This is a genomic window from Xenorhabdus yunnanensis (assembly GCF_028598805.1).
Taxonomy (GTDB): Bacteria; Pseudomonadota; Gammaproteobacteria; order Enterobacterales; family Enterobacteriaceae; genus Xenorhabdus; species Xenorhabdus yunnanensis.
Window position 1 is genome coordinate 115343 of record NZ_JAQRFI010000003.1, and the last position, 57671, is coordinate 173013.

A 57671-nucleotide genomic window follows, 5' to 3' on the forward strand; every position below is an offset into this window, starting at 1 on the left:
CTGGTTGATGGTGTCAGGCATTGGAGTGAAGGTTAAATGAAGCTGAATATTTTTTGGGCAATGCTACAGTTTATGACACGGCTTCCGATTCCCGAAAAATGGGCGGAAGGTGTCGATTTTCGCCAATATTGGCGTGGTGTTCCCTATTTCCCTGTGATCGGGTTGATTCTTGGTGGTTTGGCTGGTCTGGTATCACTTTCTATCAGTCAGTCGGGTGGAGGAATGTATATCGGCGCGATTGGTTATGTGTTGGCTTTGGCTTTTTTGACGGGAGGATTACATTTAGATGGGCTGGCTGACACTTGTGATGGGCTTTTTTCTGCCCGCCAGCGCGAAAAAATGCTGGAGATCATGTGTGATAGCCGACTCGGGACTTACGGCGGTGTCGGGTTAATTTTCTGTATTGTTCTCAAAATATTAGCTGTCGTTGAATTATCTTATCATCCCCCTTTTTACTTGCTTGCTTTGCTGACGTGTGCCCCGATTGTTGGACGTACAGCCGTGGTGCTTTTAATGTATGCGCAACCTTATGCCCGTGAAAGCGAGGGCATGGGAAGCAGTTATATTGGCCGAATTACTCCCTCTGCAACTGCGCTGACTTTATTGGGTGGGGCTGTATTGGTGATGATATTAGGAAACTGGAAAGCCTTATTGGCAATGATGGTGTCATTGCTTGTGGTTTATGGGCTTGCACTCTATTTCAATTATCGTCTCGGTGGACAAACGGGCGATACACTGGGGGCTTCTATTGAAGTGGGAGAAGTTATTTTTTTATTGGCAATGATTTGGCAATAAACAAAATCAATCTGGAGAGAATAATCAGATGCGATTGTTTCTCGTTCGACATGGACAGACACAAGCCAATATTGATGGTGTCTTTTGTGGCAAAACCGATTTGCCTTTAACTGAAATTGGGATGCAGCAGGGGCAGCAGGTCGCTGTGGCGCTGAAAAATATAACCTTCCAATCTATCCACTGTAGTGAAATGCAGCGAGCGCAACAAACAGCACAAATCATTTCTCAATCAGGCATATCCGGTAAATCAAACATAAAAAGCGATCACCGTCTCAATGAGTTGGATTTTGGGGACTGGGAACTGCGTCATCACGAAAACATTGCGAACGAGGAACCACAGGCTTGGTCACGTTGGTTGTCAGATTGGCAAAATGGTTGCCCAACCGGAGGAGAGCCATTCCGACATTTTTCAACGCGGGTGGGGGAATACACCGAAGAGTTACGTTCTGCTACTGCTTTGGCTAATCGGTTAATAGTTGCTCATCAGGGAGTTTTAGGTGTGATGATTGCCAAATTACTTAAGCTACCGATAACTGCCATGTGGTCTTTTCCCTTCCAGCAGGGGGCTTACAGTATCGTCGATAATCATGCGGAATTTATCACTTTGCGGGTATTCAATGCTCGGACAGAATGCTGGCTGGATGAATAAACATGACATTACAATCGTTGATTGATGCTATTCGGCCCTTGAATCAGGAAAATATGGAAAAAGCGTCACGACACATTGACAACTTGCTCAAGCCATTGGGGAGCTTGGGCCGTCTTGAAGAATTGGCAATACATTTGTCTGGCATGCCAGGTATTTCAAGTCTGCAAAACCTGCAAAAAGAGATCATTGTCATGTGTGCTGATCATGGTGTGTATGACGAAGGCGTGGCTATTTCACCTAAAAATGCTACGGCCATACAGGCACGTAATATGTTGAAAGGGCTAACAGGTGTTTGTGTGCTGGCGAAAAACAGTGGTACGTATGTTTTACCTGTGGATATTGGCATTGATTGTGAGCCTATTGAACAAATGTTGTCCCTTAAACTTGCACGAGGTAGCGGCAATATTGTCCAAGGTGCCGCAATGGATTATGAACAAGCGGAAATGTTGTTGCTGGCAAGCGCACAGTTGGTAAAACAGCGTATTGCGGCAGGAATAACTATATTTGGTATTGGGGAGATGGGGATTGCCAATACAACTTCGGCTGCTGCGGTTATCAGTGTCCTGACCGGAAGCGATCCCTGTGATGTAGTTGGATTAGGCGCTAATTTCCCCATTGAGCGGCTGACGCATAAACAATCCATTGTACGACAGGCTATTGCCATCAATCAGCCGGATAACAAAAATGCGATTGATGTGTTGGCAAAAGTGGGCGGGTTTGAGCTTGTAGGCATGACTGGCGTGATTCTGGGGGCTGCTGCTTCTGGAATGCCTGTTGTGCTTGACGGTTTCTTGTCTTATGCGTCAGCATTGGCAGCGAGTCAGATATCCCCCGTTGCGCGGGATTATTGCATTCCGTCCCATATGTCGGCTGAAAAAGGTGCGAAGCTGGCGTTACGACATTTGAATTTGCACCCATACTTGAATTTAGGTTTACGTCTTGGGGAAGGTAGCGGGGCGGCGATTGCAATGTCTCTGATTGATGCAGCCTGTACGATGTATTGTCATATGGGAACATTAGTAAATAGCGGGATTTGTTTTCCTGCGTCAAAAAGGCCGTATATAGAACGGCCTTTAAGAATATAAATTAAGCTAAGGGTATAAGCTAAAGATATATTATTAAGACATTATCATTTTCTGATCCAGAATAATTCCTGGCTCCAGAGCAATATAGCCCATCAGAGTCATTTCTCTATAAATTGCGATAACACACTCATAGTACATAATGCGTGCTGTACCAGGATGAGGCAGGTCAGTGATTGTAGACATCCAGCAACAGTCTTTCATTTGCTGCATCTCTATGTTTAATGGATTTACCATATTAACGACAGGCATGAATGTCATAAAGTTTTTCATGACATGCTTACCCATCATATGAGTGGTGTCATTATTCATTAAACTCATATCCATTGGCATCGCTTTTACTAAAGCACAAGAATATAAGGTATTAATATTTAATGTTGTTATATTCCAACGAACAGTATCACCGATATCAGCCTTAATCATCATGTTCAGTTCATTATCTACTGAAACAAGCATGTCATCTTCAGGCAATATGCGAATATATTTATGATATATAGATGAAGGATGAAGTGCGGAAGGCTTATTTATATCCTTGCTAAGTTTACCATAATCATTCATAATTTCTTCAGCTTTTACTGCCACTAACATATCAATAGTTCTCATTGTAGTACCCTCATTAGTTAACGTTATTAGCATATTTTTATACGCGACCAACATAACACTGGGCCCAACACTTCATCTTATAAGCTGCTTACGGACTATATAATAACAAAGAAATATAAAAGCCAAACCATAAAAAGAATCCAATAAAAAAATAAATTTATCATGATAAAGGTTTTTTAAATTGTATTTAAAATGTATTGCTTGTCAATCATATTTATTAAAATTATTTCAAGGTATTTTTTTAATTTTATTATAGTTAATATGATACGCATAAGTTGTATAAGTTAAATTTACTTTGTAAGTATTTTTGTTTTTATCATTGATTTATTTTCTATTTTTATCTTTGGTGTCTGTGGATTATTATGAATTCAAAAGGATTTTTATGAATAAATAAAATGTGATTACGTTATTTTTAATGTATTAAATGGTGTTGTTTTACGACTGATTGCAATGGTTTTGTTATTCAATATGAATTTGTTTTTTATCTAATGCGTAAATAACATAATGATATTATTTAACTGAAAACATAATTTTTTATTATAATTAAATCCAATGGATTCATAGTCGCAATGCAACCAACAATGCAGCAACTTGAAAAAATTGAGAGATCAGGAAGATTACAGTGAGGGGTAGATAAGTTAATTTTTATTTTATGTGCGAAATTAAATCCTCATAAAGTAAATTGTTTTTGTCTGTTTTTAAATAGAGTTGAGGTGTTACAAAATGATGTGTTTTACGTAAGTAATTCAGTGGTATTTTTGGTATTTCAATGGGGTTGCCATCAAAAGGAACTTTTTGTCGGCTATTTTTATCAATAACGCTAATGTTCCAACGAATAATATCATCGATATTTATTCAGAATTCAGGTTGAATAATGTTTATCTGACACTAAAAAATATCCTTTACAAAAATAGCAATCATAGTGATATTTCAATGAAAATAACTGTGTGTTTTTTTGTAAATATAATTTTATTGAAAATAATTGCAAAAAATATGATAGTTCCAAACGATACCAAATTTGCAATCATTACTTTGGTTTAGTCTGATTATTAATATTGGAGCACTTGTAATTTTCATTACTCCTTACCTTATATACAAGGAACAAACGCCATGAGTAAACCGAGTTTTACTGTCCCAAAAATAGATAATTATCACCGTAACATTGCGCGATCTAATGATTACTTACAGGGTATAGTTGCACGATACGATCATTTTATCTCCGATGGTAAGATGGATATGGTTGGCAGAGTATTTCATAGCATTCCTAGCAAGAATGTTTCAGTCAGCTACAGTCCTACCAGCTCCGATAGCAAGTATACACGTGAAGTTTTGCATTTGGGTTCCTACAATTATTCTGGGCTCAATGGTCATCAACAGATCATCGAATCCAGCATCGATGCAATTCATCGCTATGGAACCACATCCAGCGGAGTGCGCCTTCTCAATGGTACTAGTGATCTACATCTTGAAATGGAGCAACGGCTGGCTAAGTTCCTTGGCGTGGAAGAAGTCATTACTTTCAGTTCTGGATTTTGCGCTAATCTCGCCGCCCTCTCCACTCTATGCCGTGAAGGTGACATCGTTTTCAGTGACACTCTCAACCATCAATCTATCGTTGATGGTCTGAAACTGAGCGACGCAAAGGTTCAAGTTTACAGGCATGTTTCTCTGAAAAGCCTCGAAAATAAGCTTCGCCAAACTTCATTTCAAGCACGCAAATTTATTATCACCGATGGCGTTTTCAGTATGGATGGCGATCTGGCACCATTGCCCGGTATTGTCGAGCTAGCACAAAGATACAATGCTTTCGTAATTGTTGATGATGCCCATGGAACTGGACATGTTGGCCCTAACGGTCGGGGAAGCTGTGCGTACTTCGGCGTGACTGATCAGGTTGATGTTATCACTGGTAGCTTGAGCAAGGGCTTGCCGGGCATTGGCGGGTTCATTGGCACAAACAGAGAAACAGGAAAAATCATCCGCATAGCCGCAAATCCTTACATTTATTCCGCTTCACTGCCTCCGGCTGTACTGGCTTCGATCATCAGTGCCATCGACATCCTCGATGTTTCACCTCAGTTGACACTAGAATTACAAAGCAAGGCCAAGTACTTCCGGCAAAAATTACATGATGCGGGATTCGACTTGCTCAATAGCGAAACTGCCATTGTGCCATTGCTTACAGGTGATGAGCATCGTTGTTACGCCATGGCTCGAATGCTTCATGAGAAAGGTATATACGTTAATCCTGTGGCATATCCTGCTGTAAGCAAAACACGTTCACGAATACGGATGAACCTGAGTGCCAACCTAAGCGACGAGGAGTTGGACTATAGCATTCGCACTTTAATCCAAATTGGTCAGCAACTAGCTTTGATATAGCCTTACAAGGGATGTGTAGTCATGAAAATAATCTATAAGTGGACAGAGTGCACCACCTGAATCTTGAATAAAAAATTGAACTCAGTGCCTGTTCGAAGATCAGAACTTTCAACCAAGAAAAAACGATCTCAATAAGGAGCAGGCATGGACAAATTAGTTGAACTTTTCTGTGATATCGACGATTTTTGTCATATTTTTATTCCACAATGAAAATAAATCTGCCTAGAAAATGGATAACACCAGCTTTGCCGCTTCTGTAGAAAAACTCACGGGTTCATTCTTTGACACGTTTTCTCAATTGATCTTTTATAACTTTGCCATTGACATTCCGGGGTATAGTTAAAAAAGTATATCCTTTGGGGCGTTTATACCGCGCTACTACCGTACAAATGTAATTATTTAACTCTTGCTCAGTGATTGATATATTTTCATCGAGTTCAATAAAGGCATGAGGAACTTCTCCCCAATAGGGATCGGGTTTCGCCACGATAGCAGCAGCTAAAACACCAGGATAACTGGATAGGGCATTCTCAAGCTCAAGACTGGAAATATTTTCACCACCGGAAATAATGATATCTTTTTTTCGATCGATGATTTTCATATAGCCATCAGGATCGACAACTGCCAGATCCCCGGTATAAAACCATTGATCGGTGATCTCCGGTGTGACGTGACGTACAGGATCATAAGCTGCCACAATATTACCGCGAATAGCGACCTCACCAATGGTTTTGCCATCAAAAGGAACTTCCTGTTGGTTCTTTCCATCAATAACGCTAACTTGCCCTTGCAAATTGGAGACAATGCCCTGACGCATTCTCCGTAAGGTTTTTTCTGATTTTGGCAGTTCGTTCCATTCGTGCTTGTTTTCACAAACAACTACAGGCCCATAAGTTTCGGTTAAACCATAGACATGTGTCGCATTGATACCAACCTCATCCATCAGTGAAAATTCCATTTCTGTTGGTGGCGCACCAGCAATAAGGCCATAAACGCGGCCACCAAAATGCTTTCCATATTTTTGCGCTATCTTGCCTAAAGAGTAATGAACAATCGGAGCACCACAATAGTGTGTTACGTTATGTTTCTGTATAAGTTGCATTGCTTCCTCTGCATCAAATTTCCTCATACAGATGTGTGTACCCGCCCGTGCCGCAATTGCCCATGGGAAACACCAGCCATTGCAATGAAACATGGGCAGCGTCCATAAAAAGGTGGGATTCTTGGGCATATCCCAATCCAGAATATTGGAAATGGCATTTAAAAATGCACCACGATGGGAATAAACAACCAATTTAGGTTGTCCACTGGTGCCTGAAGTGGAATTGATACTAATAGCTTCTTGTTCGTCAAACTGGATAAAAGATAGTGCTTTTGATGAATATTCGGTTACCAATGATTCATAAGGGATAATTTCATATTCAGTAGGGAGTACAGGAATAGTTAACCTATTGTCATCAATAATAATTATCTTAACTGGATTATTGAAAGAGACATGATTTAATAATGGAAGATGACTTTTATCAATAAATAATATTTTGGGATTTAGTTTCTCAAAGACAAAATTTAATGTAGCTGCATCTGTTCGGGTACTTAAAGCATTAAGGATGCCACCAGACAAAGGAACTGCAAAATGTAACTCCAGTAATTCGTGGGTATTTGGTAGAAGGGTTGAGACGACGCTTCCCTTATCCACCCCCATTTGTTGAAGAGAGATAGCGATCCTTTCACAGCGATTGGCATATTGGTGCCAAGTCCAACGGTGCTTTCCATCAATGACAGCGATATCCTTGCCATTGCTTAATATGGCTCTTTTGAGAAATAAAATTGGTGATAATGCTGTGCCAGTATATTCACTTAAGAATGGATTATCGAGAATCATACTTTCCACCTCATATTATTTTTTGAGAAGTACCATTACTTTCTTGGAAAAATAGTGTGTTATTTAAAAGTAATTTCTGGTAGACGAATAAGCAATTTCAGTTTTATTCAAAATGGATGTTTTTATACTGATGCCAATAATGGTTTTATAACGTTGCTTTATTTTATTTTTTTAATACACTGATTCCATTTATTATGATTGCTGATGTAACAGTTTGAAAATATATTAAAAAATTATAATTAAGATAAAAAACTCTATCCACTAATACTAAAGGAGATGCTATGTTTAATTTAGCGGGAAAAATTGCTTTTATTTCAGGTGGAACCAAAGGCATCGGCAAAGGAATTGCTAAGGTATTGAAGCAAGCTGGCGCTATTACCATTATTGCAGGCACTGATGTAGTAAGGGGCGAAGCAATTGCCAAAGAACTGGTAGTCGATTTTATTCCTCTTGATGTTACTGATCAGACAGCATGTAAAAACGCGATAGATAAGATTGTTGAAAAGTATGGCAGGCTCGATATTCTTTGTTCCAATGCAGGTATTTTTCCACAGCATTATCTGAAAGATATGACTGCGGAAGATTGGGATTCAGTGCATACCGTCAATCTTAAAGGGACATTTTTCTTAGTGCAGGCTGCGTTGAATGTTATGGAAAAACAGCGTTACGGGCGTGTTGTTATCACTTCATCAATAACAGGCGAGATAACGGGTATTTCAGGCTATAGTCACTACGGTGCCAGTAAGGCAGGGCAACTGGGATTCATGCGCAGTGCTGCATTGGAATATGCGGGGCAAGGCATCACCATTAATGCGATTATGCCAGGCTTGATCATGACTGAAGGCTTAATGGAATTTGGTGATGAATTCCTCAATCATGTGAAAGATACCACCCCAATGCGGACTTTGGGTATGCCTGAAGATATTGGTTATGCTGCCTGTTTTTTGGCTTCTGATGAAGCGAAATATATTACAGGACAAACGATTGTCGTCGATGGTGGGCAGATTTTGCCAGAAATGCAGGGAGCTTGATTATTTTACAAAGATTGCCGTAAGACAGTAGAAACAGGTAATATGCCTATCCAATAAACACAGGGAGGGGAGTTTGTCCTCTTCCTGATTTTTTATTGTCTGAATCAGGTAAGAAATATTATGTCACTGAACTATGAGCGTAACCCGCTTCCTCTGCCAAACGGGCACCAAAAAGTGCTATTGCACTCATGTTGTGCACCATGTTCTGGGGAAGTAATGGAAGCAATGTTGGTTTCAGGAATTGATTTTACGATATTTTTCTATAATCCGAATATTCATCCTTTGAAAGAATATGAACTGCGCAAAAATGAAAATATCCGTTTTGCGGAGCAGATGGGCATTCCTTTTGTCGATGCAGATTACGACCGTGATAATTGGTTTGAGCGCGCAAAAGGAATGGAAAATGAGCCTGAACGTGGTATTCGTTGCACAATGTGTTTTGATATGCGTTTTGAACGAACAGCGTTGTATGCCCATGAACATGGTTTCCCTGTGATTACCAGCTCACTTGGTATTTCACGTTGGAAAAATATGCAGCAGATCAATGAATGTGGTGTCCGCGCAGCTTCTCGTTATCCTGATTTAATGTATTGGGAATATAACTGGCGTAAGGGAGGCGGATCTTCCCGCATGATAGAAATCAGCAAACGTGAAGAGTTCTATCAGCAGGAATATTGTGGTTGTGTTTATTCTCTTCGGGATACTAATCGCCATCGTCTGACCACTGGTCGTGAAAGAATTAAATTGGGTACGATCTTTTATACCGTAAATTAAAATCAAGTTGCTTTATATTTTTCTTTATATTCTTAAGTTAAATTTTCAAAAAAAAGCCTGCACGGGGGCAGGCCATAAGATACGGCAAATATAAAATCCCTGGTGGTGACTTAGAGCTTAGTCGGATTAGCTCCAAATAGTGACGAGTCCCCCTGACTATATGTGAGATGAGATACTGCCGTCCAATGGATTGCACAGATCAATCAGAGGAGATTGATCGATAAAAACGATCATTCATGATCCATCAGGCACGGAAAGTGTGAAGTAATCCAAAGGATAATCGTGATTGCGGCTTTTCAGTTTGATCTAAAACAGGTTTACATAAAACTGGAAAGCCTTGGTTTATGGGATATAGCACTAAGTTTTATTTGTTGAATATCAATTATTGAGTATCAGTTGATAAACATTAGGTTAGTTGTTAGATAAATCGTTAATCTTTTCCATATCTGGCGCGGTTAGGCGTACAACCAAAACGTCGGCGATAGCTTTGAGTAAAATAAGACTGGCTGGAAAAACCCGATTCCAATGAAATATCGGCGATACTCATTTCGCTATTCAATAATAATTGATGTGCGTAAAGAATACGTTGCTCACTGATCCAAGCCTTGGGTGAAGTGCCATAGACACTGTTAAAAAGCTCCTTAAAGGAAGTCAGCCCCATACCGAATTCACGCGCGAAGTCATTCAATCTCCATTCTTTGAGATAATGAGCTTCCATAAACGTTTGCAGTCGTTCTACCTGACGGTTGCTTAATTTCCGCAGAATAGACATTAACAACGCCCCTTGATTACCTAAGGAAAGCAGCAATAATAACTCTTCAACTCTTAATTGAATCAACGCTGGCGGAGAATCATGAGCTAGTAAGTTGGCTAGCCCGCGAATGCTTTCTGTCAGCAAGGGAAATTGATTAAAAGGAATCAGCCTATGAGCAGGAAACTCCTGCCTCTCTATCTGACTTAATAATGGCCCAAAACGCTTTAAAAAATTGCGTAAAAACTCCATGTGTAAGGGCAACCACAATACCTGACAACTTTCTGTATTGGTTTTGGCTGCATAGCTCCCAGGATGGGTAAAAAGGATCTCATTCGATGTGATGTGATAAGTGTTTATGCAATCTTTCCACACCATTTCACCATTGAGTAAAATATACAACCCTCTTTGTTTATGCTCCAGGATATTGAAATCCGGCATGGTTAATTGGACCGTGCAAATATTATTTTGATTTAAGCCCGTCGTCCTTTTCATTTAATACTCCTAATTTTCCGTATCATGAGTAATCATTTTTTTTGATGAGTGCATGGTGTGTTTATTTTATTAATTAATGAATTAATAAAAAACTTCCTTATGGCACTTGTATTATCTTGATAAAACTGAGTGCCGATTGAAACAGTATTGAAAGTTCTCGAAAGTTCATGCGTAACATCAATTAAATCACTTTTTGTATTATATAGATAAATAGATATTTGTGTTAGGTTTAAGTGAAAATTTTTGTGATTGAAAATAGTTTGTTTTTTTTCACCTTGTTGCTGATTGATCTTTATGTAATTGTCTTCAACTGTCTGTTTTTAAGGGGTTGTTTTCAATTAATCATTATTGTTGAAATAATTTACAGATATTGATGCATTCTGTTTATTGATTCGCTTATCCTAAAATTTTTCATCCGTAATAAATATCAATGATAATTTTGGTTTTTTATTTATTTGATTTATAAGTATTTTTATTCATTTTTGCATTGTAAGTAATTTTTTATAGCGATATTTAATGAATGAACATAGATATCTGATGATTGATAGATAATTTTAAAACGTAGAATGATTTATTTTTTAAATGAATTAAAATGTTGAAATAAAAAGTTAACAAAATGGAGAGATTGTTAATTAATTCACCAAGTGATTTTTAACTGGAGGTTATCTATGTGCATTCAGAATAGTTAACATTAAAACACTATTTGGCTGATTTAAAAATCCAACTCTTGTTTAGTTGTTTTATAAAGAAAATAATTATAAGTCAGATGGCTATTTGGTAGGACGATTTAACCTTCTAAGTAATGTGTTTCTTTGCCATCATGTTACAGCCAGAAACCGAATGGCAATAAAATGTTTATAGATAATTATAAGACAATAGATATACAGTATTTTCTGGAGTTCCAATATGATACAGAGTTATTAACTTTTTGTTTTTATTGTTATTAAATTATGAATTTATATGGTTTTTACATCTGAAAATAGAAAATTAAATTTATCTTTATGGATTTTCTTATTTAATAAATGTGAGATAATTCAATAAAAAATCAGATGATTAAACTCAAATGAAATCTTTATCCGTGTAATAACGCTATAAATGCCTCTGTTATAGCTTGGTAGATTGTTTTTTATACTTGTACAATGATAAGATGTGTTTTCACGGCCTGTTTTCTATTACCTGCTAAGGCATATGCATAGATATATTTGCTGATGAAATATAAGAAAAAACTACAAAAACGAGAAAAATATGGAAAAGTATCGTTTTTCAGATAATGCTTTTTTATACAGTATATGGCTCCTTTGGGGAATTGCATTGGGGCTATATCTGTATGGTGCTCATTTTAGTTGTGCCATAACAGCAATTTTATCTTTTTTAGCCTTAGTGTTTTACTTTACGAATATGAGATTGAGAATAAACGCTATGTTTGGAAAAAAAACAACAGAAGCACCAGTTATCAGTTCTACGACACCAGTTATGGGCATAAAGCCTGAAGAGAAAAAACTACCTGAAGCTGAGACTCGCCCAAATACCATTATTGCTAAAAACTCTGTGTTCAAGGGTGATATAGAAATGGAAGGGGATATTCAGGTCTGGGGTAAAGTCATTGGCAATATTCGCGTCAAAGGTGGTGCCATTCGTATTATGCATGCCGGCAAAGTGGAAGGTGAGCTGAATGCACCTGAAATTATCATTGATGGCCATGTTGAAGGTACATGCTGTGCGGAAACATTGGATATTCTAGAACATGGCGAGTTACGGGGCATTAGCCGTTGCGGTAGTATGTCAATTCGACGTGGCGGGCTATTTGTTGGTCAGTCTGAACAGGTTGAGAATAAGAAAAAATCAGAAATGGAACAACGGGTTGTTCCTATTAGAGACAATCAAGGCGATAAATCAAAAATGAAAAATAGCGCCTGATAATCGTCTATAAAATAAAAATCTAAGTTTTACTGCCGGAAAATGGGTATGATTTTCCGGCAGTTTTATTTTTATATCCTTCATCCACTTGTGAGATATTGTCGACTAACTTTTCCCTGAATATTAAGGAGGCAGTATGATTGTTGAATTGGAAACAGAAAGGTTGTTTCTGCGAGCTTGGAAGACAGAGGATAGAGAACCTTTCTTTCACCTGAATAGTAATCCTGAAGTCATGGAGTTTTTCCCTAACATACTGACTGAAGAGCAAAGCAATACTTTAATTGATAACTGTATTCGTAAGTTTGAAACGCAGGAAGGTTGGGGATTATGGGCGGTTGAACTAAAACAAAGTGGTCAATTTATTGGTTTTGTGGGGCTGAATATCCCTAATATCGAATTTCCATTCTCTCCTTTTGTTGAAATAGGTTGGCGGCTGGATAAACCATTTTGGGGTCAAGGTTATGCCTGTGAAGCTGCACGCAGAGTTTTTGATTTCGCATTTACAGAAATCGGACTGGAAGAAGTCATCGCTTTCACCACAGTTTCGAATTACCGCTCGGAGAGTGTTATGAAAAAATTGGGCATGATCAGAGATGAAAAAACATTTCTGCATCCCGGTTTGGAAGAAAACCATCCATTGAGGGAACATGTTCTGTATCGGCTTCGGCGTTCAGATTCTGCATGAAAATGATTGAATGCCATCAAGGTTATCCTAATGGATAGAATAACCTTGATGGAAACCGTTTATGCCGGATTGCTATTGTCTGGATATGACCAGAGTAACGCGACCGATGAATTTTATGTCACTGATTGCACAATCAAAAGTGACGTCATTATCGCTGACCCGAATCTTACTGATTGGGATTTTGGCAATCTTTTTGATGCTATGCATACCCTCAATATCCACCAGCCATAAGCCATCTTGAATATTGTCTTCCTGAGTATCCAGCAGATACCATGAGGCACTATCATCAATAATCAGAGGATTTGTGAGTTCCTTAGGAATCAATTCGCTATCCAAAATTACAGGGCCAGCTTCATTGAGCTTACCGCCCGATAATCTTACGCGAGAGATGGATGGAGCAATGATATCTTCCAATCGCTCCGTTTTTTTGCTGTCTTCCCCATCTGGAAATATTTCTCCCTGACCCGTGCTCAACCACAGTAGTGAAGCGCCAGTTTCGAGATTACACTGGATGATCCAATCCGCTGGAAAGCTATCACGAAGGTAGCGGTTTGCCATTGTGCTTTTGGAAACGCCCAAATGGTCACTTAGGGCCTGGCGTGATTTAAACCCATATGCGCGGACAAGGCGTTCAATAGCAGGTCTTCCCCCACTATCAGCCCCCATTTTGATCTCAATATTGGTATTTTTCATTGACAGTACAGATAAGAGCTATTAGTATCTCATCAATGTTCTCGATATGAGATCTTTGATGAGCCCAGATTGGTTAAGCTAAAAACCATTGAGAGATATTGCATCATGAACGCCCAGATTTCAATCTTTATCCAGATATCGAAATATTTCGAAAATGATTGAGGATTGTTTCGTAGGAAAATGTTGAGGGAAAATATGGCGAATACTGAAAAAGAAAAATTTGCCCAGATTAACCTCGGTCAGCGGCTGGAAGGATTAAATCATCTGTCGAGGATCAGGGCGACATACTGGGGTGACGATGAAAAGGAGTTAAATCGATTTTTTGCTGATATGCGTGATAAAAGAGACAGCCACTATGAAGAGAATAAGCGGGCGCTATCTGCCATTTTCTATTTGGCAAATATCCCGCGTTTCCGCCACGATAATGAATTCAACCATTTCACCCAAGAGGAAAAACAGGCTCTGATCAAGGCGATGAATCATATAAAGGTCGTTGTCAGCCAGTTTCCGAAGTACCTGACGCTGTCTAAGTAATTACAGCTTTCTAAACACGTTATCGATTTGAACAAATGGCATGAGTACGCCAGGCTCTTGCATGTCCTTAATATGGTGAACTTGATGAATAGTAACGTAATTACTCATGAACAGAACAGTGATTATCTGGTAGCCAAGAGTAAACAAGCCGCGATGTTCCAGTCTAATATACCGCAAGGTGTTTCAATGGCAGAACGTTTGCTATGGGAAATTAACGCGGAAGATCATCAATGACGCCACCAATATATAGGACAAATGCCGGATTTTCTGGCGAAATACTTCAGTCGTCGTTATGTCGATATCTTTAATCGCTCAGGCCGCCGTGATGCAAATTCTTTCCTGAGAAAAACGGTCGGGCAGAATGTGTTGCCGCGATTGCAGTTAGTAAAAGAACGGTATCAATTTCACCATTGTGTTTCTGGTATGGCACCTTTTCCTTTTATTGAACAATTGGGAAATATGGCGACCTATGATCGCAAACAACTCTTGAAACTTGCTCACGATATTTCCGTTTTTATTTCTGGTAATTATGAGCATTACTCTTCGGCTTTTTCCCAAAAGCACACATCAATCTCCGTTGACTGTAAAGACGAGTCATTTTCCCGTGTCGCTAGGTTGTACCGGTTGCTGGCAAAGCTGACTTTGCAATGTGGCACTCATCCCCCTTATTGGCAGCGTTTCAATTGTGGGCGAAAAATGCCGTCTGTCGATCAACTCTGTTCTGGCATGTTGCGCATGATGTCTGCTCGCTGGTGGTATTTTCGTTTAAAGCGTCTGCGTGATATTCAATCTGAACATATGGCAATTGCTGTTGGACAGGTACAGAAAGCCGCTTCTCCTTATGTTTCACGCCAGGCATTGCAGGAATGGTTGGAACAAAAACGGCGTAATCGTGAGTTTTTCAAACGCTTTGATTTAGAAAATGAAAAAGGGGAACGAATTTCACTGGCGGATACGGTTGTTCATAGCAACGCGAATCCTGCGATCAGACGTTGTGAATTAATGACCAGAATGCGCGGTTTTGAAGATGTTGCCAATAAAATGAACTGTGTTGGTGAGTTTTATACCATCACAGCCCCTGCAAAATATCATGCAGCCCAGTACAAGGGAGGATTTGTTAAATCTTGGAATGGCGCAACTCCACGTGATACTCAACGTTATTTATGCAGTGTCTGGGCAAAAGCGCGTGCTGCGTTCGCTCGGGCAGGAATCAATCTATTTGGTTTCCGTGTAGTAGAACCGCATCATGATGGTACTCCTCATTGGCATATGGTGTTATTCATGTTGCCGGAGTATTTGCAGCAAGTCAGAGAAATTCTTGAGCATTACGCTTGTCAGGAAGAACAAGGGGAGTTACAGAGCAATGAAACTAAAAAAGCACGTTTTGATTACAGGACGATCGATCCGAGCAAAGGTAGTGCAACTGGTTACATTGCAAAGTACATTTCCAAAAATATCGACGGTTATGCGCTGGAAGAACAAAAAGATCATGAAACCGGTGAATCCCTACGCGATATGGCAAAATCAGTGACTGCTTGGGCGAGCCGTTGGCGTATTCGTCAATTCCAACAAATTGGTGGTGCTCCGGTTTCGGTTTGGCGCGAATTACGTCGTCTCAGGAAAGTACGTTTATCTGACAATAAGGTAAATGCCGTTTTGCAGGCGGCAGATGAGGGAAATTGGGCCGCTTATACTCAAGCACAGGGTGGGCCGTGGGTTGCTCGTTGTGATTTGGTTATTCGCTTATTTTACCAGCATATCCCTTTTGGCAGTCCTTACGGTGAAGATGTTCAATCTATACAAGGCGTGACTTCACCATACTTGCCTCATGCAGAATTTATCTGCACACGCATTCATCAATGGACCATCGTGCCTAAATCAGAATCTACGACTATATCAGGATCTACTGCCATATCAGGAGCAGAACGGATTGTTTATAAAAGGAGCAAAAAATTTCCATCTTGGAGTTCTGTCAATAACTGTACGGATGAACAGGCTAATAGAAAGATAAAGTATTTTACAGATCGCAAAGTTGTCACAGTGGAAAAATCAATCAAACTGGAAAATAATTCTACGAAAACAAAAGATAATAGTTATTAACTATCAAATTTAATCATCAGAAAAGGTAAAAACTACTTTAAATTTTGTCTTATTGCGTGTACTGTATATACATACAGCCTATTATATGGAGACGGATAAATCAGTGGAATCTCTTATGGAATCATTGGTAGCGCAACGTATCAATTTCATTGCCAGAATGGCAACAAGTTGCGAATGTAATCATGCGGAAGACAAAGAGCTGGCACTGGTTTGGATAGCGGAGCTATCTGCACCTTATGAAAAAAGATTTAACAGTTACCAGAGTAAACTGGATAGCAATCTGTTAGGTAATGAGGTGACCGGTAACAACATGTTAAGGAATTCGGGTTCAATAGAAGAATAGATTTGGCGGGGGGAAAAGGATGCGAGTAGAAATACTTTTCGATAAACGAGCTAATGTTTCTGAATCAGTCATGTCGTCACTAGAAAGTGAATTAAAAAAAAGAATATTACCACATTATCCTGATACAAATTTTAGAATTGCAGCCAGTAGCAGTACCTCCGTAAGAGTGACAGGGACTAAAAAAAGCAGTGAATACGATCACATAATGGAACTCATTCAAGAGGTTTGGGAAGATGATAGTTGGTTATCTGATTAGCGCTGACAAAGGGTCAGTATCCCCCAACGGATGGGATAGCACGTAATTATAATTAAGATAAAACAGCACAAAGGCAGGGAATCATTTCCTGCCTTTGTGCTTACTGAAACAAATTTATATACAGACTCAAAATTGTTCTTCATTTGTACTACTTACCTAACAATCTCACCTCGTTGAGGTATTTTCCTGATTATTTGATCATAACTCTCCGATTTACTGACTATTTTCTGCAAAGGAAAGGAGAGTGTATGCAAATTATCGCACAACAAAATGAAACGGTTGATGCCATTTGTTGGCGTCATTACGGCCGCACGTTAGGAATGACTGAGCGTGTGTTGCAGGCAAACCCCGGTTTGGCTGATTTTGGCGCGGTATTGCCTCATGGAACGAAAGTTGAAATGCCTGAATTTATGCCTACTGCCAGTAAACCCATTATCCAGCTTTGGGATTAAGGGAGGGGCTGAACTGGTTTGTTAGGGATTAGAACGATGAAGAAAATGCCTTTAATTGTGAGCTTGGTCATTGGCGGAGGCCTTGGCTGGTGGGGGCATTGTTCCCTGTCTCTCAATGAAGTGGCGAATTTGAAACAGCAACACGCTGCACAGCTTATTGCCATCAATCAAAAAGCACGTTCAGAAATGTTGGCTGTTATTCAGCAAATGAAAGATGCACAAAACCGGGCTGCGCAATTGGATGAATATTATTCAGGAAAGTTAGCTTATGCTACCGAAGAAAATGCGGCTTTGCGTGCCGACATTACTGCTGGTCATCGGCGGGTGCAAATCGCCGTCGCCAATCTTGCTACCTGTCAGCTCACCCAAAACCGAGATACCAGCGCCCGCAGCGTGGGCAATGGAACCCAAGTCGAACTCACTGCAAAAGCTGGACGCGCTATTTACGATATCCGAGCCGGAATTATCAGTGACCAAACCAAATTAGACTATTTGCAACAGTATGTACGTGATGTTGTCCGGCAGTGTAAACCAGAATAATCGCATCTCATTGCAATGCTGTTCAGTATCATTCAACAAATCGTAAAAAGCCTTCTTTCACTCCGGAGAAGGCTTTTTGTTTTATTTTAATACTATTGATTTAAAAGGATTTTATTTCTGTATTTGTATGCTGTTTCCTACAAACCCAGTTTAATGTCCCACCTGCTTTTTCATGGCATTCTTACGTCATGAATACACAACTCACTGAACTGCTGCGCTTAATGCGCAACCTGATTCGAACAGGCGTCATTACCCAAGTGGATACCACAAAGGGAATGTGCCGGGTCGCGACAGGCAATCTTGAAACCAACTGGCTGAACTGGTTGACATCCAGAGCGGGAAACGCCCGCACATGGTGGGCGCCCAGTGTCGGTGAGCAGGTTTTATTACTGTCCATAGGCGGAGAACTGACCACCGCTTTTGTATTGCCAGCGATTTTTTCAGATGAGTTTCCGGCTCCATCGATATCACCAGAAGCGACATATATCAAGTTTCCCGATGGTGCCGTGATGGAATATGAACCGCAATCCGGCGCATTAACTGTGACTGGCATAAAAACTGCGACAGTAACCGCATCGGATTCAGTCCATATTACCGCGCCGGAAATCACCTGTGTCGCCAGTACCCGAATTACGCTGGATACACCGGAAGTCATCTGTACACAGCTGATGAGCACAGGCAACTTGATTGTGCGCAATGGCGGCAAAATGACGGGCAATATTGAACACACCGGAGGGACATTCAGTTCCAACGGCGTGGTCGTGGATTCCCATAAACACACCGGCATCAGGTCAGGCGGTGACACATCAGGAGGCCCCGTATGATGTATCTGGGAATGAATCGGCAAACGGGCCGGGAATTGACAGATTTAGCACACGTCCGGCAATCCGTCAGCGATATTTTATTAACCCCCGTAGGCAGCCGTATCGCGCGTCGTACTTATGGTTCTTTGTTGCCTGAGCTGATCGACTGGCCACAGAACCCGGCACTCCGGCTTCAGGTCATGGCGGCCAGTTTTACCGCAATCAGCCGTTGGGAGCCACGCATAACGCTGACATCCATCACGATGGAAACCCTACAGGACGGCAAAATGGTGGTGGATATTACCGGTACTTATCATCAATCCGCCAAGGAATTTTCACTTTCTATTCCGGTGAGCCATTCCCGGTGAGGCTATTCCTGAGAGGTAAAGCATGCCAACAATCGATTTAAGCCAGTTGCCACCACCGGATGTGGTTGAGCCACTGGATTATGAACAACTGCTGGAAGAGCGTAAAAAAGGGTTGATATCGCTCTATCCAGAAGATCAGCAAGATGCCATTGCCCGAACTTTGCAACTGGAATCCGAACCTTTGGTTAAGTTGCTGGAAGAAAACGTTTATCGCGAGTTGCTCTTGCGTCAGCGGGTTAACGAAGCTGCGCGGGCGGTGATGGTGGCCTATTCAACAGGCAGCGATCTGGATCAATTGGGTGCGAACAACAATGTATCCCGCATGGTTCTGAGTCCTGCGGATAACTCCACCGTACCCCCGATGCCAGCGGTAATGGAATCTGACAAAGACTATCGTGTTCGTATTCCACAGGCCTTTGAAGGCTTGAGCGTTGCCGGTCCGGTTGGTTCGTATGAATATCATGCCCGCAGTGCGGATGGCCGTGTCGCTGATGCTTCGGCAATCAGCCCGTCGCCGGCTAACGTTACCGTGACCATTATGTCGCGAGAAGACAAAGGCGTTGCTTCCAAAGAGTTGCTGGAAATAGTCGAAAAAGCGCTGAACGACGAAAACGTGCGTCCGGTGGCGGATCGTCTGAAAGTCCAGTCGGCCAACATTGTGGAATATGAAATTAATGCCGTGTTGTACATCTTCCCGACACCAGAGTCAGAGCCTATCCGCAAGGCGGCAGAGCAGAAGCTGAAACACTATGTCGAGGCACAGCATCGTCTGGGACGTGATATTCGCTTGTCGGCGATTTATGCCGCTTTGCATGTGGAAGGTGTCCAGCGCGTGGAACTGAAAGCGCCCTTGAAAGACGTGGTTCTGGATAAAACCCAGGCATCTTATTGCACCAAAACCACCCTGACGATGGGAGGCTCGGATGAGTGATCGCCTTCTGCCAATGGGCTCGACTCAGCTGGAAATTGCAGCGGCCAAAGCCTGCGCGGAATTGCAGAAAGTCAAAGTGCCGCTACGTGAACTGTGGAACCCTGACACCTGCCCGGCATCACTGCTGCCTTATCTGGCATGGGCATGGTCAGTTGATCGTTGGGACGAGAACTGGCCTGAGAGTACCAAGAGGGAGGTAATTAAAAGTTCTCTGTTCCTGCACAAACACAAAGGAACAATCGGAGCAATTCGGCGGGTTGTCGAACCTCTGGGTTATCTCATCCGCGTAAAAGAGTGGTGGCAGACCAATGATGAGCCGGGCACCTTCCGATTGGATATCGGTGTGCTGGATAGCGGTATCACCCATGAAATGTTCGAAGAACTGGAAAACCTGATTTTTGATGCCAAACCAGTGAGCCGGCATCTGATTGGCTTGGACATCAATCTGGATACACGCGGTGAATATCACTATTCGGCGGCGACTTACAGCGGTGACGAACTGACTGTTTACCCTTATTTCCCGGAACAAGTAACCGTATCCGGCTCAGAAATTGTGGGTGCGGGCATACATATTATTGATGACATGAGGATTAGACCATGAGTACCAAATATTTTGCGTTACTGACACAGTTAGGCGCAGATAAGTTGGCAAATGCTGCGGCATTGGGGACTAAAATCGAAATTACCCATATGGCCGTCGGTGATGGTGGTGGCAAGTTGCCGACCCCGGACACCAAACAAACCAAACTGATTAATGAAAAACGTCGTGCGGCGATTAACACGCTGAGTATTGATCCTAAAAATACCAACCAGATCATTGCAGAGCAGGTTATCCCTGAAAGCGAAGGCGGCTGGTGGATCCGTGAAATCGGCCTGTTTGATAAAGACGGTATTCTGATTGCAGTAGGTAACTGCGCAGAAACTTACAAACCTCAATTGCAGGAAGGTTCCGGCCGTACCCAGACTATTCGCATGATTCTGATTGTCAGCAGCGCTAACGCGGTGACATTGAAAGTTGATCCGTCAGTGGTTCTGGCGACTCGTGAATATGTGGATGGTTCTATCCAGAAACATGCGAACAGCCGTAACCACCCTGATGCAACGCTGAAAGAGAAGGGATTTGTCATCCTGAGCAGCGCAGTGGACAGCAATAGCGAAACTCATGCAGCAACACCGAAAGCGGTGAAAGCGGCTTATGACTTTGCGAATGCGGCGAATAATAATGCTAATGGCCGAGTTCCGGCTGGGCGTAAGGTGAATGGCAAGGCGTTGTCGGCGGATATTTCGCTGAACGCGGCAGATGTTGGTGCATATAACAAGCAAGAAACCGACACTCGTGTTAAAGAAGCTAAGGATGCAGCCAAGGCAGCGAATGATAATGCCAATACTCGTGTACCTTCTACTCGTAAGGTAAATGGAAAAGTTCTGTCGGCGGATATTTCGCTGAATTCGGGTGATGTTGGCGCATATGCTAAGGGTGAGACAGATGCCAAGGTAAATGAAGCTATAAAACGGGCAGATGCGGCGAATAATAATGCCAATGGACGAGTGCCGTCAGGACGTAAAGTGAATGGCAAGGCGCTGTCGGCGGATATTTCACTGAACGCGGCAGATGTTGGTGCATATAGCAAGCAAGAAACCGATACTCGTGTTAAAGAAGCTAAAGATGCAGCCAAGGCAGCGAATGATAATGCCAATACCCGTTTAGAAAAAAACAAAAATGGTGCGGATATTCCAAATAAAAGCGAGTTTGTGAAAAACCTCGGTTTAGCGGAAACCCGAAACCAAGCCCAGAATGCGTTGCCACGCAGTGGGGGCGAAGTCACCGGTGATATCACGATTTCTACTGACAGTGAGATATCTTGGCGCAGAAATACAGATATGGCCGCAATTGGTTTTAAAAACACCGGAGATGGTGATACTGACTCCTACATGTGGTTTAAAACAGCAGATAATGGTAACGAGTATTTCAAATGGCAGCATAGCCTCTCTGGGGGAGGAACCAATGAGTGGATGAGCCTGAAATCGGATAACCTCCGGGTTAGAGGGCATCAGGTTTATCATGAAGGGTATAAACCAACGGCTGCGATTATTGGTGCTTATACTAAATCAGAAGCTGATAACAAGTATCATCCAAAAGGAAATTATGCCAGTGCTGCTTCTCAAACTTTCACAGGTGAAGTGAGAGCACCAAGTATCATCACTGGAGCAGGAAATAACCTGAGTTACTTTTTTCAAAGAAATGGTGTTTGGATATGGACAGTTCAACAAAATGGCGCATGGAGAGGTGAAATTGAACACCCTGGTAGAGGTGGTGTATTTGCCCTGCAAGGAGACAGTTATACAAAATCTGAATCTGATAATCGTTTTATTCGCTTAAACACGGGCACTAAAACATCAGGATATATTTTATCCAAAGCAGCTAATCTTTATGACGATCCTAGTTCACGCAATCTAGGTCGATCAGGTTTTTTAAGGCCAAATGGTATAGATAACCTTGGTGGGTTAGCCATTCATGTTGCTCATCCTTCTGTAGAGGGACCACAGCATGCCAGAGGCATTTCATTTAGCTATGGAAGTAATTCGGATAGTTTTGGTATATCTACATATGCTTTTGATAAGGATGGAAAATTCCGAGGGCAAAAGAAAATATTAACAGAAGATGATCTTACATCCATCAGAAGCACCGCTAAAAAAGAACCTAATGGTTGGTGGAAGTGTGGCGATACAGGAATAATTCATCAATGGGGATATATTCCAGAAAATACACCAAATGGAGTAGTAACTGTAACATTTCCAATCGCTTTTCCTAACTCTTGTACTTCTTTTTCTGCAACCTCTATTAGTAACAGAACGGGAGATTGGGGTATGACACCTCGTATTAGGAAAAAATTAACTAATACTCATGTTGAAATTTATAGAGGAAATCAGGAAAAAGTATTTGTTTGGTTTTCAGTAGGATATTAATTATGTATTTATACAGTGCTAAAAAAAATTCTTTTTACCCTATTATATTAAAACAGAATTATATCGATTCGGGTACATGGCCAGATGATGGTATTAATGTTAGTAATGATGTTTATTCAGAATTTGTAGGCAATATACCTCCTGAAGGTAAAGTACGTATTGCTGGCGATGATGGCTTACCAGTATGGGAAGATATCCCTCCTCCAACTCAAGAGGAACTGTGTCGGCATGCAGAAGTAAAAAAAAGAAAATTAATGGAATATGCCAAAGATATTATTTCACCTCTTCAGGACGCTGTTGATCTAGGTATTAATACAAATGTGGAAAAATTTGCGTTAATTGAATGGAGAAAATATAGGGTAATACTTAATCGAATTGATTGTAATGTTGCACCAGATATAGAATGGCCTGTACAGCCAGAATAATGACAGGGGCATAGTGCCCCTGTTTTTTATTCTGGTTTTTGGGGCCAGTCAATTTTTTTAATTTCTGAAACATCCATATCAATCAATTTAACACTATAGATTTCCCAATTGTTTAATAAAATAATTTCGTCCTCAGATATCATATTTAACCGTTTTTTTCTTCCTAACTGAATAATTATTTGTTCAGCTTCATGTAATAATGACTGCTTTTGACTTTCCAATTTTTGTAAGTCATATTTTTTCTGTGCAATAACATCTGTTACCCATTGTTCACCGTTCCATTTATCGAATGATGTTTTAGGCTCTAGCAAGGTTAATTCAGAAGGTAATTCTCCCATTGATTGTATTTTCTGAGATTGCTGAGTTTTAATGTGATAGGCAACTTTTCCACGAAAATCAGGTACATTAACCCATGATTTTTCATCAATACTGCGACAAACAGCTATATCAGACGCATCAGGTAATTCAGGAGCATCTAAATAAGCTCCTGCAGATAAACCAACACCAATAACAGTGCGTTCCATATCTGCACAAATATATTCACTGGTTTCGGTATTAGCTCGATAAACCATAATCCAGCCATTAGACGTTGCAAAACCATTTTCATCAAATTTTGGTATTTTAATATCTGTTGTATATTTCATTATGCTGCTCTCACTATATATAAAAATGCAATGTTACGGGGACGAGCTGATACATAAGCCCACCAGTCATAGCGGTTTTCTATACCATCTCGGTTCCAAGATATCCATTTCTTTCCTTTAATACTTGCCCATTGTGCATCAGTCATAGGATCACCAAATACAACAGCAGGAGAGCCAACAGAGCTAATATCCCCTGTATTGTTATCATCTAAGCCTGAAATTATGGTTCCTTCTTGGTGTGTTAATATTTTCCTGCTTGGATCTGCTCCCCGCCCATCGTCCAGCCCACGAATAAATTCCCCGCGCAAGTCTGGTAATTTTCCTGATGGATAGGCTAAACTTAATTTAGGATAAGTTGATTTATTAAAAGATTGCCCATTACAAACCAAATAACCAGAAGGTGGATTAGCCTGTGACCATGGCAAAGGAGTACCAACAGGAATACTTGTCAATGAGCTGATATCATCTTCTGTTAAGATTCTTCTATGTCCTTTAAAATTACCTTTTTCATCAAAAGCATATGTTGATATCCCAAATTTATCCCAATCACTTCCATAATTAAAAGAAATCCCTCTAGCATGTTGAGCACCCTGTGCCTGAGGATGAGCTACATGAATGGCTAATGCGCCAAGTTTCTCTAATCCTTCATTAGGCCTTAAAAAACCTGATAGTCCTAAATTACGTGAGCCAGCATCATCAAAGTAATTAACAGTCTTAGATAAAATATATCCTGATGTTTTAGTATTCGTATTTAAACGAATAAAACGATTATCTGACTCAGTTTTAGAATAAGCACCAACATCCGTTGCAGAAGGTTTATTTTTAGTGGTATAAAACTCTGTCCACGGCTCTTCAAATCCATATCTATCTCTAGCTGAACGATAAGCAATGCCATTGTTCCGATACATAGTCTTTAATTGTAAAGCTGGGGTACTACCAGCATCCACATTAAAATGTATGACAAGTTGGGAGTCTCCATTTCTTTGGGCAATATAAGAACCTGATGCTGCATCCCACGGTACGCCGTTTTCTCCTTGAACAATAGCTGTAGCCCCCCTAGAGAATGCCCCAACATCCCCTGAACTCAATGTGACATCATTCGCCAGCGATTTCCCATTCACCTTCCTACTATTTGGCACCGCATTCTGGGCTTGGTTTCGGGTTTCCGCTAAACCGAGGTTTTATAGAACACTATGTGAATACATGATAAGACTGATAACAGTAGATGAAAAGCAATAACCAAAAAAGTAATAAGCAAAAACATCCACATTTTATAGTTCAATTAATACCCAACATCCCAATTTATAGAAACACTATACAAAAAGAACAAAATACAAACAAAAATCGCCTGTTTTTAGTACATTTATTTCACCTTACATAATGCATGAGTGAAAAACCTTCATATGTACTAAATCCAGAAATAGCACGTTTTTTAGTCTTGTTATGTGACTACAGTAGGACTACAATCAATAGCTGTTATGTAAAGAAAGAGGGGATTTTTATGGCTAATGAAACTTATGTCAGGGCGAAAATTGACCCTAAAACTAAAGAACTTGCAACCATTGCACTCCAATCTATGGGGTTGACAGTAAGCGATGCTATTCGCATGTTGATGGTACAGGTAGCGGAAAAAAATACACTACCCTTTAAAGTGAAAGGTACTCATTACCGGAATGCTTCTCGCACAAAAGCTGCTATTAAACAGCTTGAAAGCGGGAAGGGTAAAACGTTTGATAGTGTTTCTGCTTTCATGGATGATCTGAACAATGATGAGGAAGATTAGTCGTTCTTCTGAGTTCAAGAAGGACTATAAGCGCGTGAAGAAAGGTAAATATCGCGCAACTATCGATGAAAGTTTAGTTGAAATACTGGATATACTGGTAAACGATAAACCAATCCCGCCAAGATACGTCGATCATCCACTAAAAGGGAACTGGCGGGGTTTCCGGGATTGTCATCTTCACCCAGATTTACTGCTGATTTACAAAAAAGTTGGTAATGCCATTTTGGAGCTTGCCCGATTAGGCTCCCACAGCGAGTTATTCTGATAACTCCTGAGTAAACCGTCCGTTGGGGCGGATTTTTTTATCTGCTGGACACCTAAAAACTCAACCAACTGATTTAAAACAAAAATATCTCAACCAATTTGTACCTCCCACCACACACCCCTAACCGCATGATTTAAAAGTCTTAATCTGCCAATATATGCCCACACCTTAACAGGAGAACCGCTAATTATGGCACAAGACTATCATCACGGCGTCCGTGTACAGGAAATCAATGAAGGTACTCGTACCATCACTACCGTTAGCACCGCTATCGTGGGTATGGTTTGTACTGCACCTGACGCAGACGAAAAAACATTTCCATTAAACACCCCAGTTCTGCTTACTGACGTTATGAGCGCCAGTGGCAAGGCAGGGAATAAAGGGACTTTGTCCGCATCACTGAAAGCAATCGCTGCTCAGGCTCAGCCTGTCACTGTGGTTGTACGTGTTGCCGAGGGCGAGTCTGAAGAAGCAACCATTTCTAACATCATCGGTGGTGTCACTGATGCAGGTAAGAAAACCGGTATGCAGGCACTGTTGGCGGCGCAAAGCCAGCTCGGTGTTAAGCCTCGTATTTTGGGTGTTCCGGGTCTGGATTCAAAAGCTGTTGCTGTTGAGCTGGCCAGCGTTGCCCAGAAACTGAAAGCAATTGCTTATATCAGCGCTTATGGTTGCAAAAATATCTCTGAAGTGATCAAGTATCGCGACAACTTCAATCAGCGTGAGCTGATGCTGATTTGGCCAGATTTCTTGAGTTGGGATACTGTTACCAATAGCGAAGCTATCGCTTATGCGACTGCTCGTGCTCTGGGCTTGCGCGCCAAGATCGACCAGGAAACTGGCTGGCACAAAACGCTGTCCAACGTTGGTGTCAACGGTGTGACTGGTCTGTCCGCTGATGTTTTCTGGGATCTGCAAGATACCGCAACTGACGCTGATCTGCTGAACAAAAGCGGCATTACCACGTTGATTCGCAAAAACGGCTTCCGTTTCTGGGGTTCTCGCACTTGTGCTGATGATCCACTGTTCCAGTTTGAAAGCTACACGCGTACCGCTCAGGTTCTGGCTGACACCATGGCTGAATCACACATGTGGGCTATTGATAAACCGCTGACTCCATCACTGGTGCGCGACATTATCGAAGGTATCAATGCCAAGTTCCGCGAATTGAAAGCTGGTGGCTACATCATTGATGGCCGCTGCTGGTATGACGACAAGGCTAATGACAAGGACACCCTGAAAGCCGGCAAACTGACCATCGATTACGACTATACACCTGTACCGCCACTGGAAAACATGATGTTGCGCCAGCGCATTACAGATAGTTACCTGATGGATTTCGCGAAAAGTATCAATAAATAAGGGGCTAACTGATGGCATTACCTCGCAAACTGAAATACCTGAACTTGTTCAATGATGGCAACAACTATCAGGGGATCGTGGAAGAACTGACTCTTCCTAAATTAAGCCGCAAGCTGGAAGCCTATCGTGGTGCTGGCATGAATGGCAGCGCAATGGTGGATCTGGGTCTGGATGAAGGTGCACTGGATGCTGAATTCACTCTGGGCGGCGTTGAAGCTCAACTGTACAAACAGTGGGGCATCGCGAAAGCTGATGGCGTCATGCTGCGCTTTGCTGGCTCTTTTGAGCGTGAAGATACCGGTGACGTAGTTGCGGTTGAAGTCGTGATGCGTGGTCGCTTTCAAGAGTTCGATCACGGCACTTATAAACAAGGCGATAACACCCAGACCAAAATCACCGCCAAAAACACTTACTTCAAATTGACATGGGATGGCGAAGAACTGATTGAAATCGACACCATCAACATGGTTGAGAAAGTGGGCGGAGAAGATCGTCTGGAGCAGCATCGCCGCGCTATCGGTCTTTTTTAATCGCTCTTTTTAGCAATTAATATTTTTAAAACTTATTTCCTGTCTCATCAGAGTGTAAAGCCTACCTGCTGGGACAGGTTTCTAATCGGATAAACAAGGTTGAACCATGACAGAAACACTGAATACTCAAAATGACGATCTGCGCACCATCGAACTGGAAGCACCATTGGCACGAGGCAACGGCGAAATCACGGAAGTGATGGTACGCAAACCTAACAGTGGCGCGCTGCGCGGTGCACGTTTACAGGCACTGCTGGAAATGGATGTGGATTCTATGCTGCTTGTCCTGCCGCGTGTTACCACCCCTGCATTGACCAAAAATGACCTGATAATGATGTCACCTGGTGATCTGATTAATCTCAGTGTGGAGGTGGTCAATTTTTTGTTGCCGAAGTCGGTCAAGTCCGATTCCCAGAACGATTAACTGTTGATGAATTGGTGGCAGATATCGCCACCGTTTTTCACTGGTCACCGACAGTGACAGATGAAATGTCACTGCCGGAATTATTGGACTGGCGACATCGGGCCATTTTAAGAAGTGGTGCAGAAAATGAGTAATATACAGTCGCAGCTAGATAAGGTACTGAGTACCGTTGGCAAACTGACCAGTTCCTTTAAATCTTTTCAACGGCATCAGAAAAAGCTGGCAGATACAGTAGATAAAATACATAACCAGTTTAAAAAGCTTAATAAGACCATTGAGAGCTTAAAACCTATAGTCAGATATGCGCAGGAAACTGCGCGTATACGCGCTGATCTTAAAGCCTATAATCAAACAATTAAACAATCTTTATCTACGCGGCAGAATTCTACAAGAGTTATGCAGGTTAGTGCCGCCAGTCAATCAGCCAATATTGTTCAAACTACCCAGATTATTAAACAAGAAAATTCATCCAGTAAAAAAAACGAATTTAATCTTGGTGTCACTGGGAATATGACTAACAATTTTAAATTGTTAGATAAGTTGGTCATTAATATTAATCCTAAAATAACAATTTTATTTGGCATACTGAATAAAATTAATGGGGTTTTAAATTTAACTACTGGCTTTGTAAAGGTAACGTTTCAAGCACTAATTAACCATATACAAATTTTCGGCAATATTGGCATAAAAGTATTTGACTCTTTAAGAGTCAGTTTGAATATATTTGCACTGTTGGGAATTCAAGCTTTTGTAGAGCTAAGAGCCGGCCTGAACTTTTTTGCACAGTTGGGGCTTCGGGCTTTTGTAGAGTTAAGAGCCGGCCTGAACTTTTTTGCACAGCTGGGGCTTCGGGTGTTTGTAGAATTAAGAGCCGGCCTGAACTTTTTTGCGCAGCTGGGCGTTCGGGCGTTTGTAGAGTTAAGAGCCGGCCTGAACTTTTTTGCACAGCTGGGGCTTCGGGCGTTTGTAGAGCTAAGAGCCAGCCTGAACTTTTTTGTGCAGTTGGGGCTTCGGGCGTTTGTAGAGTTAAGAGCCGGCCTGAACTTTTTCATGCAGTTGGGGCTTCGGGTTTTCGTAGAGTTAAAAGCCAGTCTTAATATTTTTGCACAGTTTGGAATTCAGATTTTTGTTAATCTAAGAGTTAGCCTAGATAAATTTGCGGAACTGGGGCGTAAGGCTCTGGAAATGCTAAAGTCCAGCCTGGATGTGTTTGCACAATTAGGAATTAAAGCTTTTGAAGCGTTAAAAACCAGTCTGAGTTTCTTTGCACAGCTTGGGATTCAGGCACTGGATAAATTAAAGTCCAGTCTGGATACATTTTTACAGTTAGGACTTAAAGCTTTTGAAGAATTAAAATCTACTTTGAATTTCTTTGCACAATTAGGCGTTCAGGCACTGGATAAATTAAAGTCCAGTCTGGATGTATTTATACAGTTAGGACTTAAAGCTTTTGAAGAATTAAAAGCCAGTCTGAATTTCTTTGCACAATTAGGCGTTCAGGCGCTGGATAAATTAAAATCCACTTTGGATGCATTTGTGCAGTTGGGTATTCAAGCTCTAAACAAATTAACATCACCTTTAGAGGTGTTTGCACAGTTGGGTCTTAAAGCTTTTGAGGAATTAAAAGCCAGTCTCAATTTTTTTGCGCAATTGGGAATTCAGGCACTGGATAAATTAAAGTCCAGTCTGGATACATTTTTACAGTTAGGACTTAAAGCTTTTGAAGAATTAAAATCTACTTTGAATTTCTTTGCACAATTAGGCGTTCAGGCACTGGATAAATTAAAGTCCAGTCTGGATGTATTTATACAATTAGGACTTAAAGCTTTTGAAGAATTAAAAGCCAGTCTGAATTTCTTTGCACAATTAGGCGTTCAGGCGCTGGATAAATTAAAATCCACTTTGGATGCATTTGTGCAGTTGGGTATTCAAGCTCTAAACAAATTAACATCACCTTTAGAGGTGTTTGCACAGTTGGGTCTTAAAGCTTTTGAGGAATTAAAAGCCAGTCTCAATTTTTTTGCGCAATTGGGAATTCAGGCGCTGGATAAATTAAAGTCCAGTCTGGATGTATTTGTGCAGTTAGGACTTAAAGCTTTTGAAGAGTTAAAAGCCAGTCTCAATTTCTTTGCACAATTAGGCGTTCAGGCGCTGGATAAATTAAAATCCACATTAGATGCATTTGTGCAATTGGGTGTTCAGGCACTGAATAAATTAACAGCGCCACTGGATATATTTGCGCAACTGGGAACGCAGACGCTGGATAAATTAAAATCCACATTGGATGCATTTGTCCAGTTGGGTGTTCAGGCGCTGAATAAATTAACAGCTCCACTGGATATATTTACTCAGATTGGAGTTCAGGCTCTGGAAGAATTAATAGCTAATATAAATAAATTTTCCCAAGTAGGTATTCAGGCTCTGGAGAATTTAAGAGATGGCTTAAAGGCATTCGCACAATTTGGAACCGAGGCTTTGGAAGCACTAAGAGCTGCCATGGATTTTTTTGGTAAAACCGGAAACAAGGTTTTTGGCTCACTTAATGATGGTGCTGATTTGCTATCTAACAAAGGAGGTAAAGATACTTTTGGAAAACAAAGAACAGGCTTGGGAGCATTAGGGAATATTGGTCAAAAAGTTTTTGGTGTTTTGGGTAATGGCATAAATATTCTGGCAAGTGTTGGTGTAAAAGGTCTGTCTTTCTTAAGTAATGCTTTCAGTACCTTAGGTAAGGTAATGATGTTTCTTGGTCGGGCTATGATGGCAAACCCAATTCTTGCCATTATTGGTGTTATCGCAATGGCTGCTATTTATATTTGGCAGAATTGGGAATCATTGGGGCCAAAATTCACAGCTTTATGGGAAAGCGTTAAAAATATCTTTAGCAGTGCTTGGGAAGGAATTAAAAACCTTGTTAATACTGCATGGGAAGGTATTAAGAGTTATTTCATGAATGGTGGGTTAATCGGCATTATCTACCAAAACTGGGATACCATTAAACAAAGTGCTTCAGAAGCTTGGGAATTCGTTAAAGCGACAATTAGTGGAGCTTGGGAATCCGTTAAACAGAATACATCTGAAATCTGGGAAAGCATTAAAAAATCAATTTCAGACAGATGGAATGAAATTGTTGCTGATGTTCAGGCTATTCCTGAAAAGTTAAAGAAGGCTGGATCAGAAATGATTGACAGCTTGTTGGTTGGTATTCAGGAAAAATGGGAAAACCTGAAAGGTAAATTTGCCTCAATTACGGACTGGTTTAAATCGTGGTGGTCTGACGATGATAAAAAGGAAGTTACGTTAAAAAAATCGGAGGAAATTACTAAGAGCGAAACATCTCAACAAGCGGCACAACTTACTAAACATGATACAGGAGGATTTATTCCTGCTGGGAAACAAGGCATTGTGGGTGAATATGGCCCTGAAATTATTAATGGCCCAGCCAATGTTACCAGCCGGAAAAATACCGCGAAACTCGCTGCTCTGGGGTTTGCTGTCAGCTCAATGTCACTGCCTGTTGCGGCGCAGGATGCACCTTTACATGCACAAAGTTTGCCTGCTCACACTTATGAGGAAGTTCAGGCGAAGAGGGAGCGGAGTCAGCCACAGCAATATAGTGGCGCAGCACTGCAATATAACATCTATGTCTATGGCTCTCAGGGACAGTCCGCGCAGGATATCGCCCGTATGGTCAGACAGGAACTGGAACAACGAGAACGTATGCAGCAAGCCCGTATGCGTAGCTCACTTTCTGACAGAGGAGAAGATTTCTCATGATGGCTGCACTTGGTTTGTTTGTATTTATGCTGAAAACAACGCCATATCAGACTTTTCAATATAAACAGAGTTGGCGACATGCCTTTAATAGCCGCGTGGGAGCGCGGCCTGCATGGCAGTTTGTCGGTTCAGATAACGATACGATCACGCTATCAGGAGAGCTTTATCCTGAGTTGACAGGTGGTTCTCTTTCACTGACTGCATTGAAATTAATGGCAGATAGTGGCAAGGCGTGGTCTTTCATTGATGGAAGTGGTGCGATTTACGGCATGTTCGTTATCGAAAGCATTGATGAGACAAAAACGGAATTTATGTCAGGTGGTGCTGCCAGAAAAATCAGTTTTACGCTGACTTTGCGGCGGGTTGATAACAATCTGTTTGAAATGTTGGGTGATTTGCAGGATCAGCTTTCTGATTTCAAAAATGAGGTTGTTGATAAAGCTAATGGAGTATTCTCATGATCGATCCTGAAAAGTGGATACCTAGCACGGATTGGGTTCCCCAATTTGATTTGGTTACCGGAAAAACCAGTAAGCCCGCTTTTCGTCTGGAAATCAATAACAAGGACATCAGCGGGAAGATTCAATCACGTTTGATATCGTTAACGCTGACGGATAATCGTGGCTTGGAATCAGACCAGCTCGATATTGAGTTGGATGATGCTGATGGCATGCTGAGTTTGCCTCGTCGGGGCGATGTTCTCACACTGGAACTGGGGTGGCATGGCCACTCCTTAACTCCGAAGGGAAAATTTGTTGTTGATGAAATCGAACATGTCGGTGCGCCTGATCGACTAACCATTCGTGCCCGAAGTGCAGATTTTCGTGGTGATCTGAATGTGAAACGCGAAAATTCTTATCATAAACAGACGTTAGAAAACATTGTGAGTACGATTGCTGCGAGAAACCAACTGAAATTTCAAATCAGTAAGGAATTACAAGGGATCTCCATGCACATCGATCAGACTAACGAATCTGACGTGAGCTTCTTGACTCGTATAGCAAAACAAGAAGGGGCAATTGCTTCTGTCAAAAATGGTGAGTTGTTGTTTGTTCTACAAGGACAAAATAAGACTGCGAGTGGTCAGGCTATTCTGCCTGTGCTGATTACTCGTGAATCAGGGGACAGCCATCGGTTTTCTTTGTCTGATCGTGAAGCCTATACCAGTGTTGTTGCCCAATGGCAGGATACACGCATAGCGACTAAGCAGACAGTTAAATTGAGGAGGGTAGAATCAAAGAGTAGGGAAGCCGAAATTATCATTGAATATGGAAGCAGCGAGAAAAAATCGTCAGGCAAGGATGCTCCTCAAAAAGAAAAAAATTCTTCCCCAAAAGAGAAAGACTCTTCTAAGAAAAAAGAATTTCGAGTCATTAAAAAGGAAAAAGATCGCAAAAGTGAGTCTCCTCAAGGAGTGAGTTCTGCCAAGTTTGCTAAGACTAGTGAAGTGAGTCTGGAAAAGAAAAATGGTGTCGATTTAACGAAGAAGAATCACAAAACAAAAGGAAGGGAGAAACCCGCTTATATTGAAAAAGCGCAAAAGGAGCGTAAAAGAAAAAACAGAAATAACGGAACAATTGACAGAGAAAGGAATATCGATACCAAGGTAAGTCTATCTTCTAAAGAACAAAATGAATCAACGACCGAGTATCATAAAACAACAACGGTACAGCAAGAATCTGCAAGTTACTTAGTAGGAACTCAGGAGAATGTTCTGACTCTTTCCCGCGTTTATTCTAATAAGGAAAATGCAGAGCGTGCCGCCAAAGCTGCTTGGGAAAAAATGCAGAGAGGCGCGGCGCAGTTCTCTATCACATTGGCGAAAGGGCGTGCAGATGTCTACCCTGAAACACCCATCCAGCTAAAGGATTTTAAGCCGGAGATTGATGGAACTCATTGGACACTGGTGAAAGTAACCCACAATCTTAACGACAGTGGTTTTACGACATCCTTGGATCTCGAAATCAAAATTGATGATGTTGAGATCAAAACGGCAGATACTGAAATAAAAACTTGATCTCAATATGAGATCTTTGGTATATTGTTCACCAGACGAGATGATGTTATTTCAAGAAAGGTGAACAATATGATTAAGTGTCCTCTGTGTGGTCAGTCAGCGCATACTCGTAGTAGCTTTGAACATTCAAGCCAAACAAAGGAGCGCTATAACCAATGTCAGAACGTCAATTGTGGAGCAACGTTCGTTAGCCATGAAACCTTTGTACGTTTCATTTCTAAGCCAGGTGAAGTCCAGAATGTCACGCCACATCCAAAGGCAAAAACCAAGAGGCAACCTCGCCAGAAAGTGGCTGCCGTGCAGTAATTAATGTAAAAACATAAATAACAAAAAACCATTGCTCCAGTTTTTGCCACCGTTATGGTGGCTTTTTTGTGGATATTGAATTGAATAAAGTTCTCTTATAGAGAACTTTATTAACGCCCACTTGTCAATAAAGTAGGCGTCAAAAGCATTTGGCGGGGTTATTTTTGATTATGGAATTCTTCTTGCAAAATCCTTTGCATTTCATCTTTGATGTGTAGTTTTTCTTTTTTCAAACGTACAACTTTATCACTGTAGCCCGCTCCATTAGGGCCTTCAAGTTGGGTTATCTCGTGGTCAAGTCGGTTATGTTTTTCAAACAGGGATTGGAAACGGGGATGAGATTCTTTCAGGTTGGATACTAAATCACGATATTCTAGAAACATGAGGCCTCCTATACGAAATTTACCACCACACTTAAATAAGTGTAGCAGCCCATTGTAATATCAGACTTGAGATATATCACATAAAAAAGAACTGGTAACACCAGTTCATCAGATTGATTATTAATAAAAGTTAACATTGATTCTAAGTGAATAGTTTTAATCTTATCTAATGCCGATAAAAATCAGAGTGTTGCCAAAAAACATAATTTACCCCAGATTTTTTATTGTTATTATTCAATCTCCTTTTTAAATATATTCAGAGGTGATATATGAAAAAATATCTATTTTCTTTAGCGGCGTTGATGGTATCGACTTCTGTTTTTGCGGATAAAAAACTTGAAGATGTAGCACCTTATCCTGCGGCTTCTGAGGGAATGATACGCAGTATGATTGAACTTCCTCAGAAAGAGCATGAAAACAACTACATGGTTGAGTTGATGATTGGCAAGGATATGAAAGTGGATTGTAACCATCATTGGTTTGGTGGCAAGTTGGAAACAAAAGTATTGGAAGGATGGGGATATAATTATTATGAGCTAAATAAAGTCTCTGGCCCCGCTTCAACAAAAATGGCATGTCCAAACAAGGAAAAAACCGTACGCTTTGTTCAGGTTAATTTAGGTAAAGATGCGGCTATACGCTATAACAGCAAATTACCTATCGTGGTATATACGCCAAAAGATATGACAGTAAAATATCGTATTTGGCAGGCCTCGGATAAAGTAAAGGAAGCAGTAATTAAATAAGCCATTGATTAAATAAGTCTTTAATTAGATAAATCAACAACCTGAGTTTTTCATATTAAACTCAGGTTGTTCTATTAATGAGCTTAATACACTGTTTTTTTATATTAATTTTTAAAAAATGAAGATACATTTCTTCGTTTCTTATTGTTAAGTTAACAATAAAGCAATCCATAGTTAACCTATACACGTTAATTCATATTGATGATGTTTACTTCATCTTTATTTTCTATCAGTGATTCCTTGCCCATACTTCAAAATACTAACTAAACTGTTTTTGGATTCTTTTGCATTCATGCAAATATCATTGAGGAATCGTAGCATGTTTAAAAAATTATCGGCAGAGTTCTTTGGTACTTTTTGGTTGGTATTCGGTGGATGTGGTAGTGCTGTTTTAGCTGCGACATTTCCACAGCTGGGGATTGGTTTTCTGGGGGTATCTCTGGCTTTTGGTTTAACAGTGGTAACGATGGCCTATGCTGTGGGGCATATTTCAGGAGGGCATTTTAATCCGGCGGTCACATTGGGATTGTTTGTGGGCGGTCGTATTTCAGCTAAACATGTCGTTCCTTATATCATTGCCCAAGTGATCGGAGGAATTGCGGCAGCAGCGGTGCTTTATCTTATCGCCAGCGGTAAAAGTGGTTTTGATGCAACGGCAAGTGGTTTTGCATCTAATGGCTATGATGAACATTCTCCCGGTGGTTTTTCATTACAAGCTGCAATTATTATTGAATTAGTATTAACCGCATTCTTCTTGATTGTCATTCTTGGGGCAACAGATAAAAATGCGCCAGCAGGTTTCGCACCATTAGCTATCGGTTTAGCATTGACACTTATTCATTTAATTAGCATTCCAGTAACAAATACATCGGTGAACCCGGCAAGAAGTACTGCGGTTGCTATTTTCCAGGGAACCTGGGCTTTGAAGCAGCTTTGGGTATTCTGGTTTATTCCATTAATTGGTGGTGTTATTGGAGGGTTAATATATCGATTACTATTACGGAAAGATGATTCATTTGTTAATTAATATTTTATTCATTTTGAAAAGCCATGCTATAGCATGGCTTTTTTTACCCTTTTTATGGTGGATTTATTCACCCTTCAATATTTTTAAAGGAAAAAATGATGGAGAAAAATATAACATGGGAAAGAGGTGAATATTGGCTTGCAACGGATAAGAGAAAAATTGATATCCATTTCATACATAGTGAATTAACGCAATTGTTTTTGGCATGCGGTATAGAGTTTGATAGAGTCAAAATTGCAATAGAAAATAGTATATGTTTTGCATTATTTCACCGTGATAAAGAAATTGGTATTGCACTTGTTATGTGAATCCGCGTGTATTTATTATTGATGAACATCAAAAGAAAGGGTTAGAGCGCTGGTTGGTAGAATGTATTTTACAATATCCAGTTATTCCTTATGTGCAATACGTGACATTGGTGACTTCTATGGCGGGATGGCTCTATGAGAAACTTGGTTTTTCACCCGTTGTTGAGTAGGATTTTGTATGGACATTAGACAAAACGAAAATACCTAAAGCACCTCAATAAATAATAAAAGTTCAGGCGGTTATTATTATATATAATACCGCCTGGTATTTTATATCGTTTCATTAAGAGTAAAAGTAAATAACTATTCTGAAAATAAACATCATTACTTATTGGAAGTGTTATTTTCTCTATATAAAGTGAAAATATCTGGAAGTAAAGTTATTAAGCCAATCAGAGCCATACATACTCCAACCCATAATGGTGCTTGTAGTCCCCAGCCTAAATTAAGACAAAATCCACCAAGAAAAGAACCAATGACAATACCAAGAGTAATCACAGAGGAATGAATAGTATTAACCAGTGGACGACCGTTAGCTGTTTGCATAACTCGAGTTACCATAGCTGGGTTCATAGTGACTCCAACTAATCCGATACCGATTATAGATAAGGCAGCAAGTAACTTTTTATCTGCAAATAAGCTAAATAGCAGGAGAAACAGAGTAAGAGAAATCAAGCCAATAGCTAATGTTATGATTGAATGGCGATCCGCTAGCTTACCAACCACGGCATTGCCTACAATTGTGGCAGCGCCATAGAGGGTAAGTAAAGTTGTGATCATGCCATCGCTATAGCCAGTTACTTCTTTTAATATTGGTGTGAAATAAGTAAATGCAGCAAAAGTTGCACCAATAATCAGCAGACTGGTGGAAAAAACATGCCATAATTTTAGATTCTTTAATCCTCTCAATTCTGCCCGTAAGCTAGTGATGGCAAGTTTTGGGATTGAAGGAAGGTAAAATATACTGATAACACTCGCTATTGCTGCCAATACACTGATTGTCCAAAAACTCTCTCGCCAACCGACATATGTGCCTATCAAATTAGCCATGGGTAATCCTAAGATCGTTCCTAACATAATGCCGGAAAGCACAATTGAAATTGCCCATCCCCGAAGTTGTTCTTCTACGATTTCCACACAGATTGCCAGTGTAACGCCAAAGAAAGCTCCTGAAACAGCCCCAGTGATGATCCTTGCGACCATCAGCATAAGATATGAATTTGCAAGTGCTCCAACGACTTCACCGATAATGAAAATCATATATAGGATAATTAATGCTCTTTTAGGCGGTGTTTTTAATAATCCCATGGCTAGAAGTGGGCCTCCAAACGCCATAGCTAGCGCATATAAAGAAACAAGATAACCGATTTGAGAAATGGATACGCCTAGATCGTATGCCATAATTGACACCATTCCCGTTACTTGAAATTCACTGGTTACCATAGCAAAGATGCCGATTGTCAGTATGTAGATAGCTAGGGGGAGAGATTTATGTTTTGCCGTAGTGCGGCAATGATTAGCAATATTGGGTCGTGGGTTTTCCATATTATCGTCTTTTGTTGAGAGTATTTTTGTAGTGGTAATTACAAAATTATCTGACTTGCGAAAATGGATCAAGGTATTTATGTTATAGCCACTACAGAAATAACGATGGGGACATATGATGGCACAACGAGGACGCCCTTTGAGCTTTGACCGTGATACTGCACTTCAACAGGCAATGGAGTTATTTTGGGCTAAGGGTTATGAAGGTACACAACTTGTTGATCTCACGGCTGTAATGAATATCAATCCACCGAGCTTTTATTCAGCATTCGGCAGTAAGAAAAAAGCCTTTTATGCTGCGGTTGAACTTTATATTAAAACTGTAGGGGCTAAAGTGATGGTCGGACTTAATGAAGCTGGCAGTATCAGGGAAGGAGTGCGATCAATGTTAGAATGCTCTGTCGATGTTGCTACTTCAAACCGGGCAGGTGGATGTTTGCTTATTCTGGGAATAGTTCATAATTCTCAGGAAAATGAGGATGTTTATGCCTATCTTAAAACAGTGCGTAAAAACACATTAGCAGTGATTTATCATCGGATAGAAAAAGGTATAGAAGATGGTGAATTATCCAATGAGATCGATGCTAGAAAATTGGCATCCTATTTTTTTGGAGTTATGCAGGCAATTTCATTGCAGGCACGTGATGGAGCCTCAAAAGATGAACTTATGGATTTGATTGAACCTGCGATGGCTGTAATATCTTCTTGAATAAATTAATGTCAAAAAATTTTACTCCCCCGATGATCTTTTGCCACTTTATCAATAGGTTGATTTACTGCTCAGTCGGTTGATCTGATTGCGGGTTTTTAATATTTCTTTGGCTTCGATTTTCATATCTGGAACGTCCCTTGAACACCACCTAATGGTTGGTGGATCATAAAACGGGTATTTGGCAGCAAGTTGCTGATTAATTTTCCCTGTGATAATGATAGAACGTGATTTAATGAGCTGATTCCGAGTATATGGGGTTGTTGCCATCTCTTTTTCGTGTTTGTTTGTAAATTTGTCATACATTATTTTTTATCTCGTAATAAATGATATTAGATATCTAAATAATATAGCTTTAAAAAACATTTTTCTAAAAAACCTGAACTTTATTTACCTTTTGTAACATCATCAAAAAAATTGAATTATTTTTTTAAAAAATTTAATTTTTTTAAGAAACTATAATGATATATATTTATATGCAGGATTTTTATAGTTATATAACACGTGTAACAAAATAAGATAAAATAAAAAAACCTCAATGTATTTATAGTTAGGTTTGGTTGTATATTATTAATTTCCTTCTGTAATATTTTTTAGAATTTTTTGTTTTTTATATCCGAAAGCGTGTGGGCTGATGTTTTATAAACAGCAATATTTACATATTGCCAATTGCATTAATTAGCTTAGATATAAATGTAATAAATTAGGAATGAATTATGGAACGTTTTGACATAGAAGAAGTATCTAATAAAATTCTAAATGAGTTATTGCAATACCGGCGTCGTTTCCCTGAATCTGAACATACACTTCAATATGAAGAGAAAAAGGTTTTAGAGGTTCAATTGCCACGTATTCGTACATTTGTGGAACAAGGGAAACCTATAGAATGTATTTTGCCTGCATTTCCGACAAAATCACCAAACCCTAGAAAAGTATTGGGTAAGATGCCGGATATGGCAGAAAAATTGTCACTGATTTTTCTAAACTCCCTTTGTCAGCGTATTCAGCTTTATTATCCACCTGGAGCAAATATTGTTATTTGTTCTGATGGACATGTTTTTAGTGATCTTATTCATGTTGATGATGACACAATTACCCATTACCAATTAGAAATTGAAAAACTGTTGCATGAACTGGGCGCGACTCATCTTTCGGTTTTTAATCTTGGGAACGTTGAATCACTAACTCAATATACCAGTGATTACGATCAACTACGTGAATTATTGGTTAGTCGCTATGCATCTTCAGTTGAAGAGATCAAAGAAACACTCAAAGAAAGCGAAGATGGAGTTCGATTATATCGGGCAATTACTCGTTTCCTTTATGAAGATAGTTTATTACCAGAATACACGGGTTCGAAAAATGCGTTGCAAAAGGATGCACGTCAGCGCGCTGTCGGAGTTATCCAACGTAGCTGGGCGTGGGGTAATTTGCTGGCGGAGCAGTTCCCATTGGCGATCCGTCTTTCTATTCATCCACAGCCCGTCGACAGTATCAAAATTGGTATTCATATGATGCCGACCCGGGATGATTGGTTGACGCCGTGGCATGGTGTGGCTGCCAATATTAATGGTCAGTTTGTGTTGATGAAAAGTGATGAAGTGAAAAAGATGAATGGAAAGCTAATCGAAATTCGGGGCATTCCAAGTCATTACTTGATTGAAACATTATCTGAAGAAAAACTGTTTGAAGAAAACCCGCAAACAGAATTCCAGACGACGGCAGCACAAGCAGAATAACTCAGTGGTATAGCGCATTTTTGAGGGAAAAAAATCATGAATACATATGAACTTGATTGTCATATTGAGTTGGTGAAACCTTTCGGAGTATTTATTACTCCCAAGCATCCTGATCAGGATATTACCACACTGTCAGTTGATGCCTTGCGTGAATTGGCTCGTACTCATCTGCTGGTTGTATTACGTGGTTTTCGCTCCGGTTTTACGGATAAAGAAAAATTGACGGAATATTCCAATCGCTGGGGTGAAATCATGATGTGGTCATTTGGTACGGTATTGGATGTTATGGAACATCCCGAACCGTCTGACCATGTCCTGGACAGTAGTGGTGTGCCGTTGCATTGGGATGGGATGTATCGAGAGTCGATCCCTGAATTTCAGATATTTCACTGTGTTTCTGCTCCCGAAGCTGCTCAGGGAGGACGTACTACATTTGTCAACACTGAACAATTGATTACCGATGCCAGTGATGATGAGCGCAATGCATGGAAAAATACCACCATTACTTACCGCACAAGCCGAGTGACACACTATGGTGGTGAAGTTGTTTCACCGTTGGTTTGTCTGCATCCTGACGGTAAAAAATGGGTGATGCGTTACAATGAGCCGATGGGAAAAGAAGATACGAAGTATGCTAATCATCACTCTGTGAAGATAGATGGAATATCACAGGAAGAACAACAGACACTTGAGGAAACATTGTATAACCGATTGTATGATCCGCGTTATTTTTATGCTCATCAATGGCAGTCTGGAGACATTGCGATTTGCGATAACTTCACTTTATTACATGGACGTGAGGCCTTTATTTCCCTTTCTCCTCGCCATATTCAGCGGGTCCATATCCATGGCATGCCTGTGTGTGAAAATCACAGCTTTCGCACTATTTCTGTTTCCGGTTCCTGACTGAGTAGAAGTTGTCTTGAAGGAGGTTTGATTTAATGTCTCGTATTGTTTTAGCTACTGTTGCAACTCCTGGTCATGTTTTTCCAATCTTCACTATTGCGGAACATTTAATAGGACAGGGACATGATGTCACGATACTCAGTGGGTCTCTTTTTCAACAGCAAACGGAAGCGTTGGGAGCCACTTTTGTTCCCTTCGATAAGCAAGTGGATGTTGATTACCGCTATCTGGAAAAATACTTTCCTGAACGGGCAGAACATCCACCGGGAAATACTCAGATGGCACTGTCGTTAAGGCGGTTTTTTACTTCCCCTCTTCCCGTATTATCGAAGCAGTTGATGCAAGTGATCGAAGAGGGACAAGCTGATCTTCTGATTATCGACAATACTTTTTATTCAGCGTTGCCACTATTGCAGAAATCGGCTGACGAACGTATTCCTGTCATTGCTATTGGTGTTACTCCGCTGCCGTGGTCATCAAGGGATACCATATTCTGGGGGCCTAGAATTCCGCCTGAATTATTGCCTGCTGATTTAACACGTGAGCAATTAGTGGATGAGGAGACGCATCAATTAATCGAGCTGGTCAGGGAAGCATTCAATCAGTCGCTTGCTGCCGTGGATTGTGCACCACTGACCGGGGACCATAACGATGTTTTGATGAGCGGAGTTGATCGTTACTTGCAACTGGCAACACAATCATTTGAATTTCCACGTGATGATTTACCTGAGACAGTGGATTTTATCGGGTCATTGCCAGTGAAAGTGAAAGATGATGAAACGCAAATCAGTTGGCCGGATGAAAACCTGCCGTTGATCTTGGTGACCCAGGGAACACTGGCTAATATTGATTTTAGTCAGTTGATATTGCCGACTTTACGTGCGTTGGCAACTTTGCCGGTTCGGGTATTGGCAATTACCGGCGGCCGTTCTATTGATGCTTTGGGAGAAGAAATTCCAGAGAATGCCAGAGTGGTAGAGTATCTCAATTTTGAACATTGGCTTCCTCGCGCATCAATTTTTATTACCAATGGTGGTTATGGTTCACTGAATTCTGCCATTCGTCACGGCGTACCTTTGGTGGTTGCGGGAACGGGAGATGGTAAATTGGAAGCTGTCGCTCGTGTTATCTGGTCACGTTGTGGTATCAGCCTGCATACTGATACACCGAGTGAACAGCAATTATACAAAGCAGTGACAAGGATATTATCTTCCCCGATATGGCACCAGCAGTCACAAATCATTAAGGCAGATTATGATGCCCATAATGCTTTGGCATCAATAACGCGTCACGTTAACGAATTGATTGCTTAATTGCTGAAGTAATATCATTTCTATCCGGCAGACTTGGAATAGCAGAACAGTTAACGAATTAGTTATTCAAAAGATAGAGATGATAGAAGGCTATAAAAATAGACGATTGTGAAAATAAAACGCGGCATGGTTTCTTGCCGCGTTTTTTACTAAAAAGTAATCGCTTAAATTAATATTAAAACGTTATCAGGGGGAAGATCAGGCTTTTTCCCGTACCCCTTCAACAGAAATGATTAACTCGACTTCCTGAGATTTTGGTCCTAAATCACTTTTAATCTTAAAATCTTTCAATTTGATTTTTCCATTGGCCTCAAAGCCTGCGCGATATCCGCCCCATGGATCTTTGCCTTCTCCCACTAATTTGGCATTCAATGTCACGGGCTTGGTGACGCCATTTAATGTTAGATCACCGACGATGGTGTAATTTTCCCCTGTTTTTTTGACTTCGGTTGAAATGAATTTAGCTTCTGGATATTTTGCTGTATTCAAAAAATCGGCGCCGCGTAGATGCTTGTCACGCTCAGCATGGTTGGTATCGACACTATTTGTTTTAATAATGACATTGACTTTATCTGTTGCGGGATTTTGTGCATCGAACGTAAAGTTGCCGTCAAATTTCTTGAAGCCCCCGTAAAGCCAGCTCATACCCAAATGTTGGATACGAAATTCAATAAAGGCATGTTGACCTGCCGTGTCAAATTTATAGTCGGCAGCCATTGCTGAGCCAGTACCCATCAATAACATGCCTGCGGTCAGGCCGATTATCGACTTCTTGAGCCATTTCTTTTTAAACATAAGAGTGATTCTCCAGAAATTATTTTATATCGGGATTGAAACCAAACATTCTTTTTAGGGTGATATCACGGTCGATAAAATGGTGTTTTAGTGCAGCGAGACCATGCAGCAGGGAGAGCACCACGGCAATCCAAGCAAAATAAAGATGGATAATGCCAGCTGTATCAGCTTGAATTCCTTGTTCAGTCAAAGTTGCGGGAACGTCAAACCACCCAAAAACACTGATGGAATCACCATCCGCAGTAGAAATCAGATATCCGCTGGCTAAGATGCCAAATAGGACAATATACAGTGTGAAATGTGCCAGTTTTGAACTGATGCGTGTAAATTGACTGTAGCTTGTCAATGGTTTTGGTGGTGGAGAAATAAATCGCCATATAAGGCGAATAACCATGACAATGAAGATTAACATACCGATGCTTTTATGCAGCTCCGGTGCGCGATGATACCAAGTATCATAATAACTCAATGTCACCATCCACAATCCAAGGGCAAACATCCCGTAAACGGCAAGGGCTACTAGCCAATGGATTAAAATAGAAATATGACCAAAGCGTGTGGAAGTATTTTTTAGCAGCATACTGTTTCCTTATTTTTGATCACTTATATCCAATCGATTTCAGGTTGAAGTGTAGTGAACAAGTCAGCAACTTGAAAAACGGATATAAAGCGTACTGGCAGCCCTAAAGTGTCATAAACATTAATAAAAAATTTAAGACATTATAGTAGATAAAAATTAAATTTTATTTTTATAAATCTCAAACAAATAATTTGTTTGAGAATGTCAAAATTTATCAACGATAAGATGGAATGGTAATGCTTTAGGTAAAATAAAGAAAATCAGATGGGTTGTTATATTCTTTTTGATTATTTCTTATAACCAACTATTTGTGGTTTTTTATGAGCTGAGTTTTTTGATTTCAGTTACTGTTTTAGTATGAAAAGATCATATGAAAAGATCAATTTTATTGTCTATCTCTTTTTTCTTATTATGAGATGTTTTACTATTTTTTATGCAGTCACATCATTTGTCACAATATCATTTATTACGATATGATTTATAACTACAGAGAGAAAAACGATGTATACATTGTGGATAGCCAATAAAAACTATTCTTCTTGGTCACTGCGTCCGTGGATTTTGCTCAAGGCATTGGATATTCCTTTTAACGAGCAATTGAGTTTTTTTGATAGTGGCAAAAGTAGCTATGAAAAATTCAAAGCATTTTCACCTACGGGGTTGGTTCCTTGCTTGGTTGATGGAAACATTACGGTTTGGGATTCATTGGCAATTGCAGAATATATTGCTGAGGAGCATGCTAAAGTCTGGCCACCAGATAAAACAGCCAAAGCGTGGGCGAGAAGCGCCGCAGCAGAAATGCACTCTGGTTTTACGACATTACGTCAGGTTTGCGCAATGAATTGTTCTGTTCGAACGGAGTTGGATGAGATAACGCCAGAATTGCAGCGCGATATTGAGCGAATCGATGCTCTTTGGGCAGAGGGGTTAACTAAATTTAGTGGTGAATGGCTAGCGGGAGATAAATTTACGGCTGTCGATGCGTTTTATGCTCCTGTGGCTTTACGCGCTCAAACTTATGGATTGAAATTTTCTGTTATTAGTCAGGGTTGGGTTGATCGCATATTGAAACATCCTGCGATGGCGGAATGGCTGGAATCTGCGGTAAAAGAACTTAAAATAGCATACTGATATTCAATTTAGTCAGCTCTTAATAGTTAACTTGCTTATTAGAATAAAAAAAGCTCCGTGTAGGAAACGGAGCATAATGGGTAAAATTAGCTGGGAAATGTAGTACATGGCTATAATAACCTAACTATACTAAACGTTAGTTAAACAAAATATCACTTACATAAAAAACATCTATCATCATGTTCAACAAGACTGTGGGGTAAAATGATGAAAGCTTTAATGGGAAATTGCATCTTTAATCACCGCCAATGAGGTGGGGTTCTCAATCAGGGCAATATCGCTGGGTTCACGACCTTCACAAATGGCCTGCATAGTGCGGCGCAACATTTTTCCAGAACGGGTTTTCGGTAATTGCGTCACAAAATAGACCCGTGCCGGACGTCCAACGCTGCCGATTTTCTTATCCACTAATTCCATCAACGCTTTTTCCAATACAGTAAAATGGTCAGCACACTGGATTTCCCGTCCTTCTTTGAGAACAGCAAAAGCGACGGCTGCCTGTCCTTTTACTTCATCTTTAATACCAAGTACGGCAACTTCTGCCACATCTTCATGGCTGGCGATGCACTCTTCGATTTCCCGTGTTCCTAAGCGGTGACCAGAAACGTTAATCACATCATCTGAACGTCCCAGAATAAAATAATAACCGTCGCTGTCACGGATCCCCCAGTCGAAAGTCGAATATACTTGCTGGTCAAAGTGTCGCCAATAAGTACTGATAAAACGGGCATTGTTGCCATAAATAGTCTGGATGCAACCGGGAGGCAAAGGTCCTTTGATGACCAGCATTCCTTTCTCATTAGCGTCGCATTCCTGTCCAGTCAGTTCGTTGATCAGTTTGACGTTAAAACCGTACATAGGAAAACCTGTGCTACCAAAATGGCTTGGTCTGTCATCCAAACTCCGTGCAATCGCCATAATTGGCCAGCCTGTTTCAGTCTGCCAATAGTTATCAATCACAGGCACATTGATGGTTTCGGCAATCCAACGGGCGGTATGCTCATCAAGAGGCTCTCCCGCTAAATAGAGCGCTTCAAGTGATGAGATATCATATTTGGCGATGCAGTCCGTAGGATATTTTTTTAGGACGCGGATTGCTGTAGGGGCGGAAAACATTCTGGTAACACGATATTTTTCGACAATCTGCCACCAAATACCCGCGTCCGGGCGTATCGGAAGCCCTTCATACATGACGGTTGCCATGCCGGCAATCAACGGAGCATAGATAATATAAGAGTGCCCGACAACCCAGCCGATATCCGATGTACAAAAGAAAACGCCGTCGGCCTTACCACCAAAAATAACGTCCATTGATGTTGCCAGCGCCACAGCATAACCACCGACATCTCGCTGAACACCTTTCGGTGTGCCGGTTGTGCCTGATGTATAGAGCACGCAGGAGATTTCATTGGATTCAAGCCATGTAACGGGAACTTCCGCATCAAGATGTTTCTGGCGTAATGTAGCGAAATCCACATCTCGGCTATTCATCCAATTAATATCAGCCAGCCCGCGATCTAACATCAAAACATGGCGTGGCGTGTGTTTGGCCAGCTCAATGGCTTCATCCAGCAGGGGTTTATAGGGAATGATTTTGCCTCCACGTGAGCCGGCATCCGCAGAGACGACTAAAACCGGTTCGGCGTTATCTATTCGTGTGGCGAGACTGTGGGAAGCAAAACCACCAAATACCACTGAGTGGATCGCGCCAATACGGGCGCAGGCCAGTAAAATAAACAGAGCTTCGGCCACCATTGGCATATAAACAACAACACGGTCGCCTTTTTTCACGCCAAGGGACAACATCATAGCGGCAGCTCTATTCACTTCTTGATGTAATTCGTTATAGGTGAAAACGCGCTCGCTATTAGTTTCCGTTGAAATGGCAATCAGTGCCTTGGTGTCGGGTTGGCTTTCCAGCCAGCGATCCAGTGCGTTGTAACAGAGATTGGTTTTTCCTCCACAAAACCAACGGGCAAAGGGTGGATTGCGATGATCCAACGTCTGTTCAAAAGGCTGTTGCCAGTGTATCCGTTTGGCTTGTTCAGCCCAAAAAGCATTGGGATCATCAATCGAATGCTGATAGAAATCTTGGAATGACATAATCTCTCCTGGCATATGCAGATGATAGGCGGCTTCTGGAGTCAGAACCGCCGATAGCGATGCCTTTCATCTTTCAATCCACCGCTAACCAAGCAGTGGACTGAAATCGATTGGGTATATAGATTATATAACGTACAAATCGAGGTATTCGTTTACGGGAATATTTTTCAATGACATGAGGTCAAGAGATTTTTCCAGAATTTTTTGTTGTTGGTCTTGCGGGAAGCGACGCGCCAGATTGATCCTGAATTTTTCTTCTAATAGCGGAATACCCTCTTTACGGCGGCGAGCGTGCCCAATCGGGAACTCAACTTTGACTTCATCCAGTTGCGTGCCATCTGTAAAGACCAGAGTCAGCGCATTGGCAATAGAACGTTTTTCGGGATCATGATAATCATGGGTGAAATCGGCATCTTCAATACAGACTATTTTTTCCCGCAAGGCATCAATGCGTGGATCAGCAGCGATATTATCCTCATAATCCGCAGCCGTCAGGCGACCGAAAATCAGTGGGATGGCAACCATATATTGAATGCAGTGATCCCTGTCAGCAGGGTTATTCAATGGCCCCTGTTTATCAATAATTCTGATACAGGCTTCATGGGTACGGATAGTGATTCGGGCAATATCTTCAATGCGTTTGCCGTGCTCTTTCAGTTGTTGATGAAGGAACATTGCCGCTTCTACAGCGGTTTGTGAGTGAAATTCAGCCGGGAAAGAAATTTTGAACAGCACATTTTCCATTACATAAGAGCCATAAGGGCGCTGGAATTTGAATGGCTGACCATTGAACAGAACATCATAAAATCCCCAATTCTCGGCGGTCAATACAGAGGGATATCCCATCTCGCCTTTTTGAGCTATCAATGCCAGACGCACAGCGCGGGAGGTTGAATCTCCCGCAGCCCAAGATTTGCGAGAGCCGGTATTGGGAGAATGACGATAGGTTCTCAGGGATTGACCGTCAACCCAGGCCAATGAAACCGCACTTAATATTTCTTCACGTTTCAGCCCCAGCATTTGAGCAACAATTGCCGTGGAAGCCACTTTTACCAGAACAACGTGATCCAATCCGACTTTATTGAAGGCGTTTTCCAATGCCAGACAACCTTGAATTTCATGCGCCTTAATCATCGCTGTCAGAACATCCCACATGATTAGCGGTTTTCCCCCACGGGCAATCGCATTTCTTGACAGCCAGTCGGCAGTGGCAAGTATGCCTCCCAGATTATCAGAGGGATGCCCCCATTCAGCCGCCAGCCAAGTGTCATTGAAATCGAGCCAGCGAACCATTGCACCAATGTTGAATGCAGCCTGAACGGGATCGAGCTGGAATCGGGTTCCCGGCACGCGTGCTCCATTGGGTACGGTTGTTCCCGGCACAATGGGTCCCAATAGTTTTGTGCAGGCGGGATATTCCAGTGCTTCCAACCCGCAGCCCAAGGTATCTACCAGGCAGTGATGGGCCGTGGCGTAAGCAATTGGGGAGGTTATGGTGTAGTCCATGACATAATCCACAATATCTACAATCACCTGATCGTAATCAGGGTGGTTGTTAACAACAGAGGTAGACATAATCAATCCTTAAATCGTGTTATTTACGTTGTTCAATCGGTATAAATGCCAAGTTTTCAGGGCCGGTATAGTTAGCCGATGGACGGATGATTTTGTTATCAATGCGTTGTTCAATAATGTGTGCTGCCCAACCAGAAGTTCGGGCAATCACAAACAGCGGTGTGAACATGGCAGTAGGAACGCCCATCATGTGATAGGACACCGCAGAGAACCAATCGACATTCGGGAACATTTTCTTGTTATCCCACATCACAGACTCAATCCGATCTGCAATGTCATACATCTGGGTTGTGCCTGCTTCTTGGGAAAGTTGCAGGGAAATTTCTTTGATCACTTTATGGCGAGGATCGGAAACGGTATAAACCGGATGACCGAAACCAATGATGACTTCTTTTCTTTCCAGGCGGGCAAGAATATCAGCCTCGGCTTGAGCTGGAGTGTCATAGCGTTGTTGGATTTCGAATGAAACCTCATTGGCTCCGCCATGCTTCGACCCACGCAGAGCACCAATACCCCCGATAATGGCAGAGTGAATATCCGCTCCCGTACCTGCAATGACCCGGCTGGTAAAAGTAGATGCATTAAATTCATGCTCGGCGTATAGGATCAGGGAAATGTGCATTGCTTTTTCCCATGATTTACGCGGTTTTTGACCATGCAGGAGGTGGAGAAAGTGTCCGCCAATGGAATCATCATCGGTTTCAACTTCAATGCGGCGACCATTATGGCTGTAATGATACCAATAAAGCAGGATTGAGCTAAGAGAGGCGAGTAAGCGATCAGCGATATCGCGGGCACCGGCGAGGTTGTGATCCTCTTTTTCCGGTAAGGTACAGCCCAGTACAGAAACGCCGGTACGCATCACATCCATGGGATGCGCTACCGCAGGCAATGCTTCCAATGCGGTTTTAACGCTGCTGGGCAAACCGCGCAAGGATTTCAATTTATTTTTGTAGGACGTCAATTCTGCGCGGGAAGGGAGCTTATCGTGGATAAGGAGATAAGCTACCTCTTCAAATTCACAATGGGCAGCTAAATCGAGAATATCATAGCCACGGTAATGTAAATCATTGCCATTTTTGCCGACAGTACAAAGTGCTGTATTGCCTGCCGTAATACCGGACAATGCAACCGATTTTTTAGGTTTGAATGTCGTAATTTCAGGGGATTTCGTGGCTGTATTCTGTTTACTCATGCGTATCACCTCTGCTATTTTTTTGGGAAAACAGGGCATCCAGTTTTCGTTCAAAATCGTAGTAGTTGATGCTTTCATAAAGTTCGTTACGGGTTTGCATCATATTGATGACGTTTTTCTGAGTGCCATCTCGACGCAGAGCGGTATAGACTTGTTCGGCGGCTTTATTCATGGCCCTAAATGCCGATAGGGGATAAAGAGCAATGGCGACATTCACGCTTCTTAATTCTTCGAGCGTAAAGAGTGGTGTCGCTCCGAACTCGGTAATATTCGCTAAAACAGGAACCTGCGTTTTGGACGCGAATTCCTTATACATATGCAGCTCAGTAATCGCTTCAGGAAATAGCATATCGGCACCGGCTTCAATATAAGCTGCTGCTCTGTCCAGTGCTGCACTTAGCCCTTCCACTGCCAGTGCGTCCGTACGGGCCATAATGACAAAATGTTCATCGGTGCGGGCATCAACGGCAGCTTTGATGCGGTCTACCATTTCCTGTTTGGATACGATTTCTTTATTTGGGCGATGCCCACAACGTTTAGCACCGACCTGATCTTCAATATGAACACCCGCAGCACCTGCTTTAATAATAGAACGAATCGTGCGGGCCACATTGAATGCTGAAGAACCGAATCCGATATCGGCATCAACAAGCAGTGGTAAATCACAGACATCAGTGATGCGGCGGATATCAATCAACACATCATCCAGTGTAGAAATTCCCAAATCGGGTAATCCCAGCGAACCGGCGGAAACCCCGCCACCTGAGAGGTAAATCGCCTTGTAGCCTACTCGTTTTGCCATCAATGCATGGTTTGCATTGATGGTTCCGACGACTTGTAACGGAGATTCGGCTTCTATTGCTTGACGAAAAACTAATCCTGCAGAAGAAAATGCCATATATAACCCCAATGTTACTTAAATGAAACAAATTTGTATGCAGTTATTATTTAAGCAAGGTTTGTGCCAAAGATTAAAAAGTGAAGCGGTAAACAGGAGTGGATATAAAAAACTTATTGTTTTTATTATTTAAATTTACACGGATAGATTGATTTTAGTTAATGGGTGGTTACTGTTTAGCTATTGGCTATAATGTATACTTGTTTCATCTTGAATAAAATATGTTTCATTTTTGTTTCAAATTTTGGAAGTGAAACAGCAGGGTGATCTCATTACAAAAAATATGGGAGGAAACATGACATCAGTACACACAGGGGAGCGTGATAACAATAGACCGGTTATCTGGACGGTCTCTGTTTCCAGACTTTTTGATCTTTTTCGTGACATTACGCCGGAATTTGATCACCAGGTTGATATTACTCCGATTCAGTTGGGTTTTGAGCGTGCGGTTCAACATATTCGCAAGCGGCTGGAAACCGAACATTGTGATGCTGTGATTTGCGCGGGGTCTAATGGCGCCTATTTAAAAAATCGCTTATCCGTGCCGGTAATTATTGCCAAAGCCAGCGGATTTGATTTTATGCAGGCATTGGCGCGTGCCCGACAAATCAGTTCCCGAATTGGTGTGATTACTTACCAGAATACCTTGCCTGTATTGGCGGAGTTTCAGCATCGTTTCAATTTGCGCATTGAACAGCGCAGTTATGTGACAGAGGAAGATGCCAGAGCGCAAGTCAATGCTTTGAAAGCGACGGGCATCAAAGTCATTGTGGGAGCAGGGCTAATTACCGATCTTGCTTATGAAGCTGAGCTGGTGGGGGTGTTTGTCTATTCAGCGGACTCTATTCGGCAGGCATTTCAGGATGCGTTGGAGATGGCCCGGATGACCAAACTCAATCAGGCGGTGATTTCCCCTTATCCTACAGAAGATAAGCTCCGCACACGTCATACGATCAGCGATATTAGAGGAAACTCTGTTGCAGTAGAACAAGTGCGCAATACGATTATGCTATATTCCCGCTCGACAGCCACGGTTCTGATTCAGGGAGAAAGCGGTACGGGAAAAGAGCTGGTGGCACAGGCTATTCATCATGAATATACATTGCGTTATGGACAGTTAGCGGGCAAGCCGTTTGTTGCTGTCAACTGCGGGGCGATTACTGAGTCTTTACTGGAGGCTGAGTTGTTTGGTTATGAGGAAGGAGCTTTCACGGGTTCACGACGTGGCGGGCGTGCAGGTTTATTTGAAATTGCGCACAGGGGAACGTTATTTCTCGATGAAATTGGTGAAATGCCATTACCTTTGCAAACGCGGTTATTAAGGGTATTGGAAGAAAAATTCGTTGTCAGGGTTGGCGGGTATCGCCCGATTGCTGTTGATGTGCGGATTATCTGCGCCACACATTGTGATTTGGATACTTGGGTCAGGGAAGGGCGTTTTCGCGCCGATTTGTTCTACCGTTTGAGTGTATTGCGAATTAACGTACCGGCATTGAGGGAAAGGGGAAATGATATTGGCTTGTTGGCAATAGAATACTTACAACGGGCTTTTGCAGCACTTAATCTACCCGTTGCTACGTCGAGGATACAAGAACTTGCTGAGTGTCATGAAGTATTGCAATCCTATCATTGGCCGGGAAATGTACGTGAATTGCGTAACTTGATGGAACGAATAGCGCTTTATTTGAGTGCTCATCCTGAACAGGCTTTGACTCCTGCGTTAATATTATCGCTTTCACCTGAGCGTCAGATTGATACCAATATTATTGGTAGCAATGTTATTAATAATAATGTGAAAGCAGCCCAGTTTGAAGCATCTTCTCTTATTGAAAACACGCTTTCAGCGCCTGATATTACAGTACATGATATCTTGGCGCGATTTTCAGGTAATCGGCGTGCAGCAGCGGAACATTTGGGAATTAGCCGCACGACGCTATGGCGGAGATTAAAGCAGGAGCAGGGCAAAATTAAATAGGAAAATTAATTACACGCGGATTCACATATTACGTGTTGAATATTACATCTTAGATAAAGAAACATCATTTATGGCATTTTTAAAACTTAACATATTCCAATGGGATCCAACCTGCCTCTCCTGATTTCTTATATGCCCAATACCAGCCATTTAACGTTCTCTCCAGATACAGATATTCTCCCGCTTTTACTGTTAACTCGTGGGCCGTGTAATTTTCGTTACATACCGCTTTATTAGGATGAATAAAATCTAGAATTTGTTGAGGAACCCAACCACTGACATTTAAAGAATTCGTAGTCCAAATCCAGTAAGGATATTCAATATCGCCGTGACTGATTGAAACTATATCTCCAGTTTGTAATTTGATAGGGCTTGGATAAGCGCTAACATAATCTCGGATTACAGTACCTTTCCTCATTAATTTTACTCCCAACTTATTCTTATGTTAAGAAAATTACATATAAACACAGTGGTCATTATATGTCTAACTAATGGCACTAATAGGTCGTGATATTTTTCAGCTTGTTGATCGAGTCTTGCTTTCAAACTGTGAGAAGATTCTTTTGATAATGCATTACTTTTCAGTAATGCTGATCCAGCAAGAAAAGATGCGCCAATATGACCTTGAAACCAACCGTTTGGATCTAATTCAATCACATTAGCTAAAGCCAAGATTCCATTTTTTATGAAAATATCCATTTATTTTTCCGGGTAAATAATTTGCTAATAAAATTATCTAAAAAAGTTATTAGGTGTTTTATGAATTTTTAATAATAAGTGTTTTTAGATATGTTTAAAAGAATGATTGCCAGTAATTGGGTCATGTATTAAATAGTTAGATTGAATATCAAAAATAGTACTCATGCTTAATAAAAGTCCCTATCACCTTATCGTGCATTTCTTCGGATTTTGAATAACTGATAGTTTTTCTATTCAGTCTTTTTACTCGAGTACGCTGAGTTAAATTCGTTCTCTCTATACGCTGAGTAAACGTCTTTCCAGTCAGGTGATCTTCCTCGGGAAGGTTATCATAAACAACATAATCATCTGTGCAGTAAAACCGAATATTAAAGGGCGATAAGAGAGCAAGTAGCTTGTCTAACGTTTTTCTACTGCGATCGCCAAAAACATGGGCCACTATTTCGTTTTAGGCGGGGTTCCCAAGCATACCAAAGCCAGCGTTGATTTTTCTTGTTCCCCACAAATGACCCTTGCTCGTCTATTTCACCGATAAGCTGAATGTTATTTCCATCCAGGGGCAGCGTCGTTACGTTTCGGGGCGTGAGGTTTTTAACGTTTTCATGACAGTGGCTGTGGCGACTTTCAGGATTCGAGTGGTGTCACGAATTCCCCCGTTATTCATCGCTATGTCGACAATCTGCTCTTTAACGCCGGGTTTGCAGGCTTGATAAGTGTATTCCAACTGAAAAACCTTACAGCAGGTATAGCAACGATAACGAGGATGTCCGCCATTCCCTTTTCCATGTCCTTTGACATGTTCTGATTTGTGGCAATAACGGCAATAGACGTCAACTTTGGCCATGCTTTACTCTTAAAAGGCGGGAAGCATATCACAACAACTAACTATTTAATACATGACCGCTGAGGGAGTGATTGAAGGCATGCTGATGATGTTAGATATCCCATTAGAAATGGATAAATGTGTCCAAAAAGAGCCAATGAATATTAGCGCGCACTAATTATGCAGTAATTTCTGAAAATAGCTTTACGTACGTAAAAATGCTGCTATTGTGATAAGAGTGATAGCAATGTCACAGAGCTTATTGAATTATCAGACCTCGCCTCGGCGGGGTTTTTTATGCTTAAGACTCAGACTTAAAAAGATGACAGCCACCCGCTTTGAAATTGATAAATAAAACGGGTAATTGCCAGATTGTGTTTAAGCAAAAATAATATAGTCTGGGTAATGTACCTTCTACCTAACCGATTACTTTGATTCTTTTTTTTACTAATCTTCCAATTTCCTTATTATTCTTGATAACTGATAGCGTATCTTCTATCATTTCGTTAACACATTCTGACAGCTTGTCCGGTCGTAAACTTTCTACATCTTCAAGCTGACATCCTGTTTCAATAATATCAATTAATGCGCCAGATGCTTTTATTTCTTTCAAAGGAGCGCAAGTAGATGGCATAAATATAAAGCCTTCTGCCTCTTCAATAGATATTAGTTCTTTATCAAGAGAATGCAGCACCCCCAAGATTAAAAAACTAATAAATTTCTCTGCGTGTTTATCTTGAATGTTATAATTAAGTCTCATATTTCTCATGTTTATTACTCCAGTCACGAACTTTGTGGGTTACTCCAGCCATTTACAACTTTCACATCAAATACTGGACTACCACTTTGGTGAACAAAATAATGAATAGACACGTGTTTTTTGTCAACCCGGCCATCCCTATAGATTTTATACCATTTTCCGGGTGATTTTTTTCTTAATTCATCCAGTAACTATTTCTTTTTAATAGTATTTTTAGTTACTCCATTTCTGGCATTCTTAAACCCTTTCGGATAGTTTGGAGCATCCTTGATTGATTTGTAAAAGTGCTTAAGATCACTTGAATCACCAAACCAGCTCAACCAGCCCACTTTAGTGAGTGAGATTTGATGCGTGTTTGTCGTCGTATCCGGCGCTTGAAAGCTGTGTCCCGAAAAAGAGAGTGATACCAATACAAGGCTAAACAGAACTCTTGCAAGTCGTTTCATATGAATATCCTCAATATAAATAAGTTGGTTTTAGGTATCCTCACAACAGAATTAGAATGACTTTAGTGTAATATGAAGCATTATATAGATACCCAGCTAAACGGAATTAAAACCAGAACCGATTTACTTCGGATAAAATATTAATGAAAGATAAATGAAGTTGATTATTAAAAATTATAGGGTGAGTAAGGCTTTGAATTTACAATCCAACCGCTGGCAGGTATCACTCAAACTGGCTGAACATGATATTTTCACTGCTGCTTGTTGTTAAAAACTTACTTCATCCAGAAGGAATGATCTATATATCTATAGATGATAATGAAGTCTTTAATTTAGTGAAGGTCTGTGAGGAAATATTTGGATACGATGCCATTAAAATCATTGCGGTTAAAATGAGTGAAGCGAGTGGCCTAAAAATGGCTAGTGTCAAAAAACTAGGAACCATTCCAAAATTAAAAGAATATATCATTGTTATAAAACCGAGCGGTATCAATAATATTGAATTTACACCTATAAAGAAGCCCCTGTGGGACTCGGCGTATAATATATATTTGGATAATTTTAGTCGGGAGAATAGGGAGTTTTACTACTCTATAAAAGATTCGGAATATCTTAGTGATGATCAGTTAAAAAACTCGATGAAATTTTATCAGGCATAACTTTAAGGCCTTTGTCCGAAGTATATAAAGGACCCGCTTCCAAAAAGAATAAATGGCTTTTTGATAATAGCTGGAGAATATGCCAGTGCGTTAAATCCAGCAGCGTTTACAAACTAAGCGAAGAAAAGAAGAAAAACAAAAAAATAAGGGGTGTTTTTTCTGTTAAGTCAGCGCAGGGATTGGTCTATCTGGTACGCGGAACCTATCCAGAAACCAGCCGAAACCCCAGACTGCAATTAATATTTGCCTCTGATAACCTGTTTGTCCACCCGGGTGATTTTTGGACGCATATTAAAACCACAGGGCTTGATAACAAAGGTGGCGTTCCTTACAAAAATGGGAAAAAGCCATTAAAACTCGTGACTGAACTGATTAGCTCTTTAAAATGTCTTCATGATGGCGATATCGTTTTGGACTTCTTCGCGGGTTCAGCAACGACGGGTGAAGCGACCATGATAGTGAATAAAAATAACAATATTAAATTACATTACATATTAGTTCAGTTACCCGAAAATTTAGAGGACACTTACAAATTAGCCAGTGCTGATATGAAAAAGCAAATAAAAGCGTCTATGGATTACTTAAATGAACTGAGTAAGCCGCTTAGCTTAACAGAACTGGGAAAACAAAGAATGAGAATGAGTATTGAAAAATACAAAACTGAATCTCAGACAGATGGATTTAAAGTATTTAAGCTTGTTACAGCTTAACTTAACTATCACCCATTCCCACTAACTCAACTCACAGGGGCGACCATCGTTCACCCCACGGACGCCCATTGTTCAGATGG

63 protein-coding genes and 1 pseudogene (1 of these 64 cut by a window edge) are annotated in these 57671 nt (G+C 41.0%); 44 read left to right on the forward strand and 20 right to left on the reverse strand.

What is annotated here, in order from left to right; translation table 11 throughout:
* The 4 genes in view from cobU to cobT are tightly spaced (at most 28 nt apart) and all read left to right on the forward strand, a layout consistent with a single transcriptional unit that may run on beyond the window.
* Positions 1 to 40 carry the 3' portion of a bifunctional adenosylcobinamide kinase/adenosylcobinamide-phosphate guanylyltransferase gene (cobU, locus tag PSI23_RS02275; RefSeq protein ID WP_273553542.1) on the forward strand. It extends 506 nt beyond the left edge of the window, so the window shows 40 of its 546 coding nt (coding positions 507–546); the start codon falls outside the window, past its left edge; its stop codon occupies positions 38 to 40.
* On the forward strand, positions 37 to 795 hold the full coding sequence (gene cobS / locus PSI23_RS02280) for an adenosylcobinamide-GDP ribazoletransferase (RefSeq protein WP_273553543.1): 759 nt from the start codon (positions 37 to 39) through the stop codon (positions 793 to 795). The genes cobU and cobS overlap by 4 nt, the downstream gene beginning before the upstream one ends.
* 28 nt (positions 796 to 823) lie before the next feature.
* Complete coding sequence (locus PSI23_RS02285) at positions 824 to 1444, forward strand: adenosylcobalamin/alpha-ribazole phosphatase (RefSeq protein ID WP_273553544.1); 621 nt, start codon at positions 824 to 826, stop codon at positions 1442 to 1444.
* 2 nt (positions 1445 to 1446) lie between these two features.
* Positions 1447 to 2529 carry a nicotinate-nucleotide--dimethylbenzimidazole phosphoribosyltransferase gene (cobT, locus tag PSI23_RS02290; protein WP_273553545.1) on the forward strand — a complete coding sequence of 361 codons (1083 nt, stop codon included), beginning with the start codon at positions 1447 to 1449 and terminating at the stop codon, positions 2527 to 2529.
* A gap of 33 nt (positions 2530 to 2562) precedes the next feature.
* Here cobT and PSI23_RS02295 read toward each other — a convergent pair whose 3' ends face one another.
* Complete coding sequence (locus PSI23_RS02295; RefSeq protein WP_273553546.1) at positions 2563 to 3129, reverse strand: AidA/PixA family protein; 567 nt, start codon at positions 3127 to 3129, stop codon at positions 2563 to 2565.
* Between the two features lie 1110 nt (positions 3130 to 4239).
* On the opposite strand from PSI23_RS02295, the gene PSI23_RS02300 reads away from it, so the two are divergent.
* Entirely contained in the window at positions 4240 to 5511 is a 1272-nt protein-coding gene (locus PSI23_RS02300; RefSeq protein ID WP_273553547.1) for an aminotransferase class I/II-fold pyridoxal phosphate-dependent enzyme, read from the forward strand.
* A gap of 274 nt (positions 5512 to 5785) precedes the next feature.
* Here the strand turns inward: PSI23_RS02300 and PSI23_RS02305 are convergent, their stop codons facing one another.
* Positions 5786 to 7393: an AMP-binding protein gene (locus PSI23_RS02305; protein ID WP_273553548.1), complete on the reverse strand. Its 1608-nt coding sequence runs from the start codon at positions 7391 to 7393 to the stop codon at positions 5786 to 5788.
* Between the two features lie 281 nt (positions 7394 to 7674).
* Here PSI23_RS02305 and PSI23_RS02310 point away from each other — a divergent pair, with 281 nt between their 5' ends.
* A complete protein-coding gene (locus PSI23_RS02310) occupies positions 7675 to 8424 on the forward strand; it encodes an SDR family oxidoreductase (protein WP_273553549.1) in 750 nt (249 codons plus the stop codon).
* A gap of 120 nt (positions 8425 to 8544) precedes the next feature.
* The gene (locus PSI23_RS02315) at positions 8545 to 9198 is read left to right on the forward strand and encodes an epoxyqueuosine reductase QueH (protein ID WP_273553550.1); all 654 of its coding nucleotides are present in this window, start codon (positions 8545 to 8547) and stop codon (positions 9196 to 9198) included.
* 430 nt (positions 9199 to 9628) lie between these two features.
* Here the strand turns inward: PSI23_RS02315 and PSI23_RS02320 are convergent, their stop codons facing one another.
* The gene (locus PSI23_RS02320) at positions 9629 to 10444 is read right to left on the reverse strand and encodes a helix-turn-helix transcriptional regulator (RefSeq protein WP_273553551.1); all 816 of its coding nucleotides are present in this window, start codon (positions 10442 to 10444) and stop codon (positions 9629 to 9631) included.
* Between the two features lie 1419 nt (positions 10445 to 11863).
* Here PSI23_RS02320 and PSI23_RS02325 point away from each other — a divergent pair.
* Complete coding sequence (locus tag PSI23_RS02325; RefSeq protein ID WP_273553552.1) at positions 11864 to 12361, forward strand: bactofilin family protein; 498 nt, start codon at positions 11864 to 11866, stop codon at positions 12359 to 12361.
* Positions 12362 to 12497: 136 nt separating this feature from the next.
* Entirely contained in the window at positions 12498 to 13046 is a 549-nt protein-coding gene (locus PSI23_RS02330; protein WP_273553553.1) for a GNAT family N-acetyltransferase, read from the forward strand.
* A gap of 72 nt (positions 13047 to 13118) precedes the next feature.
* Here the strand turns inward: PSI23_RS02330 and PSI23_RS02335 are convergent, their stop codons facing one another.
* A complete protein-coding gene (locus PSI23_RS02335) occupies positions 13119 to 13739 on the reverse strand; it encodes a phage repressor protein CI (protein WP_273553554.1) in 621 nt (206 codons plus the stop codon).
* Between the two features lie 195 nt (positions 13740 to 13934).
* Here PSI23_RS02335 and PSI23_RS02340 point away from each other — a divergent pair, with 195 nt between their 5' ends.
* From PSI23_RS02340 to PSI23_RS02400, 13 genes are all read left to right on the forward strand, one after another.
* A complete protein-coding gene (locus PSI23_RS02340; protein WP_273553555.1) occupies positions 13935 to 14273 on the forward strand; it encodes a DUF5347 family protein in 339 nt (112 codons plus the stop codon).
* Between the two features lie 84 nt (positions 14274 to 14357).
* Positions 14358 to 14507 (forward strand): hypothetical protein, encoded by a 150-nt coding sequence (locus PSI23_RS02345; RefSeq protein ID WP_273553556.1) that lies wholly within the window; start codon positions 14358 to 14360, stop codon positions 14505 to 14507.
* Positions 14508 to 14528: 21 nt separating this feature from the next.
* Positions 14529 to 16373: a replication endonuclease gene (locus PSI23_RS02350; RefSeq protein ID WP_273553557.1), complete on the forward strand. Its 1845-nt coding sequence runs from the start codon at positions 14529 to 14531 to the stop codon at positions 16371 to 16373.
* A gap of 115 nt (positions 16374 to 16488) precedes the next feature.
* The gene (locus PSI23_RS02355; RefSeq protein WP_273553558.1) at positions 16489 to 16716 is read left to right on the forward strand and encodes a hypothetical protein; all 228 of its coding nucleotides are present in this window, start codon (positions 16489 to 16491) and stop codon (positions 16714 to 16716) included.
* A 19-nt stretch (positions 16717 to 16735) separates the two neighbouring features.
* A complete protein-coding gene (locus tag PSI23_RS02360; RefSeq protein WP_273553559.1) occupies positions 16736 to 16972 on the forward strand; it encodes a DinI-like family protein in 237 nt (78 codons plus the stop codon).
* 248 nt (positions 16973 to 17220) lie between these two features.
* On the forward strand, positions 17221 to 17424 hold the full coding sequence (locus tag PSI23_RS02365) for a tail protein X (RefSeq protein WP_273553560.1): 204 nt from the start codon (positions 17221 to 17223) through the stop codon (positions 17422 to 17424).
* 36 nt (positions 17425 to 17460) lie between these two features.
* Positions 17461 to 17964, forward strand: coding sequence for a lysis system i-spanin subunit Rz (locus tag PSI23_RS02370; protein ID WP_273553561.1), 504 nt, complete (start codon positions 17461 to 17463; stop codon positions 17962 to 17964).
* A 188-nt stretch (positions 17965 to 18152) separates the two neighbouring features.
* Positions 18153 to 18788, forward strand: a complete 636-nt coding sequence (locus PSI23_RS02375) for a phage baseplate assembly protein V (protein ID WP_273553562.1) — start codon at positions 18153 to 18155, stop codon at positions 18786 to 18788.
* A complete protein-coding gene (locus PSI23_RS02380) occupies positions 18785 to 19135 on the forward strand; it encodes a GPW/gp25 family protein (RefSeq protein ID WP_273553563.1) in 351 nt (116 codons plus the stop codon). Before PSI23_RS02375 ends, PSI23_RS02380 begins: the two co-directional genes overlap by 4 nt.
* Before the next feature lie 22 nt (positions 19136 to 19157).
* Positions 19158 to 20066 (forward strand): baseplate assembly protein, encoded by a 909-nt coding sequence (locus PSI23_RS02385; RefSeq protein ID WP_273553564.1) that lies wholly within the window; start codon positions 19158 to 19160, stop codon positions 20064 to 20066.
* Positions 20059 to 20667, forward strand: a complete 609-nt coding sequence (locus PSI23_RS02390) for a phage tail protein I (RefSeq protein ID WP_273553565.1) — start codon at positions 20059 to 20061, stop codon at positions 20665 to 20667. The genes PSI23_RS02385 and PSI23_RS02390 overlap by 8 nt, the downstream gene beginning before the upstream one ends.
* Positions 20664 to 23033, forward strand: a complete 2370-nt coding sequence (locus tag PSI23_RS02395) for a phage tail protein (RefSeq protein ID WP_273553566.1) — start codon at positions 20664 to 20666, stop codon at positions 23031 to 23033. The genes PSI23_RS02390 and PSI23_RS02395 overlap by 4 nt, the downstream gene beginning before the upstream one ends.
* A gap of 2 nt (positions 23034 to 23035) precedes the next feature.
* The gene (locus PSI23_RS02400; RefSeq protein WP_273553567.1) at positions 23036 to 23458 is read left to right on the forward strand and encodes a tail fiber assembly protein; all 423 of its coding nucleotides are present in this window, start codon (positions 23036 to 23038) and stop codon (positions 23456 to 23458) included.
* 26 nt (positions 23459 to 23484) lie between these two features.
* Here PSI23_RS02400 and PSI23_RS02405 read toward each other — a convergent pair whose 3' ends face one another.
* Both PSI23_RS02405 and PSI23_RS02410 read right to left on the reverse strand, forming a co-directional pair.
* On the reverse strand, positions 23485 to 24102 hold the full coding sequence (locus PSI23_RS02405; RefSeq protein WP_273553568.1) for a tail fiber assembly protein: 618 nt from the start codon (positions 24100 to 24102) through the stop codon (positions 23485 to 23487).
* Complete coding sequence (locus tag PSI23_RS02410; RefSeq protein WP_273553569.1) at positions 24102 to 25190, reverse strand: phage tail protein; 1089 nt, start codon at positions 25188 to 25190, stop codon at positions 24102 to 24104. Before PSI23_RS02410 ends, PSI23_RS02405 begins: the two co-directional genes overlap by 1 nt.
* A 413-nt stretch (positions 25191 to 25603) precedes the next feature.
* Between PSI23_RS02410 and PSI23_RS02415 the strand changes: the two genes are divergently transcribed.
* The 10 genes from PSI23_RS02415 to PSI23_RS02465 all read left to right on the forward strand — a co-directional run bounded on the left by PSI23_RS02415 (position 25604) and on the right by PSI23_RS02465 (position 34566).
* The gene (locus PSI23_RS02415) at positions 25604 to 25885 is read left to right on the forward strand and encodes a type II toxin-antitoxin system RelB/DinJ family antitoxin (RefSeq protein WP_273553570.1); all 282 of its coding nucleotides are present in this window, start codon (positions 25604 to 25606) and stop codon (positions 25883 to 25885) included.
* Entirely contained in the window at positions 25869 to 26150 is a 282-nt protein-coding gene (locus PSI23_RS02420; RefSeq protein WP_373567272.1) for a type II toxin-antitoxin system YafQ family toxin, read from the forward strand. The genes PSI23_RS02415 and PSI23_RS02420 overlap by 17 nt, the downstream gene beginning before the upstream one ends.
* Positions 26151 to 26339: 189 nt before the next feature.
* Positions 26340 to 27512 carry a phage tail sheath protein gene (locus PSI23_RS02425; RefSeq protein WP_273553571.1) on the forward strand — a complete coding sequence of 391 codons (1173 nt, stop codon included), beginning with the start codon at positions 26340 to 26342 and terminating at the stop codon, positions 27510 to 27512.
* 11 nt (positions 27513 to 27523) lie between these two features.
* On the forward strand, positions 27524 to 28042 hold the full coding sequence (locus PSI23_RS02430) for a phage major tail tube protein (protein ID WP_273553572.1): 519 nt from the start codon (positions 27524 to 27526) through the stop codon (positions 28040 to 28042).
* A gap of 106 nt (positions 28043 to 28148) precedes the next feature.
* On the forward strand, positions 28149 to 28466 hold the full coding sequence (locus PSI23_RS02435; RefSeq protein ID WP_074024573.1) for a phage tail assembly protein: 318 nt from the start codon (positions 28149 to 28151) through the stop codon (positions 28464 to 28466).
* A 14-nt stretch (positions 28467 to 28480) separates the two neighbouring features.
* A complete protein-coding gene (locus tag PSI23_RS02440; protein WP_273548068.1) occupies positions 28481 to 28600 on the forward strand; it encodes a GpE family phage tail protein in 120 nt (39 codons plus the stop codon).
* On the forward strand, positions 28593 to 32243 hold the full coding sequence (locus tag PSI23_RS02445; RefSeq protein ID WP_273553573.1) for a phage tail tape measure protein: 3651 nt from the start codon (positions 28593 to 28595) through the stop codon (positions 32241 to 32243). The genes PSI23_RS02440 and PSI23_RS02445 overlap by 8 nt, the downstream gene beginning before the upstream one ends.
* Positions 32240 to 32704 (forward strand): phage tail protein, encoded by a 465-nt coding sequence (locus PSI23_RS02450; protein ID WP_273553574.1) that lies wholly within the window; start codon positions 32240 to 32242, stop codon positions 32702 to 32704. Before PSI23_RS02445 ends, PSI23_RS02450 begins: the two co-directional genes overlap by 4 nt.
* Entirely contained in the window at positions 32701 to 34260 is a 1560-nt protein-coding gene (locus PSI23_RS22745; protein ID WP_306309485.1) for a phage late control D family protein, read from the forward strand. The genes PSI23_RS02450 and PSI23_RS22745 overlap by 4 nt, the downstream gene beginning before the upstream one ends.
* A gap of 69 nt (positions 34261 to 34329) precedes the next feature.
* Entirely contained in the window at positions 34330 to 34566 is a 237-nt protein-coding gene (locus PSI23_RS02465; RefSeq protein WP_273553575.1) for an ogr/Delta-like zinc finger family protein, read from the forward strand.
* Positions 34567 to 34724: 158 nt separating this feature from the next.
* Here PSI23_RS02465 and PSI23_RS02470 read toward each other — a convergent pair whose 3' ends face one another.
* Positions 34725 to 34949: an HP1242/YdcH family protein gene (locus PSI23_RS02470; protein ID WP_092519164.1), complete on the reverse strand. Its 225-nt coding sequence runs from the start codon at positions 34947 to 34949 to the stop codon at positions 34725 to 34727.
* A gap of 269 nt (positions 34950 to 35218) precedes the next feature.
* On the opposite strand from PSI23_RS02470, the gene eco reads away from it, so the two are divergent.
* The 4 genes from eco (at position 35219) to PSI23_RS02490 (ending at position 37200) form a co-directional block, all read left to right on the forward strand.
* Positions 35219 to 35695, forward strand: coding sequence for a serine protease inhibitor ecotin (eco, locus tag PSI23_RS02475; protein ID WP_273553576.1), 477 nt, complete (start codon positions 35219 to 35221; stop codon positions 35693 to 35695).
* Between the two features lie 319 nt (positions 35696 to 36014).
* A complete protein-coding gene (gene aqpZ / locus PSI23_RS02480; protein ID WP_273553577.1) occupies positions 36015 to 36722 on the forward strand; it encodes an aquaporin Z in 708 nt (235 codons plus the stop codon).
* Positions 36723 to 36817: 95 nt separating this feature from the next.
* Positions 36818 to 37030, forward strand: a complete 213-nt coding sequence (locus PSI23_RS02485) for a hypothetical protein (protein ID WP_273553578.1) — start codon at positions 36818 to 36820, stop codon at positions 37028 to 37030.
* Positions 37027 to 37200 carry a GNAT family N-acetyltransferase gene (locus PSI23_RS02490; RefSeq protein ID WP_273553579.1) on the forward strand — a complete coding sequence of 58 codons (174 nt, stop codon included), beginning with the start codon at positions 37027 to 37029 and terminating at the stop codon, positions 37198 to 37200. Before PSI23_RS02485 ends, PSI23_RS02490 begins: the two co-directional genes overlap by 4 nt.
* 154 nt (positions 37201 to 37354) lie before the next feature.
* Here the strand turns inward: PSI23_RS02490 and PSI23_RS02495 are convergent, their stop codons facing one another.
* Complete coding sequence (locus tag PSI23_RS02495; RefSeq protein ID WP_273553580.1) at positions 37355 to 38575, reverse strand: MFS transporter; 1221 nt, start codon at positions 38573 to 38575, stop codon at positions 37355 to 37357.
* A 115-nt stretch (positions 38576 to 38690) separates the two neighbouring features.
* On the opposite strand from PSI23_RS02495, the gene PSI23_RS02500 reads away from it, so the two are divergent.
* Entirely contained in the window at positions 38691 to 39284 is a 594-nt protein-coding gene (locus tag PSI23_RS02500) for a TetR/AcrR family transcriptional regulator (RefSeq protein ID WP_273553581.1), read from the forward strand.
* Positions 39285 to 39335: 51 nt separating this feature from the next.
* Here PSI23_RS02500 and PSI23_RS23135 read toward each other — a convergent pair whose 3' ends face one another.
* Positions 39336 to 39590, reverse strand: a complete 255-nt coding sequence (locus PSI23_RS23135; protein WP_373567273.1) for a hypothetical protein — start codon at positions 39588 to 39590, stop codon at positions 39336 to 39338.
* Positions 39591 to 40000: 410 nt separating this feature from the next.
* Between PSI23_RS23135 and pvcA the strand changes: the two genes are divergently transcribed.
* Genes pvcA through PSI23_RS02520 form a run of 3 tightly spaced genes read left to right on the forward strand, consistent with a single transcriptional unit; the run spans position 40001 to position 43242 of the window.
* Positions 40001 to 41023, forward strand: coding sequence for an L-tyrosine isonitrile synthase (gene pvcA, locus PSI23_RS02510; RefSeq protein WP_273553582.1), 1023 nt, complete (start codon positions 40001 to 40003; stop codon positions 41021 to 41023).
* A gap of 36 nt (positions 41024 to 41059) precedes the next feature.
* Complete coding sequence (gene pvcB, locus PSI23_RS02515) at positions 41060 to 41929, forward strand: tyrosine isonitrile desaturase/decarboxylase (protein ID WP_273553583.1); 870 nt, start codon at positions 41060 to 41062, stop codon at positions 41927 to 41929.
* 35 nt (positions 41930 to 41964) lie between these two features.
* Positions 41965 to 43242: a rhabduscin glycosyltransferase gene (locus PSI23_RS02520; protein ID WP_273553584.1), complete on the forward strand. Its 1278-nt coding sequence runs from the start codon at positions 41965 to 41967 to the stop codon at positions 43240 to 43242.
* Positions 43243 to 43440: 198 nt separating this feature from the next.
* Here PSI23_RS02520 and PSI23_RS02525 read toward each other — a convergent pair whose 3' ends face one another.
* Complete coding sequence (locus PSI23_RS02525) at positions 43441 to 44037, reverse strand: YceI family protein (protein ID WP_273553585.1); 597 nt, start codon at positions 44035 to 44037, stop codon at positions 43441 to 43443.
* Between the two features lie 19 nt (positions 44038 to 44056).
* Complete coding sequence (locus PSI23_RS02530; protein ID WP_273553586.1) at positions 44057 to 44617, reverse strand: cytochrome b; 561 nt, start codon at positions 44615 to 44617, stop codon at positions 44057 to 44059.
* A 501-nt stretch (positions 44618 to 45118) separates the two neighbouring features.
* Here PSI23_RS02530 and PSI23_RS02535 point away from each other — a divergent pair.
* A complete protein-coding gene (locus PSI23_RS02535; RefSeq protein ID WP_273553587.1) occupies positions 45119 to 45748 on the forward strand; it encodes a glutathione S-transferase family protein in 630 nt (209 codons plus the stop codon).
* 216 nt (positions 45749 to 45964) lie between these two features.
* On the opposite strand, the gene PSI23_RS02540 is transcribed toward PSI23_RS02535, so the two are convergent.
* From PSI23_RS02540 to prpB, 4 genes are all read right to left on the reverse strand, one after another.
* Positions 45965 to 47851, reverse strand: a complete 1887-nt coding sequence (locus PSI23_RS02540; RefSeq protein ID WP_273553588.1) for a propionate--CoA ligase — start codon at positions 47849 to 47851, stop codon at positions 45965 to 45967.
* 123 nt (positions 47852 to 47974) lie between these two features.
* A complete protein-coding gene (locus tag PSI23_RS02545; protein ID WP_273553589.1) occupies positions 47975 to 49426 on the reverse strand; it encodes a bifunctional 2-methylcitrate dehydratase/aconitate hydratase in 1452 nt (483 codons plus the stop codon).
* A 19-nt stretch (positions 49427 to 49445) separates the two neighbouring features.
* Entirely contained in the window at positions 49446 to 50621 is a 1176-nt protein-coding gene (gene prpC, locus PSI23_RS02550) for a bifunctional 2-methylcitrate synthase/citrate synthase (RefSeq protein WP_273553590.1), read from the reverse strand.
* On the reverse strand, positions 50614 to 51519 hold the full coding sequence (prpB, locus tag PSI23_RS02555) for a methylisocitrate lyase (RefSeq protein WP_273553591.1): 906 nt from the start codon (positions 51517 to 51519) through the stop codon (positions 50614 to 50616). Before prpB ends, prpC begins: the two co-directional genes overlap by 8 nt.
* Positions 51520 to 51814: 295 nt before the next feature.
* Here prpB and prpR point away from each other — a divergent pair, with 295 nt between their 5' ends.
* Entirely contained in the window at positions 51815 to 53494 is a 1680-nt protein-coding gene (gene prpR, locus PSI23_RS02560) for a propionate catabolism operon regulatory protein PrpR (RefSeq protein ID WP_273553592.1), read from the forward strand.
* Positions 53495 to 53573: 79 nt separating this feature from the next.
* Here the strand turns inward: prpR and PSI23_RS02565 are convergent, their stop codons facing one another.
* From PSI23_RS02565 to PSI23_RS02585, 5 genes and pseudogenes are all read right to left on the reverse strand, one after another.
* Entirely contained in the window at positions 53574 to 53912 is a 339-nt protein-coding gene (locus PSI23_RS02565) for an SH3 domain-containing protein (protein ID WP_273553593.1), read from the reverse strand.
* A gap of 5 nt (positions 53913 to 53917) precedes the next feature.
* Positions 53918 to 54193 carry a hypothetical protein gene (locus PSI23_RS02570; protein WP_273553594.1) on the reverse strand — a complete coding sequence of 92 codons (276 nt, stop codon included), beginning with the start codon at positions 54191 to 54193 and terminating at the stop codon, positions 53918 to 53920.
* A gap of 148 nt (positions 54194 to 54341) precedes the next feature.
* Positions 54342 to 55037, reverse strand: a pseudogene (locus tag PSI23_RS02575) (IS1 family transposase).
* Between the two features lie 397 nt (positions 55038 to 55434).
* Positions 55435 to 55785, reverse strand: coding sequence for a DUF3969 family protein (locus PSI23_RS02580; protein WP_273553595.1), 351 nt, complete (start codon positions 55783 to 55785; stop codon positions 55435 to 55437).
* A gap of 182 nt (positions 55786 to 55967) precedes the next feature.
* Entirely contained in the window at positions 55968 to 56222 is a 255-nt protein-coding gene (locus tag PSI23_RS02585; protein WP_273553596.1) for a hypothetical protein, read from the reverse strand.
* Positions 56223 to 56458: 236 nt separating this feature from the next.
* On the opposite strand from PSI23_RS02585, the gene PSI23_RS02590 reads away from it, so the two are divergent.
* On the forward strand, positions 56459 to 56881 hold the full coding sequence (locus PSI23_RS02590; RefSeq protein WP_373567276.1) for a site-specific DNA-methyltransferase: 423 nt from the start codon (positions 56459 to 56461) through the stop codon (positions 56879 to 56881).
* Between the two features lie 11 nt (positions 56882 to 56892).
* On the forward strand, positions 56893 to 57591 hold the full coding sequence (locus PSI23_RS02595) for a DNA methyltransferase (RefSeq protein ID WP_273553597.1): 699 nt from the start codon (positions 56893 to 56895) through the stop codon (positions 57589 to 57591).
* The last annotated feature ends 80 nt before the right edge of the window (positions 57592 to 57671 follow it).

Coding starts and splice junctions, on each gene's coding strand:
- PSI23_RS02320 (WP_273553551.1), bottom strand. CDS start 10,444: ATGAAAAGGACGACGGGCTTAAATCAAAATAATATTTGCACGGTCCAA.
- PSI23_RS02395 (WP_273553566.1), top strand. CDS start 20,664: ATGAGTACCAAATATTTTGCGTTACTGACACAGTTAGGCGCAGATAAG.
- PSI23_RS02375 (WP_273553562.1), top strand. CDS start 18,153: ATGAATACACAACTCACTGAACTGCTGCGCTTAATGCGCAACCTGATT.
- aqpZ (WP_273553577.1), top strand. CDS start 36,015: ATGTTTAAAAAATTATCGGCAGAGTTCTTTGGTACTTTTTGGTTGGTA.
- PSI23_RS02350 (WP_273553557.1), top strand. CDS start 14,529: ATGCCGGATTTTCTGGCGAAATACTTCAGTCGTCGTTATGTCGATATC.
- PSI23_RS02345 (WP_273553556.1), top strand. CDS start 14,358: ATGAATAGTAACGTAATTACTCATGAACAGAACAGTGATTATCTGGTA.
- prpR (WP_273553592.1), top strand. CDS start 51,815: ATGACATCAGTACACACAGGGGAGCGTGATAACAATAGACCGGTTATC.
- PSI23_RS02420 (WP_373567272.1), top strand. CDS start 25,869: ATGATGAGGAAGATTAGTCGTTCTTCTGAGTTCAAGAAGGACTATAAG.
- PSI23_RS02390 (WP_273553565.1), top strand. CDS start 20,059: ATGAGTGATCGCCTTCTGCCAATGGGCTCGACTCAGCTGGAAATTGCA.
- eco (WP_273553576.1), top strand. CDS start 35,219: ATGAAAAAATATCTATTTTCTTTAGCGGCGTTGATGGTATCGACTTCT.
- PSI23_RS02450 (WP_273553574.1), top strand. CDS start 32,240: ATGATGGCTGCACTTGGTTTGTTTGTATTTATGCTGAAAACAACGCCA.
- PSI23_RS02355 (WP_273553558.1), top strand. CDS start 16,489: ATGGAATCATTGGTAGCGCAACGTATCAATTTCATTGCCAGAATGGCA.
- PSI23_RS02435 (WP_074024573.1), top strand. CDS start 28,149: ATGACAGAAACACTGAATACTCAAAATGACGATCTGCGCACCATCGAA.
- PSI23_RS02580 (WP_273553595.1), bottom strand. CDS start 55,785: ATGAGAAATATGAGACTTAATTATAACATTCAAGATAAACACGCAGAG.
- PSI23_RS02340 (WP_273553555.1), top strand. CDS start 13,935: ATGGCGAATACTGAAAAAGAAAAATTTGCCCAGATTAACCTCGGTCAG.
- PSI23_RS02365 (WP_273553560.1), top strand. CDS start 17,221: ATGCAAATTATCGCACAACAAAATGAAACGGTTGATGCCATTTGTTGG.
- PSI23_RS02470 (WP_092519164.1), bottom strand. CDS start 34,949: ATGTTTCTAGAATATCGTGATTTAGTATCCAACCTGAAAGAATCTCAT.
- PSI23_RS02310 (WP_273553549.1), top strand. CDS start 7,675: ATGTTTAATTTAGCGGGAAAAATTGCTTTTATTTCAGGTGGAACCAAA.
- PSI23_RS02295 (WP_273553546.1), bottom strand. CDS start 3,129: ATGAGAACTATTGATATGTTAGTGGCAGTAAAAGCTGAAGAAATTATG.
- PSI23_RS02525 (WP_273553585.1), bottom strand. CDS start 44,037: ATGTTTAAAAAGAAATGGCTCAAGAAGTCGATAATCGGCCTGACCGCA.
- PSI23_RS02485 (WP_273553578.1), top strand. CDS start 36,818: ATGATGGAGAAAAATATAACATGGGAAAGAGGTGAATATTGGCTTGCA.
- PSI23_RS02495 (WP_273553580.1), bottom strand. CDS start 38,575: ATGGAAAACCCACGACCCAATATTGCTAATCATTGCCGCACTACGGCA.
- PSI23_RS02305 (WP_273553548.1), bottom strand. CDS start 7,393: ATGATTCTCGATAATCCATTCTTAAGTGAATATACTGGCACAGCATTA.
- pvcB (WP_273553583.1), top strand. CDS start 41,060: ATGAATACATATGAACTTGATTGTCATATTGAGTTGGTGAAACCTTTC.
- PSI23_RS02535 (WP_273553587.1), top strand. CDS start 45,119: ATGTATACATTGTGGATAGCCAATAAAAACTATTCTTCTTGGTCACTG.
- PSI23_RS02360 (WP_273553559.1), top strand. CDS start 16,736: ATGCGAGTAGAAATACTTTTCGATAAACGAGCTAATGTTTCTGAATCA.
- PSI23_RS22745 (WP_306309485.1), top strand. CDS start 32,701: ATGATCGATCCTGAAAAGTGGATACCTAGCACGGATTGGGTTCCCCAA.
- PSI23_RS02285 (WP_273553544.1), top strand. CDS start 824: ATGCGATTGTTTCTCGTTCGACATGGACAGACACAAGCCAATATTGAT.
- PSI23_RS02430 (WP_273553572.1), top strand. CDS start 27,524: ATGGCATTACCTCGCAAACTGAAATACCTGAACTTGTTCAATGATGGC.
- pvcA (WP_273553582.1), top strand. CDS start 40,001: ATGGAACGTTTTGACATAGAAGAAGTATCTAATAAAATTCTAAATGAG.
- PSI23_RS02330 (WP_273553553.1), top strand. CDS start 12,498: ATGATTGTTGAATTGGAAACAGAAAGGTTGTTTCTGCGAGCTTGGAAG.
- PSI23_RS02520 (WP_273553584.1), top strand. CDS start 41,965: ATGTCTCGTATTGTTTTAGCTACTGTTGCAACTCCTGGTCATGTTTTT.
- PSI23_RS02540 (WP_273553588.1), bottom strand. CDS start 47,851: ATGTCATTCCAAGATTTCTATCAGCATTCGATTGATGATCCCAATGCT.
- PSI23_RS02425 (WP_273553571.1), top strand. CDS start 26,340: ATGGCACAAGACTATCATCACGGCGTCCGTGTACAGGAAATCAATGAA.
- PSI23_RS02385 (WP_273553564.1), top strand. CDS start 19,158: ATGCCAACAATCGATTTAAGCCAGTTGCCACCACCGGATGTGGTTGAG.
- PSI23_RS02530 (WP_273553586.1), bottom strand. CDS start 44,617: ATGCTGCTAAAAAATACTTCCACACGCTTTGGTCATATTTCTATTTTA.
- PSI23_RS02405 (WP_273553568.1), bottom strand. CDS start 24,102: ATGAAATATACAACAGATATTAAAATACCAAAATTTGATGAAAATGGT.
- cobT (WP_273553545.1), top strand. CDS start 1,447: ATGACATTACAATCGTTGATTGATGCTATTCGGCCCTTGAATCAGGAA.
- PSI23_RS02400 (WP_273553567.1), top strand. CDS start 23,036: ATGTATTTATACAGTGCTAAAAAAAATTCTTTTTACCCTATTATATTA.
- PSI23_RS02380 (WP_273553563.1), top strand. CDS start 18,785: ATGATGTATCTGGGAATGAATCGGCAAACGGGCCGGGAATTGACAGAT.
- PSI23_RS02325 (WP_273553552.1), top strand. CDS start 11,864: ATGTTTGGAAAAAAAACAACAGAAGCACCAGTTATCAGTTCTACGACA.
- PSI23_RS02500 (WP_273553581.1), top strand. CDS start 38,691: ATGATGGCACAACGAGGACGCCCTTTGAGCTTTGACCGTGATACTGCA.
- PSI23_RS02585 (WP_273553596.1), bottom strand. CDS start 56,222: ATGAAACGACTTGCAAGAGTTCTGTTTAGCCTTGTATTGGTATCACTC.
- PSI23_RS02565 (WP_273553593.1), bottom strand. CDS start 53,912: ATGAGGAAAGGTACTGTAATCCGAGATTATGTTAGCGCTTATCCAAGC.
- PSI23_RS02465 (WP_273553575.1), top strand. CDS start 34,330: ATGATTAAGTGTCCTCTGTGTGGTCAGTCAGCGCATACTCGTAGTAGC.
- PSI23_RS23135 (WP_373567273.1), bottom strand. CDS start 39,590: ATGTATGACAAATTTACAAACAAACACGAAAAAGAGATGGCAACAACC.
- cobS (WP_273553543.1), top strand. CDS start 37: ATGAAGCTGAATATTTTTTGGGCAATGCTACAGTTTATGACACGGCTT.
- PSI23_RS02300 (WP_273553547.1), top strand. CDS start 4,240: ATGAGTAAACCGAGTTTTACTGTCCCAAAAATAGATAATTATCACCGT.
- PSI23_RS02370 (WP_273553561.1), top strand. CDS start 17,461: ATGAAGAAAATGCCTTTAATTGTGAGCTTGGTCATTGGCGGAGGCCTT.
- prpC (WP_273553590.1), bottom strand. CDS start 50,621: ATGAGTAAACAGAATACAGCCACGAAATCCCCTGAAATTACGACATTC.
- PSI23_RS02570 (WP_273553594.1), bottom strand. CDS start 54,193: ATGGATATTTTCATAAAAAATGGAATCTTGGCTTTAGCTAATGTGATT.
- PSI23_RS02445 (WP_273553573.1), top strand. CDS start 28,593: ATGAGTAATATACAGTCGCAGCTAGATAAGGTACTGAGTACCGTTGGC.
- prpB (WP_273553591.1), bottom strand. CDS start 51,519: ATGGCATTTTCTTCTGCAGGATTAGTTTTTCGTCAAGCAATAGAAGCC.
- PSI23_RS02315 (WP_273553550.1), top strand. CDS start 8,545: ATGTCACTGAACTATGAGCGTAACCCGCTTCCTCTGCCAAACGGGCAC.
- PSI23_RS02545 (WP_273553589.1), bottom strand. CDS start 49,426: ATGTCTACCTCTGTTGTTAACAACCACCCTGATTACGATCAGGTGATT.
- PSI23_RS02335 (WP_273553554.1), bottom strand. CDS start 13,739: ATGAAAAATACCAATATTGAGATCAAAATGGGGGCTGATAGTGGGGGA.
- PSI23_RS02415 (WP_273553570.1), top strand. CDS start 25,604: ATGGCTAATGAAACTTATGTCAGGGCGAAAATTGACCCTAAAACTAAA.